The 57,262-nt window shown below is 70.8% G+C and carries 47 protein-coding genes, 3 pseudogenes and 3 riboswitches (2 of these 53 running past the window's edge); of the genes and pseudogenes, 22 read left to right on the top strand and 28 right to left on the bottom strand.

The annotated features are described in order from the left end of the window. Positions 1-567: the 5' portion of an aminotransferase class V-fold PLP-dependent enzyme gene (locus tag OG504_RS48890; RefSeq protein ID WP_405995617.1), read on the bottom strand. Its footprint begins 825 nt before the window's first position; 567 of the gene's 1,392 nt are visible here — the first part of the coding sequence; its start codon is at positions 565-567; the stop codon falls past the left edge of the window. A gap of 167 nt (positions 568-734) precedes the next feature. On the opposite strand from OG504_RS48890, the gene OG504_RS48885 reads away from it, so the two are divergent. After that, complete coding sequence (locus OG504_RS48885; protein ID WP_405995616.1) at positions 735-2,639, top strand: AMP-dependent synthetase/ligase; 1,905 nt, start codon at positions 735-737, stop codon at positions 2,637-2,639. A 124-nt stretch (positions 2,640-2,763) separates the two neighbouring features. Here the strand turns inward: OG504_RS48885 and OG504_RS48880 are convergent, their stop codons facing one another. Beyond that, on the bottom strand, positions 2,764-3,588 hold the full coding sequence (locus tag OG504_RS48880; protein WP_405995615.1) for a methyltransferase domain-containing protein: 825 nt from the start codon (positions 3,586-3,588) through the stop codon (positions 2,764-2,766). Positions 3,589-3,837: 249 nt separating this feature from the next. Here OG504_RS48880 and OG504_RS48875 point away from each other — a divergent pair, with 249 nt between their 5' ends. The 4 genes from OG504_RS48875 (at position 3,838) to OG504_RS48860 (ending at position 8,424) form a co-directional block, all read left to right on the top strand. Next, positions 3,838-5,214, top strand: coding sequence for an NAD(P)/FAD-dependent oxidoreductase (locus OG504_RS48875; protein ID WP_405995614.1), 1,377 nt, complete (start codon positions 3,838-3,840; stop codon positions 5,212-5,214). Positions 5,215-5,261: 47 nt separating this feature from the next. Then, entirely contained in the window at positions 5,262-7,517 is a 2,256-nt protein-coding gene (locus OG504_RS48870; RefSeq protein WP_405995613.1) for an FUSC family protein, read from the top strand. 28 nt (positions 7,518-7,545) lie between these two features. Beyond that, complete coding sequence (locus tag OG504_RS48865) at positions 7,546-7,725, top strand: hypothetical protein (protein ID WP_405995612.1); 180 nt, start codon at positions 7,546-7,548, stop codon at positions 7,723-7,725. A 249-nt stretch (positions 7,726-7,974) separates the two neighbouring features. Then, positions 7,975-8,424 carry a cyclic nucleotide-binding domain-containing protein gene (locus OG504_RS48860; RefSeq protein WP_405995611.1) on the top strand — a complete coding sequence of 150 codons (450 nt, stop codon included), beginning with the start codon at positions 7,975-7,977 and terminating at the stop codon, positions 8,422-8,424. 2 nt (positions 8,425-8,426) lie between these two features. Here OG504_RS48860 and OG504_RS48855 read toward each other — a convergent pair whose 3' ends face one another. Next, positions 8,427-9,737, bottom strand: a complete 1,311-nt coding sequence (locus OG504_RS48855) for an MFS transporter (RefSeq protein ID WP_405995610.1) — start codon at positions 9,735-9,737, stop codon at positions 8,427-8,429. An 80-nt stretch (positions 9,738-9,817) separates the two neighbouring features. Beyond that, positions 9,818-10,429: a LysE/ArgO family amino acid transporter gene (locus tag OG504_RS48850; protein ID WP_405995609.1), complete on the bottom strand. Its 612-nt coding sequence runs from the start codon at positions 10,427-10,429 to the stop codon at positions 9,818-9,820. 69 nt (positions 10,430-10,498) lie between these two features. On the opposite strand from OG504_RS48850, the gene OG504_RS48845 reads away from it, so the two are divergent. Continuing rightward, positions 10,499-11,401, top strand: a complete 903-nt coding sequence (locus OG504_RS48845; protein WP_405996614.1) for a LysR family transcriptional regulator ArgP — start codon at positions 10,499-10,501, stop codon at positions 11,399-11,401. A 201-nt stretch (positions 11,402-11,602) separates the two neighbouring features. Here OG504_RS48845 and OG504_RS48840 read toward each other — a convergent pair whose 3' ends face one another. After that, positions 11,603-12,310, bottom strand: coding sequence for a TetR/AcrR family transcriptional regulator (locus OG504_RS48840; RefSeq protein ID WP_405995608.1), 708 nt, complete (start codon positions 12,308-12,310; stop codon positions 11,603-11,605). 139 nt (positions 12,311-12,449) lie between these two features. Here OG504_RS48840 and OG504_RS48835 point away from each other — a divergent pair, with 139 nt between their 5' ends. Beyond that, positions 12,450-13,670: a saccharopine dehydrogenase family protein gene (locus OG504_RS48835; protein ID WP_405995607.1), complete on the top strand. Its 1,221-nt coding sequence runs from the start codon at positions 12,450-12,452 to the stop codon at positions 13,668-13,670. 323 nt (positions 13,671-13,993) lie between these two features. Here the strand turns inward: OG504_RS48835 and OG504_RS48830 are convergent, their stop codons facing one another. The 5 genes from OG504_RS48830 to OG504_RS48810 all read right to left on the bottom strand — a co-directional run bounded on the left by OG504_RS48830 (position 13,994) and on the right by OG504_RS48810 (position 19,347). Next, positions 13,994-15,820: a sensor histidine kinase gene (locus OG504_RS48830; RefSeq protein ID WP_405995606.1), complete on the bottom strand. Its 1,827-nt coding sequence runs from the start codon at positions 15,818-15,820 to the stop codon at positions 13,994-13,996. Next, positions 15,817-16,515, bottom strand: coding sequence for a response regulator (locus tag OG504_RS48825; RefSeq protein WP_405836239.1), 699 nt, complete (start codon positions 16,513-16,515; stop codon positions 15,817-15,819). The genes OG504_RS48830 and OG504_RS48825 overlap by 4 nt, the downstream gene beginning before the upstream one ends. Before the next feature lie 18 nt (positions 16,516-16,533). Continuing rightward, positions 16,534-17,280 (bottom strand): L,D-transpeptidase family protein, encoded by a 747-nt coding sequence (locus tag OG504_RS48820; protein ID WP_405995605.1) that lies wholly within the window; start codon positions 17,278-17,280, stop codon positions 16,534-16,536. Between the two features lie 41 nt (positions 17,281-17,321). Beyond that, positions 17,322-18,746: a M1 family metallopeptidase gene (locus tag OG504_RS48815; protein WP_405995604.1), complete on the bottom strand. Its 1,425-nt coding sequence runs from the start codon at positions 18,744-18,746 to the stop codon at positions 17,322-17,324. Positions 18,747-18,867: 121 nt separating this feature from the next. Then, positions 18,868-19,347 carry an RrF2 family transcriptional regulator gene (locus tag OG504_RS48810; RefSeq protein ID WP_405995603.1) on the bottom strand — a complete coding sequence of 160 codons (480 nt, stop codon included), beginning with the start codon at positions 19,345-19,347 and terminating at the stop codon, positions 18,868-18,870. 170 nt (positions 19,348-19,517) lie between these two features. Between OG504_RS48810 and OG504_RS48805 the strand changes: the two genes are divergently transcribed. Further along, positions 19,518-19,994 carry a nuclear transport factor 2 family protein gene (locus OG504_RS48805; RefSeq protein WP_405995602.1) on the top strand — a complete coding sequence of 159 codons (477 nt, stop codon included), beginning with the start codon at positions 19,518-19,520 and terminating at the stop codon, positions 19,992-19,994. Positions 19,995-20,084: 90 nt separating this feature from the next. Next, positions 20,085-20,768 (top strand): NADPH-dependent F420 reductase, encoded by a 684-nt coding sequence (locus OG504_RS48800; protein ID WP_405995601.1) that lies wholly within the window; start codon positions 20,085-20,087, stop codon positions 20,766-20,768. A 42-nt stretch (positions 20,769-20,810) separates the two neighbouring features. On the opposite strand, the gene OG504_RS48795 is transcribed toward OG504_RS48800, so the two are convergent. From OG504_RS48795 to OG504_RS48765, 7 genes and pseudogenes are all read right to left on the bottom strand, one after another. After that, positions 20,811-21,875, bottom strand: coding sequence for an enoyl-CoA hydratase/isomerase family protein (locus tag OG504_RS48795; protein ID WP_405995600.1), 1,065 nt, complete (start codon positions 21,873-21,875; stop codon positions 20,811-20,813). After that, positions 21,872-21,991, bottom strand: a pseudogene (locus tag OG504_RS48790) (acyl-CoA dehydrogenase family protein); the annotation flags it as partial. The gene OG504_RS48795 and the pseudogene OG504_RS48790, both read right to left, overlap by 4 nt. Beyond that, positions 21,988-22,812 (bottom strand): ECF transporter S component, encoded by an 825-nt coding sequence (locus OG504_RS48785; RefSeq protein WP_405995599.1) that lies wholly within the window; start codon positions 22,810-22,812, stop codon positions 21,988-21,990. The pseudogene OG504_RS48790 and the gene OG504_RS48785, both read right to left, overlap by 4 nt. Continuing rightward, complete coding sequence (locus OG504_RS48780; protein WP_405995598.1) at positions 22,809-24,443, bottom strand: ABC transporter ATP-binding protein; 1,635 nt, start codon at positions 24,441-24,443, stop codon at positions 22,809-22,811. The genes OG504_RS48785 and OG504_RS48780 overlap by 4 nt, the downstream gene beginning before the upstream one ends. Further along, positions 24,440-25,606, bottom strand: a complete 1,167-nt coding sequence (locus OG504_RS48775) for an energy-coupling factor transporter transmembrane component T (RefSeq protein WP_405995597.1) — start codon at positions 25,604-25,606, stop codon at positions 24,440-24,442. Before OG504_RS48775 ends, OG504_RS48780 begins: the two co-directional genes overlap by 4 nt. Then, a complete protein-coding gene (locus OG504_RS48770) occupies positions 25,603-26,505 on the bottom strand; it encodes a hypothetical protein (protein WP_405995596.1) in 903 nt (300 codons plus the stop codon). The genes OG504_RS48775 and OG504_RS48770 overlap by 4 nt, the downstream gene beginning before the upstream one ends. Then, positions 26,502-29,261: a prenyltransferase/squalene oxidase repeat-containing protein gene (locus OG504_RS48765; RefSeq protein WP_405995595.1), complete on the bottom strand. Its 2,760-nt coding sequence runs from the start codon at positions 29,259-29,261 to the stop codon at positions 26,502-26,504. The genes OG504_RS48770 and OG504_RS48765 overlap by 4 nt, the downstream gene beginning before the upstream one ends. A 141-nt stretch (positions 29,262-29,402) precedes the next feature. Continuing rightward, positions 29,403-29,475: riboswitch (cobalamin riboswitch) on the bottom strand. A gap of 138 nt (positions 29,476-29,613) precedes the next feature. After that, a riboswitch (cobalamin riboswitch) is annotated at positions 29,614-29,689 on the top strand. 121 nt (positions 29,690-29,810) lie between these two features. Here OG504_RS48765 and OG504_RS48760 point away from each other — a divergent pair. Beyond that, positions 29,811-31,223 carry a hypothetical protein gene (locus OG504_RS48760; protein WP_405995594.1) on the top strand — a complete coding sequence of 471 codons (1,413 nt, stop codon included), beginning with the start codon at positions 29,811-29,813 and terminating at the stop codon, positions 31,221-31,223. 29 nt (positions 31,224-31,252) lie between these two features. Further along, complete coding sequence (locus OG504_RS48755) at positions 31,253-32,164, top strand: cobalamin-binding protein (protein WP_405995593.1); 912 nt, start codon at positions 31,253-31,255, stop codon at positions 32,162-32,164. Positions 32,165-32,174: 10 nt separating this feature from the next. On the opposite strand, the gene OG504_RS48750 is transcribed toward OG504_RS48755, so the two are convergent. The 3 genes from OG504_RS48750 to OG504_RS48740 form a co-directional block, all read right to left on the bottom strand. After that, the gene (locus OG504_RS48750; RefSeq protein ID WP_405995592.1) at positions 32,175-32,663 is read right to left on the bottom strand and encodes a DUF4430 domain-containing protein; all 489 of its coding nucleotides are present in this window, start codon (positions 32,661-32,663) and stop codon (positions 32,175-32,177) included. A gap of 139 nt (positions 32,664-32,802) precedes the next feature. Further along, a riboswitch (cobalamin riboswitch) is annotated at positions 32,803-32,875 on the bottom strand. A 137-nt stretch (positions 32,876-33,012) separates the two neighbouring features. Next, positions 33,013-34,590: an oleate hydratase gene (locus OG504_RS48745; RefSeq protein ID WP_405995591.1), complete on the bottom strand. Its 1,578-nt coding sequence runs from the start codon at positions 34,588-34,590 to the stop codon at positions 33,013-33,015. Positions 34,591-34,798: 208 nt separating this feature from the next. Continuing rightward, the gene (locus OG504_RS48740) at positions 34,799-35,536 is read right to left on the bottom strand and encodes an SDR family oxidoreductase (protein WP_405995590.1); all 738 of its coding nucleotides are present in this window, start codon (positions 35,534-35,536) and stop codon (positions 34,799-34,801) included. Between the two features lie 96 nt (positions 35,537-35,632). Between OG504_RS48740 and OG504_RS48735 the strand changes: the two genes are divergently transcribed. After that, positions 35,633-36,496 carry a LysR family transcriptional regulator gene (locus tag OG504_RS48735; RefSeq protein WP_405995589.1) on the top strand — a complete coding sequence of 288 codons (864 nt, stop codon included), beginning with the start codon at positions 35,633-35,635 and terminating at the stop codon, positions 36,494-36,496. Positions 36,497-36,883: 387 nt separating this feature from the next. On the opposite strand, the gene OG504_RS48730 is transcribed toward OG504_RS48735, so the two are convergent. From OG504_RS48730 to OG504_RS48715, 4 genes are all read right to left on the bottom strand, one after another. Then, positions 36,884-37,531 (bottom strand): TetR/AcrR family transcriptional regulator, encoded by a 648-nt coding sequence (locus OG504_RS48730; RefSeq protein WP_405995588.1) that lies wholly within the window; start codon positions 37,529-37,531, stop codon positions 36,884-36,886. Between the two features lie 42 nt (positions 37,532-37,573). Further along, complete coding sequence (locus OG504_RS48725) at positions 37,574-38,287, bottom strand: MBL fold metallo-hydrolase (protein ID WP_405995587.1); 714 nt, start codon at positions 38,285-38,287, stop codon at positions 37,574-37,576. A 704-nt stretch (positions 38,288-38,991) separates the two neighbouring features. Further along, complete coding sequence (locus OG504_RS48720; protein WP_405995586.1) at positions 38,992-39,492, bottom strand: hypothetical protein; 501 nt, start codon at positions 39,490-39,492, stop codon at positions 38,992-38,994. A 225-nt stretch (positions 39,493-39,717) separates the two neighbouring features. Continuing rightward, complete coding sequence (locus OG504_RS48715; RefSeq protein ID WP_405995585.1) at positions 39,718-40,182, bottom strand: PaaI family thioesterase; 465 nt, start codon at positions 40,180-40,182, stop codon at positions 39,718-39,720. Between the two features lie 192 nt (positions 40,183-40,374). Here OG504_RS48715 and OG504_RS48710 point away from each other — a divergent pair, with 192 nt between their 5' ends. The 7 genes and pseudogenes from OG504_RS48710 to OG504_RS48680 all read left to right on the top strand — a co-directional run bounded on the left by OG504_RS48710 (position 40,375) and on the right by OG504_RS48680 (position 48,229). Then, on the top strand, positions 40,375-40,779 hold the full coding sequence (locus tag OG504_RS48710) for a DUF3592 domain-containing protein (protein WP_405995584.1): 405 nt from the start codon (positions 40,375-40,377) through the stop codon (positions 40,777-40,779). Between the two features lie 233 nt (positions 40,780-41,012). Then, positions 41,013-42,584, top strand: a complete 1,572-nt coding sequence (locus OG504_RS48705; RefSeq protein WP_405995583.1) for a hypothetical protein — start codon at positions 41,013-41,015, stop codon at positions 42,582-42,584. Positions 42,585-42,666: 82 nt separating this feature from the next. Next, positions 42,667-45,171: a tetratricopeptide repeat protein gene (locus tag OG504_RS48700; protein ID WP_405995582.1), complete on the top strand. Its 2,505-nt coding sequence runs from the start codon at positions 42,667-42,669 to the stop codon at positions 45,169-45,171. A gap of 3 nt (positions 45,172-45,174) precedes the next feature. After that, positions 45,175-45,231: pseudogene (locus OG504_RS48695) on the top strand (hypothetical protein); the annotation flags it as partial. A gap of 95 nt (positions 45,232-45,326) precedes the next feature. Further along, positions 45,327-46,163: pseudogene (locus OG504_RS48690) on the top strand (PP2C family protein-serine/threonine phosphatase); the annotation flags it as partial. Between the two features lie 22 nt (positions 46,164-46,185). Next, positions 46,186-47,529 (top strand): hypothetical protein, encoded by a 1,344-nt coding sequence (locus OG504_RS48685; RefSeq protein WP_405995581.1) that lies wholly within the window; start codon positions 46,186-46,188, stop codon positions 47,527-47,529. 76 nt (positions 47,530-47,605) lie between these two features. Continuing rightward, on the top strand, positions 47,606-48,229 hold the full coding sequence (locus OG504_RS48680; protein ID WP_405995580.1) for an FHA domain-containing protein: 624 nt from the start codon (positions 47,606-47,608) through the stop codon (positions 48,227-48,229). A gap of 50 nt (positions 48,230-48,279) precedes the next feature. Here OG504_RS48680 and OG504_RS48675 read toward each other — a convergent pair whose 3' ends face one another. Together OG504_RS48675 and OG504_RS48670 are read right to left on the bottom strand one after the other, a co-directional pair. Continuing rightward, positions 48,280-50,250, bottom strand: a complete 1,971-nt coding sequence (locus OG504_RS48675; protein WP_405995579.1) for a potassium transporter Kup — start codon at positions 50,248-50,250, stop codon at positions 48,280-48,282. Positions 50,251-50,415: 165 nt separating this feature from the next. Next, a complete protein-coding gene (locus OG504_RS48670; protein WP_405995578.1) occupies positions 50,416-51,534 on the bottom strand; it encodes an FAD-dependent oxidoreductase in 1,119 nt (372 codons plus the stop codon). Positions 51,535-51,587: 53 nt separating this feature from the next. Between OG504_RS48670 and OG504_RS48665 the strand changes: the two genes are divergently transcribed. After that, positions 51,588-52,280: a TetR/AcrR family transcriptional regulator gene (locus OG504_RS48665; protein WP_405995577.1), complete on the top strand. Its 693-nt coding sequence runs from the start codon at positions 51,588-51,590 to the stop codon at positions 52,278-52,280. A gap of 9 nt (positions 52,281-52,289) precedes the next feature. Here the strand turns inward: OG504_RS48665 and OG504_RS48660 are convergent, their stop codons facing one another. Continuing rightward, positions 52,290-52,586 carry a hypothetical protein gene (locus tag OG504_RS48660; RefSeq protein WP_405996613.1) on the bottom strand — a complete coding sequence of 99 codons (297 nt, stop codon included), beginning with the start codon at positions 52,584-52,586 and terminating at the stop codon, positions 52,290-52,292. Between OG504_RS48660 and OG504_RS48655 the strand changes: the two genes are divergently transcribed. Further along, a complete protein-coding gene (locus OG504_RS48655) occupies positions 52,566-52,760 on the top strand; it encodes a hypothetical protein (protein ID WP_405996652.1) in 195 nt (64 codons plus the stop codon). The two genes, OG504_RS48660 and OG504_RS48655, sit on opposite strands and share 21 nt — an antisense overlap. 27 nt (positions 52,761-52,787) lie before the next feature. Here OG504_RS48655 and OG504_RS48650 read toward each other — a convergent pair whose 3' ends face one another. Further along, complete coding sequence (locus OG504_RS48650) at positions 52,788-57,044, bottom strand: CHAT domain-containing protein (protein WP_405995576.1); 4,257 nt, start codon at positions 57,042-57,044, stop codon at positions 52,788-52,790. Between the two features lie 43 nt (positions 57,045-57,087). Here OG504_RS48650 and OG504_RS48645 point away from each other — a divergent pair, with 43 nt between their 5' ends. Further along, positions 57,088-57,262, top strand: the 5' portion of a protein-coding gene (locus OG504_RS48645; protein ID WP_405995575.1) for a hypothetical protein. The gene runs 170 nt beyond the window's last position; only the first 175 of its 345 coding nucleotides appear in the window; it begins with the start codon at positions 57,088-57,090; the stop codon falls past the right edge of the window.

Below are 57,262 nucleotides of genomic sequence, written 5' to 3'. Positions count from 1 at the left end.
CGTGGCGATCCAGTCCAGGGAGTGCCGTACGCCGGTGAAGTTGCTCTGGGCCGGGTAGGCGAGGAGTCCGCGTCCGCGGCGGCGCCTGCGGGCACTGAGCGCGGTGCGCAGTCGCTCCTCGTCGATCGCCAACTCCCGGCCGTGGACCGGGACATACTCCGTTTTCGCGCCGCCTGCTCGCGCGTACTCGCGTAATCCGTTCACGGAGTTGTGGTTGTCGAGGAGCATCACGAGTCGGCCGCCGGGGGCGAACGGGTAGGACTCGCCGATCAGGCGCAGCGCGGCCGTCGCGTTCGCGGTGAACACGACCGTGTACTCGGCGGGGTCCGCGTGGAAGTGCCGTAGCACCGCGGCGCGGGCCCGGGCGAGCAGGTCGCCCGAGGCGCGGGAGGCGGGGCTCTCCGAGTGGGGGTTGCCGAAGACGCGTCCGGTGATGCGCTCGGCGCTGGCCCGGACCAGGGAGGCCGGGGCGAGTCCGGCGCCCGTGTAGTCGAGATAGGTGTGCCCCTCGGCGTCCAGATAACCGAAGTCCCGTGCCCTCAACTCGCCGAGATCCACCGCGTTCATGTCCTCGTACCCCCCGCTTTGTCAGGTCGCTCCCACTCAACCATCAAACTCCGCAAGGGCACTTCCCGGTTCCCCACACCAAACGCTCACACCTGGGCTACATTCGAGCACCGTCGATAACAGTAATGATCGGCAGAGTCACGCCCCGTACAACCCAGGAGCAGCGCATGCGCGACTTCGCCGTCGCTCCACCCCCCACCTCCACCTTCAACGGCGGCCTCGCCGACAGCATCTTCGAGACCGCGGTCCTCCAGCCCACCCTCCCCCTGATCGCGCGCAAGCCGGACCCGACCTCCACGGCGTGGGAGGAGGTGACGGCCGTAGAGCTGCGGGACGAAGTCGTCGATCTGGCAAAGGGGTTGATCGCCTCCGGGATATCGCCGGGCAGCCGGGTCGCGATCATGGCCCGTACCCGTTACGAGTGGACCGTGCTCAGCCACGCCCTGTGGGCGGTCGGCGCAGAGGTCGTGCCGGTGCATCCGACGTCCTCGCGCGAGCAGGTCGAGTGGATCCTGCGGGACGCCAACTGTGTGGCCGTGGTCGTGGAGGACGAGCAGGGCATCATGACCGTCGGCACGGTGTGTGCCGCGCTGCCGCTGCTACGGCACGTCTGGCAGCTGGACTCCGGGGCGCTGGCCCAGATCGTCGAGCGCGGCACGTACATCCCGCAGACCACGGTGGACTCGCTGCGCCGGATCGTGATGCCGGACTCGACCGCGGTGATCGCCTACACGTCGGGCACCTCGGGCCGCCCCATGGGCTGCGCGCTGAGCCACCGCAGTCTCGCCAGCCCGTGCGACACGCTGCTCGCGGGCTGGTCGCACACGGCGGCCCCGCCGGGGGAACAGCCGGCCGTGCTGGCCTTCCTGCCCTTCTCGCACGTGTACGGGCTGATGATCCAGGGGCTGTGCATGCGCGGCGGCTGGCTGATGGCGCACGAGCCGGAGATGACCGAGGCGGCGCTGGTGTCGGCGCTGCGCACGTTCCGGCCCACATACCTGTACGCGGTGCCGTCGATCTTCGAGAAGATCTACAAGAACTTTCTCCGTACGGCCCAACAGACGGGCCGCGGCGCCCTGTTCGAGCGGGCCGCGTCGACCGCGCGGGAGTTCGCCGCGGCCGAGGAGAGACAGAGACTCGGCCGGGGCTCGGGTCCCGCCTTCGATCTGCGGCTCCAGCACGCCGTGTTCGAGCGGACGGTGTACCGCAAGCTGCGGTCTGCGCTGGGCGGCCGGGTGGTCCGCGCGACGTCGGGCGGCTCACCCCTCAACCGTGAACTGTCCTTGTTCTACTCGGGCATGGGGATCCTCGTGCACGACGGCTACGGGCTGACGGAGACCGCCGGCGGGATCACGATGCAGCCGCTGGGCCGGGAGAAGATCGGCACGGTGGGGCAGGCGCTGCCGGGCACGGAGATCCGGGTGGCGGAGGACGGGGAGATCCTGGTGCACGGGCCCTCGGTGTTCCAGGGCTACATCAACGACGAGCGGGCGACCCGGGCCGCGATGCACGCGGGCTGGCTGGCGACCGGGGACATCGGGCGGCTGGACACCGAGGGGTATCTGACGATCACCGGCCGCAAGAAGGACATCATCATCACCAGCAGCGGCAAGAGCGTCGCGCCGGCCGCGCTGGAGAACCGGCTGCGGATGCATCCGCTGATCCATCAGGCGGTGGTCGTCGGCGACGACCGTCCCTGTGTGGGGGCGCTGCTCACCCTGGACCCGGAGTTCGTGGCGCACTGGCGGGCCGGTCTCGCGCTGCAGAGCGACGCGCGGGGCCGGGAGGCGCGGGAGGAGAACGCGCTGCGGGAGGAGATCACGCGGGCCGTGGCGGCCGCCAACAGCCCCGTGGGGCGCGCGGAGTCGATCCGGGTGTTCCGGGTGCTCCCGCATCCGTTCGACGTCGCGGGCGGGCTGCTGACACCGTCGATGAAGCTGCGCAGGGACGCGATCGTGCGGCACTACGCGTTCGAGATCGACGCGATGTACCAGGCACGCGCGCGTGTCCCGCAGCAGTCGGCGGAGGAACAGCTCGCGGGCTGGGACGACGCGGACAACGTGTTCCGCTAGGTCACCGGCCGGGGGTCACCCGAGGCGGGGCCAGTCCGCGCGGAGCGCCCGCCTGGCCGGGGTCACTCCGCGCAGGCATCGCTCCCGGCGAGGGCACGCCCAGTGGGCGCACTCCCGGCAGGCGTCACTCCGGTCGGTGGGCGACGACCGCGAACATGGTCACGGACATGTGCAGCGCGCCCCGCTCGGCGGCCTCGGAGAGGTCGGTGTAGGCGCGGTCGCGCTGGGCCTCGGTCAAGGCGCCGCGGCGCACCGCGGACTCGCCGAGCATGCGGATCAGCGGCCACGCCACCGACCGGTGATCCTGGAGCAGCGCCTGCGAACCCCGGTCGTCGACGACGAGTCCGGCGGCGCTGAGCTGGCCGACGAGCCGGCGTCCCGAGTACGGGTTGGCCGCGCCGGTGAGGGCACCGGAGGTGAACGCGGCCGTGACCTCGGGGTCGCCCGGGTGCAGGATCGTGGTCGCCCAGTCGGTGTCGAGCAGGGCCACGCGTCCGCCGGGACGCAGCACGCGGGCGATCTCGGCGACGGCCTTGTCCGGTTCCGCGAGGTGCTGGAGCACCCGTTCGCACCAGACGACGTCGACGGAAGCGTCGGGCACCGGCAGGGACAGCGCGTCGCCGTCCGTGAAGCGGGCCGGGTTCCCGGCCGACGCGGCGCGTTCCTCGGCGACCGCGCGCAGCCCGGGGTTGGGTTCGACGCCGAGCGCCGACCCGTTCGAGCCGACGGCCGCGGCCAGTTCACGGGTGGTCGAGCCGGTCCCGGCCCCGACGTCGAGGGCGCGTTCCCCGCTGCCCGCGGCGAGCGCCTCGTGGGCCCACGCACGCAGTCGTCGTACGCCTGGATTGGCTTCCTGGATGTCGAGCGCGGCCACCAGCCGCGTCACGTTGCCGGCGTCGATGTTCTGGGTGCGGAAGCCTGACCCCGGCTCGGGCTGAGTGTGCGACATGGCGTGCACTCTACGGTCCGGAGCGATCGTCACGGGATCGGTCAAAGGTCATTCAGGTACGCCATTTGTTCACGCGTCCGCGGCGTACGGAGGGCGTCCGCGGGGCATGCTGGTGCTCCACGCGTTCGTCTGCCTGCCGCGCTCAGCTGGCGGAACGGCTCCCGGCACGGTGGGATCGATTGTGGTGCGAGGCAGCGATCCAGGGCAGGCGTACGGCGTCGAGGCAGACCGCCTGGAGCCGCAGAAGGGATGAACACCGTGACACGACCGAGGATCCTGGTGGTTGGCGCAGGCTTCGCAGGAGTGGAGTGCGTTCGCCGCCTGGAGAGGAAACTGACCCCGGAGGAGGCCGACGTCACCCTGGTGACGCCCTTCTCCTACCAGCTCTATCTGCCCCTGCTGCCCCAGGTCGCCTCCGGCGTCCTGACCCCGCAGTCGATCGCCGTCTCGCTGCGCCGCAGCAGCAAGTACCGCACGCGGATCATTCCGGGCGGTGCGATCGGTGTGGACATCAAGGCCAAGGTCTGTGTGATCCGCACGATCAACGACGAGATCGTGAACGAGCCCTACGACTACATCGTCCTCTCCCCCGGCAGCATCACCCGCACCTTCGACATCCCGGGGCTGACGGATCACGCCTTCGGGATGAAGACCCTGGCGGAGGCCGCGTACATCCGCGACCACGTCATCACGCAGCTGGACCTCGCGGACGCGAGCGACGACCCGGCGGAGAAGGCGTCGCGGCTGCAGTTCGTGGTGGTGGGCGGTGGTTACGCCGGTACGGAGACGGCCGCCTGTCTGCAGAAGCTGACGCACGCCGCCGTCAAGCGCTACCCGCGGATCGACCCGGGTCTGATCAAGTGGCACCTCATCGACATCGCGCCGAAGCTGATGCCCGAGCTGGGCGACAAGCTCGGCAAGAGCGCGCAGGAGATCCTGACCCGGCGCGGTATCGACATCTCCCTGGGCGTCTCCATCGCGAAGGCCGGGCCGGAGGAGGTCACCTTCACCGACGGCCGGGTGGTGCCGACCCGCACGCTGATCTGGACGGCCGGTGTGGTCGCCAGCCCGCTGATCGCCACGCTGGGCGCTGAGACGGTGCGGGGGCGGCTCGCGGTCACCGCCGACATGAAACTGCCCGGACACGACGGGGTGTTCGCACTCGGTGACGCCGGCGCGGTGCCGGACGAGGCCAAGGGCGGCGACGGCGCGATCTGCCCGCCGACCGCGCAGCACGCCATGCGGCAGGGCAAGGTGGTCGCCGAGAACGTGATCGCGACCCTGCGCAACCAGCCCCTGAAGCCGTACGTGCACAAGGACCTCGGGCTCGTCGTGGACCTCGGCGGCAAGGACGCGGTGTCCAAGCCGCTGGGCATCGAACTGCGCGGTCTCCCCGCCCAGGTCGTGGCCCGCGGCTATCACTGGTCGGCGCTGCGCACGAACGTCGCCAAGGTCCGTGTCGCGACGAACTGGACGCTGAACGCGCTGGCCGGCGACGACTTCGTGCGCACCGGCTTCCAGGCCCGCAAACCGGCCACGCTGAAGGACTTCGAGTACACCGACTCGTATCTGTCGGCGGAGCAGGTACGGGACCGCGTCGAAGGGGCCGGGACCCAGGAGCCGTAGCATCGGTGTCACGGATCTTGATGTGAACCTGGGGAGAGTACGGCGGCGTGAGGGCAGTGGGACGGGCGGCGTGGGCACGGGTTCGGTATCGCGTCGCGGCGTCCGATCCCGGACTGCTGCGGCTGACTGCCGGGCTGCGGACGGTGGCCTCGATCGCCCTCGTGCTGACCGTGCTCTCCCTGGCGCGTGCCTCGGTGCCGCATCTGGTCGCCGGGGCGATGGCGGCGATGGTCTCCACGTTCGCGATCCGCGAGAAGCAGCGGGGCCGGCAGGCGGTGACGCTCGCGCTGGGGCTGCCGGTGGCGCTGGCCTCGGTGTCGCTGAGCGCGCTGCTGAACTCGCGGGTGGTCGCCGGTGACGTCTTCTTCGTCCTGCTGATCTTCGGCGCGGTCTACAGCCGCCGGTTCGGCGACCGCGGCACGGCGCTCGGTCTGATCGGCTTCCAGATCTACTTCCTGTCCCTGTTCGTCGGCGCGACCGTCTCCGCGCTGCCGCAGTTGTACGGCGTGATCGGCATCGCCTTCGCGTCGAGCGCGCTGGTGCGGTTCGCGCTGGTGCCGGAGACGCCCACGGGGACGCTGGACCGGCTGCGGCGGGCGTTCAGGGCGCGGTTCGCCCAACTCGTCACCGCACAGCTCGCGTTGCTCGACGCCGGTCCCGACGACATGGAGAAGGCCCTCGACGACGTACGGGAGGGCACCGCGCGCCTGCACGAGACGGCACTGCTGATCCAGGGCCGGCTGGAGGACGGCACCTCCGACGAGACGGTGGCACGGCTCGTGCAGCGCCGTATCGCCGACGCCGAGGTCGCCGCCGAACGGCTCGGTCTCCTGCTGCTGACCGCCCGCAGCGCCGAGCGGGGGCACACGCTGACCCTGCATCTGCCGGGCGCGCCCGTGCCCGCCGGCGATCTGCTGCCCCAGCGGGACGAGACGACCGAGACACTGCGCCGCGATCTGGAGGCGCTGCGGCTGCTGGTCCTGCGGCCCGTGGGCGCGGACTCGGGCACCGGGCTGGCGCATGTGCGCAACCGGCTGCTGGGCTACCGCGAGGAGGAGAACCTGCCGCCCGCCTCCGACGCCGTGCAGGACGTGTTCCGGGGCATCGGCGAAGCCGGGCGCGCGGTGCTGGGGCTGCGGATCGCCGTGGACGGGCCGCAGGACGAGTCGGAGGACACGCCCGCGACGACCCGCTCGCGCGAGGAGCTGGACGCGGAGGACGTCGCCATCGCGGGCAGCGAGGAGGCCGAGCAGGAGGACGCGGAGCGCACCGGGCTACGGCGGCCGACCACGCGGGCGGCCGTGCAGGTGGCGGTGGGGTCGTCGCTGGCGATCATCGGCGGCGAGTTCCTGTCCAGCCAGCGCTGGTACTGGGCGGTGCTGACCTGCTGGATCGTCTTCATCAACACCTCGTCCACGGGCGAGATCCTCGTCAAGGGCTACCGGCGGCTGCTGGGCACGGTCCTGGGTGTCATCGCCGGTATCGGTCTCGCGGGCCTGGTCGGGCATCACACGTGGACGGCGTTCGCGCTGGTGCTGCTGTTCATCTTCGCGATGTTCTACACGGCACCGCTCTCCTACACCCTGATGTCCTTCTTCGTCACCGCGATGCTGGGCCTGCTCTACACGCTGCTGCACACCTACAGCGCGTCGGTGCTGCTGCTGCGGATCGAGGAGACGGCGCTCGGCGCGGCCTGCGGGGTGGTCGCGGCGGCTCTGGTGCTGCCGGTGCACACGGACCGCCGTACGAACGAACTGCTCGGCACCGTGCTGGCGCGGCTCACGGACGTCACCGAGGCCGCCGTCGACCAGCTCAGCGGCGGGGCCGCGGCCGAACTGCTCGACAAGGCGCGGGACTTGGACCAGGCGCTGGCCGATCTGAGCGCGTCCACCCAGCCGTTGACGCACCCGATCACGCCATTGCGGGCGCGCCGGGACACGGCTCGGTATGTCGTCGCGCTGCTTGAGACCTGCGCGTATCACGCGCGGTATCTGGCGGCGACCGCCGAGCTGCTGCCCACGCATCCGTCGATAGCCGCCGATCCCCGGCTGCGGGAGGCGGGTCGCCGGATCGTGCACAACATCGGGGTGATCAGCGCGCACGTCTCCGACGGGGACGACGACGGTGTCGGCGAGATCGAGACCGGGCCGAGCATCGCCTCCCTGCTGCGGCCCGGGACGCCGGGGACCCCGCGCTACGGCCGGGTCACCGACCGCGTGCTGCGGCACCTGCAGCGCCTCGACGAGGCCGTGACCGGCCTGGCCCGGCCGCTCGGCGTGCCGATCGCGGCGCCGGTGAAGTGAACTCCGCGCGCCTGGGTAGGCGACGGTCATGACTGATGTCGTGGACTCGGACGAATTGCTTCGACGCATCCAGCGGGCCCGGGCCTTCGCCGCCCAGGAGGTGCAGACGTGGTCACAACAGGGCGACGCCGTAAGGGAAGTGGCCTACGAGGCCGTTCTGCGGGTGCTGGACGAGATCGTGGCCCCCGGGCAGCATGCCGCGAAGTGAAACCGGTCACGCGACCGGTTGAAGTGGGTACGAAATGCCCGCTGATGGTTTACGGTTCATTCATACGTGGATACGGGGTCGACCGTACCGTCCCCCGCGCCACCGCTTACGGCCCTGGCTGGTCTCCCCCGTCCAGCCAGGGCTTTTTCATGCCCCGATTCCGTCCCCCGAGGTGCCCGGGACGTCGGCAGAGGCTGAAATGGGCGTAGGGAGAATTCCGGATCCGCTGCCGGCGAGGAGCCCTGTGCCATGACCAAAGCGATAAAACTGCTGACCGCCCTGCCCCAGGCCCAGCGCGAACGGCTGATGGAGGTCGCGCAGGAGGTCTCGTTCGCCGAGGACTCCAGGATCTTCGAGGCGGGCGGCACGGCCGACCGTTTCTGGGTCGTCCGCTCCGGCGCCGTCTCGCTCGACCAGCAGGTCACCCCGCAGCAGCGGGTCACCGTGGCCACGCTCGGCGCGGGCGACCTGCTCGGCTGGTCGTGGCTGTTCCCGCCGTACGAGTGGGACTTCGGCGCGGAGGCGTTCAGTGCCGTGCGGGCCTACGAGTTCGACGCGGCCGCCGTCCTCGCCCTGAGCGTGGAGGATCCCCTGCTCGGGCTGTCCCTGGTCCGGATCGTCGCGGAGATCCTCGCGCACCGGCTGGCGATGACCCGCAGCAAGCTGATGGAGCACTACGCGATCCACCGCCCGGTCTGAGGTCAGATGCGGTAGCGGCGCAGCGCCGGGACCGCGGCGGCCAGGGCCAGCATGACGACGACGACCAGGATGCCGCCGCCCGCGACCGCCGTACGCGTGCCGAGGGCCGAACCGGCCGTGCCGTGCAGGACGTCGGCGAGACGCGGGCCGCCGGCCACCACGACGGTGAAGACGCCCTGCATACGGCCGCGCATCTCGTCGGTGGCGGCGGACAGCAGGATCGCCCCGCGGAACACCATGGAGACCATGTCGGCGACCCCGGCGGCCGCCAGGAAGGCCACGCCGATCCACAGGTTGCTGCTCAGCCCGAAGCCGGTGATGGCCGCGCCCCAGGCGACGACCGCGCCGATCACCATCCAGCCGTGCCGACGCGCCCGCGAGAACGTGCCGGAGAACAGTCCGCCGACCACCGCCCCGATGGGGATCGCCGCGAACAGCATGCCGAGCGCGAGGCCTTCGTTGTAGGACGCGTAGGTCTGGGCGGCGAGTTGCGGGAACAGGGCGCGGGGCATGCCGAAGACCATCGCGATGATGTCGGCGAGGAAGGACAGCAGCAGCACCTTGTGCAGCGAGATGTAGCGGAAGCCGGCGACGATCTCCCGCCGGCCCGCGCGCCGCGGTGTCGCGGACTCCAGGGGCGGCAGCGAGGGCAGCCGGACGACCGCCCAGAGCGTGACGCAGAGGGCCAGCGCGTCGATGAGATACAGCTCGGGCAGGCCGATGACCGGAATGAGCGCGCCCGCGAGGAGCGGTCCGAGGACCTGCCCGGTCTGCATGACGGTCGAGCCGAGGGCGTTGGCCGCGGGCAGCTGCGCGGCGGGGACCAGGCGGGCGATGGAGGCGTTGCGGGCGGGCGCGTTGAGGCCCCAGAAGGCCTGCTGCAGGGCGAGCAGCACCATCAGCGCGGTCACCGAGTTGAGCCCGGTGGCCGCCTGGACCCAGAACAGCACCGAGGTCACGGCTATGCCGCTGTTGGTGATCAGCAGCAGTTTGCGGCGGTCCATGCTGTCGGCGAGCGAGCCGCCCCACAGCGCGAACACGATGAGCGGCACCAGGCCGGCCATGCTGGCGGCGCCGACCCAGGCGGAGGAGCCGGTGATGTCGTAGATCTGCTTGGGTACGGCGACGGCGGTGAGCTGGCTGCCGACGGCCGTGACGATGGTCGAGGACCACAGGCGGCGGTAGGCGGGGATGCGCAGTGGGCGGGTGTCCATCGCCCAGCGGCGCCAGCCGCGCCGGGGGCCTGTCGCCGGTTCCCGGTCCTTCTGCGACTCGGGTTCCGTGCCGCTGTCGGTGCTCTCGCTCGTGTCCACTGGCTTCCTGGTTGCTCGCTACATCTAATCGACCGGGGTTCACTATCGCAGCACCGGCTGTGGCTGCCGAATCCGCCATCTCACGCTCCGGCCACCAGCGTTGCGCCGAGACCGATCATCGTGGCGGCGACCAGGCCGTCCAGCACCCGCCAGGCGGAGGGCTTGGCGAGGAAGCGGCTGAGCAGGCGGGCGCCGAAGCCGAGCGCGGTGAACCAGCACAGACTGGCGCAGACGGCGCCGAGTCCGAAGGTCCAGCGCAGCGGGCCGCGGGCGGCGGCGATGGAGCCGAGCAGGAACACGGTGTCCAGGTAGACGTGCGGGTTGAGCCAGGTCATCGCCAGGCAGGTGAGGACGGCCCGGCGGCGCGAGCCGGTCGACTCGCCCTCGGCCTGGAGGGCGGCGGGGCGGAAGACCCGGCGGGCGGCGAGGACGCCGTAGCAGAGCAGGAAGGCGCCGCCGATGAGCCCGACCGCCGTCAGCGCGCCCGGCCAGGCGACGACGACCGCGCCGACACCGCCGACGCCCAGCGCGATGAGGAGCGCGTCGGAGAGGGCGCAGATGACGACCACGGCGAGGACGGCGTCGCGGCGGATGCCCTGGCGGAGGACGAAGGCGTTCTGGGCGCCGATGGCGACGATGAGCGAGAGGCCGGTGCCGAAGCCCGCGGCGGCGGCGGAGAGTGCGTTGGTCACGACCTTGACGCTAAGGACACCGGCACCAGGAGTACAGCTAAAGATTCTTACGTAACATTAGCGCTCGTGATGGTTTCGGAGCTTCCCCTCGATCAGGTACGGACGCTGCTCGCGGTGGTGGACGAGGGCACGTTCGACGCGGCGGCCTCGGCGTTGCATGTGACGCCGTCGGCGGTCAGCCAGCGTGTGAAGGCGCTGGAGCAGCGCACGGGCCGGGTCCTGCTGCTCCGCACCAAGCCGGTGCGGACGACCGAGTCCGGCGAGGTCGTCGTGCGGTTCGCCCGCCAACTGGCTCGCCTGGAACGGGACGCGCGCGCCGAGCTGGGCATGAGCGGGGCAGGGGAGGCGACCCGGGTGTCGATCGCCGTGAACGCCGACTCGCTCGCCACCTGGTTCCTGAGCGCTCTCACCCGTGTCCCGCGCGAACTCCGGGTCTGCTTCGAACTCCGTCGCGAGGACGAGGACCATACGGCGGCTCTGCTCCGCGAGGGCCTGGTCATGGCGGCGGTGACTTCGTCGCCGGACGCCGTGCCGGGGTGCACGGTGCGGGCGTTGGGGCGGATGCGCTATCTGCCGGTCGCGAGCCCGGAGTTCAGGGACACGTATCTGGGCGGCGGTCCGCTGCGGGACGCGCTGGCCGAAGCGCCGGTGGTGACCTTCGACCGGCTCGACGACTTCCAGGACGCCTTCGTACGGCGGCTGCGGCGGGGGCAGGACGGTGCGAGTGCGGTACGGCATCTCGTGCCGACCTCGGAGGGGTTCGTCGAGGCGGTGGCCGCGGGGCTGGGGTGGGGCATGGTGCCGGAGATGCAGGCAGCTCCGCTGTTGAGTGCCGGGCGGCTGGTGAACTTCGCGCCGTCGCGGTCGGTCGACGTTCCCCTGTACTGGCAGCAGTGGAAGCTGGACTCGCCGGCGTTGGCCGCCGTGGCGGGGGCGGTTGTGGAGACGGCGGCGGGGGCGTTGCGGGGGTGAGCGCTTCGCCGTGCGGGTCCTTTGTGGGGCTGGGATGTGCCGTCGTTTTGCTGCGGCGCCGTCGTGGCTGGTCGCGCAGTTCCCCGCGCCCCTTTGGGGCGCTGCCGCACGTGGCCCGCTGCTGCGCCGTCGCGGCTGGTCGCGCCCACGCGGCGGAGGCGCATATCGACACAGCCCCGCACCCCTTTGGGGCGCTGGACTTCAGGGGCGCGCGGACTTCAGCTGGGCCTCCGCGCTGTCCAGCAGCATCTCCAGGGCCGTCGGATACGCGCTGTCGACCATGCGGGCCGCCAGGAGTGAGGCCGCCTCGGCGATGCGGGGGTGGGTGGTGCGGGGTAGACGGGCGTAGGTCGAGCGCCACATGGCCTCGTCGGCGTGGAGGGCCGCGCTCGGCAGGGCCAAAGACGCGGCGTCGAGGGTGGCGAAGGCCAGGGTCTGGTCGATGAAGGCGTGGTAGATCCGTACGGTGTCGGGGAGTGGGAAGCCGGCCGTGCGCAGGACGTCCAACACCGCCTCGTCTGCGGCCAGTTCGTTGGCCCGGCCGGTGACCCGGCTCGCCGTGAGCTGAGCCGCCTGCGGGTGGGCGACGTACGCGGCGTGGATGCGCAGGCCGATCGCGCGCAGGTCGGCCCGCCACTCCCCCGTCGGCTCCCAGCCCCGCAGCGCCTGGCCGACGAGGGCGTCGCCGATGGCCAGGGTCAATTCGTCCATGCCGCGGAAGTAGCGGTAGAGCGTGCTGGGGTCGGCGTCCAGGGCCAGGCCCAGGCGGCGGGCGGTCAGGCCCGCGCTGCCGTGTTCGCGGAGCATGCGCAGGGCCGTGTCGACGATCAACTGCTCGGAGAGGACCGTGCCGCTCTTGGTGGGACGGCGCCGTCGCCGCTTCTCCTCCGACACCACCGGCTTCGGCATCACAGCCTCCTTGCGCGTCGATGTGCGTCCCTGCCCGTCCTTATGCCAACGCCATTGACCTTATCCACGAGACCGGCGTTGTATCTCCGCCAGGGCCCGGTCGGCTTTCGTGACTCTCTGCGGTGAAGGAGTTCTTGTCATGCGTGTACTGCTCGTGGGAGCCGGTGGTGTGGGTACCGCGGTCACCCGGATCGCGGCCCGGCGTCCGTTCTTCGACGCGATGGTGGTCGCCGACTACGACCTGTCCCGAGCGGAGGCCGCGGTCGCCGCGCTCGGGGCCGACGGTGCCCGGTTCCGCGCCGAGCGGCTGGACGCGAGCGACGAGGAGGCGGTCGTCGCGGCGCTGCGTGCGCACGAGTGCGATGTGCTGCTGAACGCGACCGACCCGCGCTTCGTCCTTCCCCTGTTCCGTGCGGCGCGTGCCGCGGGGGCCGGCTACCTCGACATGGCCATGTCTTTGTCCCGGCCCCATCCGGAGCGGCCGTACGAGGAGTGCGGGGTCAAGCTCGGGGACGCGCAGTTCGCGGAGGCGGAGGAGTGGGAGAAGGCGGGTGCGCTGGCGCTCGTCGGGATGGGTGTGGAGCCCGGGCTCTCGGACGTGTTCGCGCGGTACGCGGCCGATGAACTCTTCGACGAGATCGAGGAGATCGGTATCCGCGACGGGGCGAACCTCACCGTCGACGGCTACGACTTCGCGCCCTCCTTCAGCATCTGGACGACGATCGAGGAGTGCCTGAATCCTCCGGTGGTCTACGAGGCCGACCGGGGCTGGTTCACCACCGAACCGTTCAGCGAGCCCGAGGTGTTCGACTTCCCCGAGGGCATCGGCCCGGTCGAGTGCGTGAACGTGGAGCACGAGGAGGTGCTGCTCGTGCCGCGCCGGCTCGACGCGCGCCGGGTCACCTTCAAGTACGGGCTGGGCAATGAGTTCATCGAGACCCTGAAGACCCTGCACCTGCTGGGACTTGACCGCACCGAGCCGGTCACCGTCCCGAGTGCGGCTGGGCCGACTGCCGTGTCGCCGCGTGATGTCGTGGCCGCCTGTCTGCCCGACCCCGCGACGCTGGGCGACCGTATGCACGGCAAGACCTGCGCGGGAACGTGGGTGCGCGGCACGAAGGACGGGGCGCCGCGCGAGGTGTACCTCTACCACGTGGTCGACAACCAGTGGTCGATGGCGGAGTACGGCTCCCAGGCCGTGGTCTGGCAGACCGCCATCAACCCGGTGATCGCCCTGGAGTTGCTCGCCACGGGCGCGTGGACCGGCTCGGGTGTGCTGGGCCCGGAGGCGTTCCCCGCCGGCCCGTTCCTGGATCTGCTGACGGAGTACGGGTCGCCGTGGGGGCTGCGGGAGCAGTGATCCCGCTGGATCACCGGGCGGGTGGCGGGGGTTCAAGGGGCGTCAATCACGGTCGGGCGACCGGGAGTTGGACGTCGCCGGTCCCTGCCCACTGGACGGGAGTTGGACGGGCGCCGATCTCCGTCCGGTGGACTCGGGTCGGCCGGACGCCAATCCTCCCCAGCGGCCTGGAGTTGGGCGGTCGCGAATCCCCCTCCAGCGGCAGGGACAACCGCCAATTCCCGGTCCGGCGGACGTGGGTTGAGCGATCGTCAATCTCCGCCCAGGAGGCGCGAGTCGAGCCGTCGCCAACCCCCGCCCGGCGAACGCGAGCCGAACCCTCGCTAATCTCCTTCCGGTGCCGAGGAGTTGGGCAGGCGCAGCGTGAACACGGACCCGGCGCCGGGCTCGCTCGTCGCCTCGACCGTGCCGTCGTGGGCGGCGACCAGGTCGCGGACGATGGACAGGCCCAGGCCGCTGCCTCCGGTGCGGCGGCTGCGGGACTGGTCGGCGCGCCAGAAGCGTTCGAAGACGTGCGGGAGGTTCTCGGGCGCGATGCCGGTGCCGGTGTCGGCGACGGTCAGGACGACGACGTCGCCGTCGCGCCACGCGGTCACGGTGACGGTGCCGTCGGCCGGGGTGTGGCGCAGCGCGTTGGACACGAGGTTGCCGAGGACCTGGCGCATGCGGACCGGATCCGCCTCCAGCCAGAGGGAGTTGTCCGTCTTGCCGGTGAGGGCGACCCCGGCCGTGTCGGCGGAGACGCGGTACGCGGCGACGACCTGGTCGACGAGGTCCTCGACGCGCACGGGTTCGCGGTGCAGGCGCAGGGTTCCGGCGTCGGCGGCGGCGAGGTCCTGGAGGTCGTCGATGACGCGCTGGAGGACCATCGCCTCGTCGTGCAGGGAGCCGAGCAGGGCCGGGTCGGGTTCGACGAAGCCGTCGCGGGTGACCTCCAGCCAGCCGCGGATGTTGGTGAGGGGGCTGCGGAGTTCATGGGCGATGTCGCTGACCATGGCCTTGCGCTGGGCCTCCATGCGTTCGCGGCGTTCGGTGAGGTCGTTGAAGGCCTCGGCGAGGATGCCGGTCTCGTCCCGGGTCTTGACCGGTACCCGGACGTGCAACTCCGGTGGCTGCTGGGCCGCTTCGGTCAGTGCGCGCAGGGGGCGAACGAGTCGCGTGGCGACCACGGCCGTGACGAGGACGGTGAGGGCGAGGACCGCGGCGGCCGCGCCGACGACCTTGGCCTTGTTCGCCGGGGAGACGGCGAAGCGGGGTGCGGTGGTGTTCCCGCCGCCCAGGAAGAGTTCGGCCACCGGTGCCACGTACGGGTCGAGTTGGGCGCGGCGGGCGCTGTCGGTGCAGGCCTGCGCCTTGCGTATGTCGCCCGCGTCGCCCATTTTGTTGTACGCGCCGATGGTGTAGCGGGAGCCGAGGCTCTTGTCGAAGACGTCGACGCCGAAGTACGGGATCTTGAAGCTCACGCCTTCCTTCGACAGGCAGGGCTGGGCGCTCAGGATCAGGCTCTTCAGCGCCTTGCCCTCGGTGGCGGTCGGGGTGTTGAGCCTCCCGTCGGCGCACGGCTCGGGCACGGAGTCATTGGCGTCGTTTCCGTCCGCGTCGGTGAGGACGGGACGGCCGCTCGGCGTCACCGTGATGGTCGTGTCGATCCCGCTCTGTTTGAAGCAGGCCTGGCGGTCCTTGGCCAGCTTCGCCAGCCGGACCCGCTCCTTCGCGGTCAGCCGGTACGGTCCGACGACCCGGGGGTCGAGGCCGCTGAGCTGTGCGCCGGGTTCCGTGTACGTGTCGGTGTGCAGGGGGTCGACGCTCGCGGCGGCACGGGGCGGCAGGGAGGTGCCGTGCGGTGCGGAGTCGGCGATGAGGACGCGGTCGGTGGTCGTGAGGGCGATGCGGCGGCCCATCTTCTTCGACAGGGCGCGGACGGTGGGCGCGACGCCCTTCCACTCGGGGTGGGTCGCCGCGTAACCGCTGAGCTGCGCGAGGATGCGCATGTCGTCCGCGAGGTCCTGGCCCTGTTCCTCCCGGATGGCCCGGGTGGTGGTCGTCACCGCGAGCCAGGCCGTCGCCCCGACCGAGCACACGGCGATCAGCACGGTGGCGACGAGCAGCCGGACCAACAGCCGCTTGCGCAGCGGTATCCGGGGCCTCACGCGCGACCGCCGCGCAGCTTGTAGCCGACGCCGAACACGGTCAGCAGCCGGACCGGGCGGCGCGGGTCGGCCTCGATCTTCTTGCGCAGGTTCATGATGTGGACGTCGACGGCCCGTTCCGTGGACGCCCGGTCGAGGCCGCGGGTGTACTGGAGCAACTGCCGCCGGGAGAAGACCCGTTCGGGCTCGGCGGTCATCGCGTGGAGGATCTCGAACTCGGCCGGTGTGCAGTCCACGGGCACCCCGTCGCAGCGCACCTCGTGCCGTACGGCGTCGACGGACAACCCCGCCGCCCGCACGACGGTGTCCTCCTCCCGGTCCTCGGTGGTCCGGCCGCTGCGCCGCAGGACCGTGCGGATGCGGGCCATCAGCTCGCGCGGGCTGTACGGCTTGGTCATGTAGTCGTCGGCGCCGAGTTCGAGGCCGAGCAGTACGTCGTCCTCGGTGGAGCGGGCGGTGAGCATCAGGACGGGGATGTCGTCCTCGCCGCGCAGCACCCGGCACACCCCGAAGCCGTCGATCACCGGCAGCATGAGGTCGAGCACCACGAGGTCGGGTCTCAGTTTCCGGGCCGCCTCGATGGCGGCGGCCCCGTCATGGACCACGGTCGCGGAGTGGCCTTCCGTCAGCAGGGAGCGTCGTATCAGCTCGGCCTGCATCTCGTCGTCCTCGGCGACCAGCACATGTGCGCACACCTGGCGGATCCTAAGCGGTCAGTGGCCGAGGGCGGCGGCGTCACCCATGACGATGACCGGGTGCCGGGCCGGGTCCAGGGTGCGCAGGAGTTCCTTCATGTGGTCCTCGGCGATGCTGACGCAGCCGTGGGTGGGGCCGCCGTGGTCGACGTGGATCCAGATGCCGCCGCCGCGCGAGGCGCCGAGGGGGCGAGTCCAGTCGAGGGGCGAAGTGCCGGGCTGCCGGTTGTAGTTGATGGCGATCACGTAGTCGAAGGACCCTGCGAGCGGCTCGCCCTCGAAGCCGGTGCCGGGCGAGACGAAGCCCGACCCGTGGTCGTACGACAGCTTGGTGCCGGGGTCCTTGAGCAGCCCGCCCGCGTCGGTGAGCGAATAGACACCGATCGGTGAGCGCAGGTCACCGCCCATGTGGTGGTCGGACCAGCCCTTGAGCGCGTTGTGCGCGGCCCAGCTGGCCGTCTGCTCCCAGCCGTCGTCGGCTCGCTCGTACAGGGCAAGGGTGGAGAGGGGTGAGTTCGCGCCTCGCCCGGTGACCAGGACGACCTGTTCGGTGGTCGCCGGTATTCGGGCCAGCATCTTGGGCCCCACGCCCGGGAGTTGGCGGGGAGCCGCCTCTGCGGATATCTCCGACGAGGGCGACGGCGCGGACGAGGAGGCGGGAGTGGGGGCGGACGCATGGTCCGTCGCCGCCAGCGCACCGCCGCCGCATCCCGTGAGGAGAACGGATGCGGCGACGAGTGCGACCGAGGGAATGCGAGTGATCATGAGTCGACGATGACCGACACATGTGAGGAACTCGTCAGTTCCTACGGCTGGGTCGGCTTGCCTTTCGTGTAGAGCCAGGTGTGGAAGAGGACATCGAGTCGTGTGCCCGATTTCTGCTCCGCCAGGCTGACGAACTGTGCGGTGGTTCCGTGGCCGTAGCGGTGTGCGCCCGCCCAGGCCCGCAGGATCGCGAAGAAGGTCTTGTCGCCGACGGCCAGGCGCAGTTCGTGCAGGGCCATCGCTCCGCGGTCGTAGACCGGCGTGCCGAAGATGTTCGCGCCGCTGCCCGGGTCGCCGGGCGGGAACGCCCACAGGTCGTCGGTCGCCTTGCGGGCGTACAGCGCGTCGAAGGTCTGCTGGGCGGTCTTGCCGCCGTGCTGCTCGCTGTAGAGCCACTCCGCGTAGGTCGCGAAGCCCTCGTTGAGCCAGATGTCCTTCCAGGCGGTCAGCGACACGGAGTCCCCGAACCACTGGTGGGCGTTCTCGTGCACCAGGGTGCTGAGGTCCGGCGCCGAGTCGTAGATCGGCCGCCCCTGCGTCTCCAGCGCGTACCCGACATCCGGCGCGTGGTCGACGATCGACCCGGCCGAGCGGAACGGATACGGCCCGAACAGCTTGCTCTCCCACTCCAGGACGGAGGGCAGCTTCTTCAACACGGGGTCGGCGGCGGCGACTTCACGCGGGTCGACGGCGTTGTACACCTTCACACCGTCGCGGGTGGTGTACTGCTCGACCTTGAACTTCCCGACCGTCGCGGTGGCGAGGTAGGCCGCCATCGGCTCCGGCGCGTGCCAGCGGAACGTGGTCTTCCCGTGGGCGGTCCGCTGCCCGAGGAGCACGCCGTTGGCGACCGCGGTGCGCCCCTGCGGGACCGTGATCGTGAAGTCGTACGACGACTTGTCCTTGGGGTGGCTGTTCGCCGGGAACCACGTCATCGCGCCCTGCGGCTCACCTGCCACGAAGGCGCCGTCGTCGGTGGCGATCCAGCCGTCGGCCGAACCGTCCGGGTCGGTGACCTGCTTCGGGATGCCGTTGTACGTGACGGTGACCTGGAACCGCTGCCCCTTTCGCACGGTCCGACGCGGGGTGACGACGAGTTCCTGTCCGTCGCGGCGGAAGTCCGCCTTGGACCGGTCCACGGTGAGACCGGTGACCTTGAGGCCCTTGAAGTCGAGGTCGAAGCGGGTGAGCTTCTCGGTGGCGCGGGCGGTGAGGACCGCCTTGCCGTCGAGATGGCGGCTCGTCGGGTCGTACCGGAGCGTCAGGCCGTAATGGGCGACGTGGTAGCCGCCGTTGCCGGAGAGCGGAAAGTACGGGTCTCCCGCGCCGGCCGAACCGATCGTCGTGGCGCCCGCGGGTGCGGCGGCCGCGAGCAGAGCGGTGAGGGCGACGGGGACGGTGGCCACGACTGCGCTGCGGCGGAGGACAGCGGTGCGTCTTGTGGACTGCTGCCGGAGTTGCGTCACATGCGCTCCTACGGGTGAGGGGGGGTTGATCATCCGCCTCAGAGACTAGGCCGCCGACTCCGTCCGGATCCCTCTAGTTAGAGCAAACTTGTTCGGCACTTGTCCGGTACCTGTTGAGCGGCTAGTGACTGGGCGCGAGGAGCGGCGGTTCCGGAGCGGGGGTGGCGGCGGCCCGGTCGATGGCGCGCAGCTCGTCGAGGCTGTCGGCGAGGGTGCGGCCCGCCAGGGCGTGCAGGACTGCCGCCTCGGTCTCGTCGGTGAGCCTGAGGAAGTACTCGGCGGAGTGGTTGGTGACCAGGCACTCCCGGGGTCCCTCCGGCCGGGGGGCCCACAGCGGCTTGTCGCCGATGGCCGAGCGGTAGATCTCCTCCAGCGTGATCCGGTCCGCGGGCCGGCCCAGGCGGACGCCGCCGCTGCGGCCCTTGATGGACGCGACGAGACCGTCCTGCACCAGCGGGACCATCAGCTTGCGCACCAGGCTCGGGTTCGTGTCCAGACTCCTGGCGAGCTGGGTCGAGCTGAGGACGGGACTGCCCGATTCCTCGGCATGGCCCAGCAGGAGCATGGCCTTCAGCGCGCTGGAGAACCGCACGTCCAGCATGGTCGTACCCCTTTTCTTCCGCTTCGTTCGCCGCTCGGTCCGGGTGAGTCCCGAGGCCCCCATATTAGCAACTCTTACAGTTGCACTTCCGTCGAAGGATATGTACTTTTCACACATGCAGATTGCGGCCGCCTTCCCAGGGCGCCCGCCCGAGAGAACCGGAGAACGCCATGAGCACCGAGACCGAGATCAGGCAGATCGTCTCCCGCTACACCCGGGCCGCGGACCAGCGCGACGGCGAGGCGCTGGCGCGGCTCTACGAGGCCGACGCGGTCGTCGAGGTCCACTACCACCGCGGACCCGACGGCACGGAGCTGCTGGGCAAGCTCTCCGGAGGAGCGCAGATCGCGGAGGCCATGTCCACGGCCATGGCACCGCACCCGCCCCTGGGCTGGAGCCACCACACCACCTACGACCACCTCGTCTCCGTCGACGGCGACGAGGCGAGCATCGACACCCAGTTCATCACCTTCGACGTCGTCGGAGCAGCGAAGCCCGAGGGCGGCTGGCCCGCCGGCACGTTCGGCGCGCAGGGCACCATCAAGCCGATCGAGTCCGGGTACTACCGCTTCACCTTCCGGCGGACCGACGGGGTGTGGCGGATCCGCCACCAGGACGTCATCCACGACATCCCGTACGTCTACTGATCACCCGGCCGTCTTCTGATCACTCGGCGGCCCGTCATCGATGTCAGCGGTCATCGCTGACCGGCACTCAATCGGGAGGTTGTCCCCGGTATGGCGACACTTGGACTCATCGGCAGTGGAAACATCGGGGGCACCCTCGCCCGGTTGGCCGTCGACGCCGGCCTGGACGTCGTGCTGAGCAACTCGCGGGGGCCGGGGACCCTTTCCGACCTCGTGGACGAACTGGGGCCGCGGGCCCGTGCGGCAACTCCAGCGCAGGCGGCGGCCGTTGGGGACTGGGTCGTCGTGACGATCCCGGTCGGCGCCGTGGGGGCGGTCCCCCGGGAGCCGCTCGTCGGCAAGACGGTCATCGACACCGGCAACTACTTCGCCCCGCGTGACGGTACCGTCCCGGAACTCGAAGCGAAGGAGCTCACCGACAGCGAGTTGCTCCAACGGCACCTGCCCGAGGCGCACGTCGTGAAGGCGTTCAACAACATCAACCACCAACACCTCAGGGCGTTGCCGCGCCCGGTGGACGCGGCCGACCGCACGTCCCTGCCGATCGCCGGCGACGACCCTGGCGCGAAGAAGCACGCCACCGAGTTGCTCTCGCTCCTCGGGTACGACGCCGTGGACATCGGACCGCTCGCCGAAGGCTGGCGCTCACAGGTGGGCACTCCGGTCTTCTGCGCGCCGTACTCGGTGACCAAGGACGACCGGTACAGGAACCAGCCGGCCGCGCCCGCGTCCGCCACCGAGATCCACGCGGCGCTGGCGGCGGCACGACGCTGAGTCGCCGCCCAGGTCAGGGCAGCGCGGTCAGCACCACGACAGCTACTGAGTGATGTCCGGTACGGCGAGGCCGAGTTCGCGTTCGCCGAGAGGTGCGAAGAAGCGCTCGACGTCCGCGTCGGTGACCTCGGCGAGCGTGGGCGGTGACCAGTGCGGGGTGCGGTCCTTGTCGATGACCTGGGCGCGGATGCCCTCCACCAGATCGGGAGTGGCCAGGGCCGCGCAGGAGACGCGGTACTCCTGGTTCAACACGTTCTCCAGCGAGCCGAGTCGGCGGGCCCGGCGGAGTGCGACGAGGGTGACCTTCAGCGCGGTGGGCGACTTGGCGAGCAGGGTTTCGGCGGCCTGTTTCGCCGCGCTGTCGCCGTGGTCGAGGAGGCGGTCGATGATCTCCTCGACGGTGTCGGCCGCGTAGCAGGCGTCGATCCACGCCCGTGCCTCCGCCAGTTCACCGGGGGGCGCTTCGCGCGCGTACCGGCCCAGGACCTCGCGTACCGGCATGTGGCCTAGCCCGTCGAGGAGTTGGGGCAAGGATTCGGACGGGATGTAGTGGTCGGCGAGGCCGCAGTGCAGAGCGTCGGACGCGCCCACCGGGGCTCCGGTCAGCGCCAGGTGGGTACCGAGTTCGCCGGGGGCGAGGGCGAGGAGGTAGGTGCCGCCCACGTCCGGTACGAAGCCGATGCCGGTCTCGGGCATGGCGACACGCGAGCGGTCGGTGACGATGCGGAAGCTGCCGTGTGCGGAGACGCCGACGCCGCCGCCCATGACGATGCCGTCCATGACGGCGGCATACGGCTTCCGGTAGCGGGCGATACGGGCGTTGAGCCGGTACTCGTCGCGCCAGAAGGCCACCGACGCCGAACCGTCCCCGTCCCGCGCGTCGTTGTGGATGGCGCGGATGTCGCCGCCCGCGCACAGGCCCCGCTCACCGGCGCCCGTGAGGACGACGGTTTCCACGGACGGGTCGTGTTCCCAGGCCGTCAGGGCCGCGTCGATACGGCGAACCATCTGGTGGGTGAGGGCGTTGAGGGCCTTGGGGCGGTTGAGGGTGAGATACGCGGCGCGCCCCTCGACACGTACGAGTACGGAGTCGTCGGCGTCGTTCATCCGAACGCCTCCGTCAGCCCGCGGGCCATGATGACGCGCATGGTCTCGTCGGTTCCTTCCGGGATCTGGTGGACCCGCCGGTCGCGGGTGATCTTCTCGATACCGTATGCGCTCAAGGCCCGTCCGCATCGACCGCCGGAGCGGGTGCGGGTGCCGCGAAGCGCACGGGGGCCCGGAAACGGGCCTTGCGGGCGGCCCGCCGGAATGTGGTCAGGACCGCGGGTCCGGCCAGGAGAACGCACACGAAGTTGGTGACCGCGCGGCCGGTGTCCCAGCCCAGGGACGTGGCGAGGTCGAACGCGAGGTAGCGGTGCCACTGCTCGGTGAACGGCAGGCCGGGCAGGTAGGCGATGGAGCTGTTCGGATCGAGGGAGAACGGCCAGAAGGAGAGGTTGAGCAGAAAGCCGAACAGATAGCCGGACACCGATCCGTAGACGGCCAGCATCAGCACCTCGTACCGGCCCCTCACCCGGGGCAGGAACCCGGCGAGCATGCCGACGAAGGCGCAGCCGAACATCTGGTACGGCATCCAGGGCCCGACCCCGCCCGTGATGAGCGCGGAGGCGAAGAGCGAGGTGCAGCCGAGGACGAAGCCGAAGCCGGGGCCGTAGACGCGTCCGGCGAGGACGAGCACGAAGAAGACGGTCTCGATGCCCGCGGTGCCGGCGCCCAGCGGACGCAGCGCCGCGTTCACGGCGGACAGGACGCCGAGCATCGCGAGGGCCTTGGAGTCGATGCCGCCCTCGGCGATCTCGGAGAGGACGACACACAGCACAAGCGCCAGAAGCACGCCGAAGATCAGCGGGGGCGCGTAGTTGGAGCCGAACGTGCCCGGTGCGACGACGAACGGCCAGAAGAACGCGACCAGTCCGAGGAACGCGGCGAGCCCCATCACGATGCCGACGCGCGGGGTGAGCCGGATGGCCGGGGCGGTCATGAGCGGGCTTCCTCGTCCAGCAGCGGCCGCAGCTGATCGACCGTCAGGAAGGGCAGCGGAGCGAGGATCTTGGCCGTCTGCGGGGCGAACACCGGTGAGGCGACGATGACTTCGGTGGTGGGTCCGTCGGCGACGATGTCCCCCTCTGCCATGACGACGACCCGGTCGGCGGCGCGGGCGACGAACTCGACGTCGTGCGTGGCGATGACAACGGCCCGCCCCTCGCCGGCGAGCGCGTCGACGATCCGGACGAGTTCCGTCTTGGCCCGGTAGTCGAGCCCGCGGGTCGGTTCGTCGAGGAGCAACACCCTGGGCGCGACCGAGAGTTGGATGGCCAGGACGAGCGCCAGTCTCTGCCCCTCGGACAGGTCACGCGGGTGCGTGTCGTCGGGGACACCGGGCGCGAGCCGGTCGAGGATCGCACGGGCCGACTCCCCCGCCGCCGCCGACTCCGACTCGGCGTCGGCCTGGCCGAGTTCCTGTTTGACGCTTTCGAGGTAGAGCAGGTCGGCGGGCGTCTGCGGAACCAGGCCTACGGCTCCGCGCGCGTCGGTGGCGGAGAGTTCGTGCGGATCACCCGGGGCGTCGATGACCTTGACGGTGCCGGACCGGCGCGGACCCGAGCCCTGGAGGGCCCACAGCAGGGAGGACTTACCGGAGCCGTTGCGGCCCATGAGTGCGGTGACCTCGCCGCTGTGCAGATCGAGGTCGACCTCGCGGACGGCCGGGACACCGTGGTAGGTCACTGTCACCCCGCGCGCGGTCAACAGCCGTGGCCCGACTGCGACTTGGGCGGGGCGAACGGGTCCGGGTGTGCGTCCGGTCAGGCGGGTGCGCAGGGGCACGGCAGCGCGGCGGGCGTCGCGGATGGACAGCGGCAGCGGGGACCAGCCCGCGACCCGGCCCAGTTCCACGATCGGCGGCGCGATGCTGGACGTACGCAGGATGTCGGCGGGTGTGCCGATCACCGCGCGGCCGTCGCCCGGCAGGTGGATGACGCGGTCGGCGTACTGCACGACCCGTTCGAGGCGGTGCTCGGCCATCAGGACGGTGACGCCGAGGTCGTGGACGAGGCGGGTGACGGCGGCCAGCACCTCTTCAGCGGCCGTGGGGTCGAGGGCGGAGGTGGGTTCGTCGAGGACGAGGACCCGGGGGTGGGCGGTGAGGACGGAGCCGATGGCGACGCGTTGTTGCTGGCCGCCGGAGAGTTCGTGCAGGGTGCGGTGGCGCAGGTCGGCGAGGCCGAGGAGGTCCAGGGTCTCCTCGACGCGCTTGCGCATGGTGGCGGGCGGGATCGCCAACTGCTCCATCGCGTACGCGAGTTCCTCCTCGACGGTGTCGGTGACGAAGCCGTCCAGGGGGTCCTGGCCCACCACGCCCACGACGTCGGCGAGTTCACGTGGCGGATGGTGTGCGGTGTCGCGGCCGTCCACGGTGACGCGACCGTGGAGGGTGCCGCCGGTGAAGTGCGGGACGAGTCCGTTGACGGCGCCGAGGAGCGTGGACTTGCCGACGCCCGTGTGGCCGACGACCAGGCAGAGTTCGCCTTCCTCGACGGTCAGGTCGACCTCGCGCAGGGCTGGTTCGGCCGTGTCCTCGTACCGGACGGTGACCTGGTCGAAGGTGATCACGAGGCATGGCCTCTCTGCGCGGGGCTGGGCGGGGGTGCGAGGAATCCGGCCGTTCCGGCGAGCAGGATCGCGGCAGTCGGGACCAGGGGCAGGGTGGGCCAACTCAGCGGATGGACGGTGGGGTTGAGCTCCGCCGCGTTGTAGCCGAGATTGCTGAACAGCAGCACGGCGGACAGCACACCGCTCCCGGCGACGGCCCACTCGGGCAGCCGCCACGGGTCGGGCCGGTAGGTGGTCCGGCTGACCCGGCGCCCGCCGAGCCGCAGTCCCGCCACGCACAGCAGGGCGCCGGACGCCATGGCGGGCAGGCCCAGGAATCGCGGGGCGGTCGCGTCGAGCAGGCCGTAGGCGCCGGCGCAGAGGCCGCACATACCGAGCAGCATCAACGCCCCGGTGAGACGGCGGGAGTTGCGGGTGGCGGTGCCCGCACGGCCGTAGCCGCGGGAGTCCATGGCGGCGGCCAGGCGCAGCGAGCGTTCTAGGGCGTCCTCCAGGACGGGGACCACGATCCCGCGCAGCGCCTTCAGGCCCTTGGCGCGTCCGGCTCTCAACTTGCGGGCGCTGGCGACGCGTTGGACGCTCTGCACGAGCTGGGGCGCCACGCTGATGGCGACGGTGACGGCGACGCCGAGTTCGTGGAGGGCGCCGGGGAGGACACGCAGGGCGCGCTTCGGGTTGGCGAGGGTGTTCGCGGCGCCGATACAGCACAGCATGCAGGCCAGCCGTAGTCCGTCGGTGGCGGCGGAGAGTACCGCCTCCAGGGAGACCGGGCCGCCGATCTGGATGCCCGCGTACCAGTCGGGGGTGGGGATGTGCGGCAGGGAGAAAAGGAAGTGGTCGCGGGGTGTGATGCCGGTGGCGAACACCGCCCGGAAGACGACCCGGATCGCGACGACCGTGAGGGCCAGGTACAGGTAGTACTTGAATCCCCGCGCCCAAGGCGCCTCGGTACGGCGGGCCGTGACGACGTAGCCGAGAACCGCCAGGACGAGGAGCAGCAGAAGCGGGTTGGCGGTACGGCTGACAGCGGTGGCGAGGGCGAGCGCCCAGATCCACCAGGCCACGGGGTGCAGCGTGCGTGACAGGCGACGGCCGCCCCGGTCCGGCACGGCGCCGGACACGAGTGGGGCCGCCTCAACTCCCGTACGGGACACGGCAGTCATTCGGTACGACGGCGTCGGCGCGCGACGAACACCGCCGTACCGCCGACCAGGACGATCAGCGAGACGCCGGTGACCGTGGGAAGGATCGAGCCGGAGTCGTGGCGTACGTCGGCGGCGGGTGCGGCGTCGACAACCTTGGCGCTCGGGGTGGCCGCGGCTTCGAGTGTGGGGGACGAACTCGGGCTCGGGGACGGGCTGTTGATCCGTGAAGGGGTGGGCTTGGGTTTCGGCTTCACCGCTGCGGACTTCTTCGGCTTGGGCTGGTCGGGAGCAGGGCCCGTGTCGACGCCCGGGGTGAGCGTGGGTGCCTTGGCGGTGGAGGCGGCCTTGCCCGCGGCGCCGTGCGGTCGGGTGTTGCGGGCGCGGAGTTGGTCGGGGGTGACCGTGGGCCGGCCTTCGGTACCCTCGACATTCGTGCCGCCGAAGATCCACAGGTCGACGCTGCCGGGCTTCGGTTTGTGGAGCATGGCGCCGAGTTGGCTGTACTGCCAGGTCGTCGCGCCCGGGTCGGCGTGCCAGTACGACCAGTACGCGGACGCGGGCGGGGTCAGGACGCAGTCGTCCTGGGCGGCCGTCGGATACTGCTTGCCGTTCTTGAAGCCGCTGTAGCCGATCCGGCAGATGAACGCGGGCCCGTCGTGGCCGGTACCGGTGGTGCCCCAACCCCCTTGGTTGAGCAGCTCGTAGCCGGTCGTCGGTGTCGTACCGCACGAGCGCAGGATCGGCCCGCCCCAGTGACTGAAGTCGACGGCGAGGACCACTCCGGAGGTGGTGGTGCAACGGCCCATGGACTGCGGGTCGGCCACGGCCGGGACGGTGCTCGCGCCGAAGGCGGCGGCCGTCAGTCCGAGCGCGGCCACGGCACGAACCACCGTGCGCACAAGGCGTGTTGGGATCATCGCGAACCCCTCGCGCCAGTCCGACGACGAGCGCCTACGACCGTGCGCCGGCCGACGAGGACCAGCAGCGCGGCGATCCCGGCGAGGGCGCCCACCTGCACACCGGTGGAGGCGAGAACTCCCCCGCCGGTACCTGTCGTTGATCCTCCCGTGTCTCCACCGGGGGTCACGATGTCGGGCGTACTCGCGCTCACGCTCGGAGTGGGCTGCGGCGAGGTGCCGCTCAAGTCGCGAGTCAGCGTGCCGAAGGAGACGCCGGTCGTACCGCCTACTGCCTGGGTGGAGGCCCGTAGATCGGAGCCCCGCTGGCCCTCCTTGGCCACGTTGAAGCCGCCGTCGGAGTTCTGCTGTCCGGCGAGGAACTTCCGTGCGCGCTCGATCTGTTGGGCGTATTTCCCGGCGTCGAGCGACAGTCCCTGTACGGCGAGTGCGGCCGAGTTGACGGAGTCCCCCGCGGCGCCCGGGAAGCCGCCGTCGGACAGCTGCTTGGAAGCGAGCCAGCCGAGCGCCTTGTCTACGGCCTGCTCCGCCTTGTCGCCGCCGGCCAGGTCAAGTGCCATGACGGCAATGGCGGTCGAGTCGACGTCGGAGTCCTTCGTGGACGGGATCAGGCTCGGCCAGGCGCCGTTGTCCTGCTGGAGGCTCTCCAGATAGGCGATCGGCCGTTCGGCGGCCGTCCTGTCGTCGGCCCTCAACTGGGCCATGACTGCGAGGGATTGGGCGAAGACGGACGGCGCGTAGGCATAGGCGCCCTTGGCCGCGCACGAGCGGTCGGGTGCGGTGCTCGGCTTGGCGCAGACCGCCTTGTCGAGTGCGGCGATGAGGTCCTTGCCGCCGAAGTCGCGCGGGTCACGGCCGACCACCTCGGCGAGCAGGGCGGTCTTGCCGATGGAGCCGCCCGCCGCGTACGCGGTGCCGGTGCCTGTCCAGTCGTTCACGGTACGGCCCTCACCGTCCTTGCCGCCGTGGTCCAGGAAGTCGACGATGCCGCGCAGTTTGGCGTTGTTGAGGCCGGTGGCGGCGAGCGCGTAGGCGCCGTCGATCGTCAGGCCGAAGTCGGCGCGGGACGAACCGGGTCCGGCCGGGTAGTACTGGCCCTGCTTGAGGTTGGCGGAGCTGGTGAGGTAGGCGACGCCCTTCTTGAGGTCGGGGCCGTCGCCCGGGTCCGTCGTGGGTGGCTTCGTCGTGGGTGGCTTCGTCGTGGGTGGCTCGCTGGTCGGCGGGTCGGTGGGGGCGGCCGGTTTCGTGGTCAGGGTGACCAGGCTGGTGCCCGCTCCGGCGAGGACGGCCGGGGGTGTCGGATACAGCGCCGGATCGGCGGCACCCTCCTCGAACCCGAAGCCCCCGCCGCCGAGTTGCTGCCTCGACAGCCAGCCGACCGCCGAGTCGGCGCGACCGGTGTCGCCCAACTCCCGCAAGGCCTCGGCGGCGTAGGCAGTCGCGGCTACGCTGCCTGTCGTCGAACCGGTGTAGCCGGGGAAGGCACCGTCCGTGCGCTGCGCCTTGCCGAGGTACGCGCGGGCCTTCGCGACCGCGTCGTCGTGGCCGCCGGCCCTCCGCAGCACCAGGGCCACGAGTCCGGTGGTGGCCGGGTCGCCGTCGCAGAACTCGCCGGTGCTGATGAGGATGCTGGTGATGCCGCCGTCCGCGCACTGGACCTGCGTGAGCCGCGCGATCGTGTCCGCCGGAGGTGTGGTGCCGGCCCTCAACAGGGCCAGCACGGACAGGGCTTGGCCGTCGGTGTAGGTCGCGTTGCGGAAGTCGCCCTTGGCGGTGCAGCCGGGGGTGGGTTCACCGGACTCCGGGCCTGCCGCGCAGACGTTGGCCGCGAGGTCGGCGATCAGGTCGTGGCCGCCGAACTTCGCCGGGTCGTTCTCGGTGATCTCGGCGAGAAGTGCCAGGCGTGCGGCGGCAGTTGCGTCGGGAGCCTCGGTCTTGCCCGCCGGGTAGGCGTAGTCGTCGGTGTGCGCGGCCAGGTATGCGCTGATCTTGTCGAGGGTCGCGCTCCTGCCGGTCGCGGCGGCCAGCGCGTAGGCGGTCTCGGTCGTCAGCAGGTAGTCGGGGATGTCGGCGTCGTCGTCAACTACCCGCTCCCCGTCAGTTAGTTGGGCCGTGAGCCAGCTCGCTGCGGCGGTGACGTCGACGTCACCCGGGGCGCCAGTGGGTGATCCGCTCGGGTCGGGGGTGCCGGTGCCGCCGGCGCGAACGTCGTCCGGGGTGAAGGTGGGCTGACCCGTGCTGCCGCCGACGTCGGTGCCGCCGTAGACCCAGGCGTCGACGTCGCCGTCCTTGAGCTTGCGGTCCATCGCGCCGTACTGGCTGTAGGACCAGGTGTCCTGGCCGGGCGAGGCGGTCCAGTAGGACCAGTAGGCCGTCGCGGGCGGCGTCAGGGCGCAGGCTTCCTTGTCCGGGGTGGGGTACTGGGTGCCCGAAGTGCCGTAGCCGATGCGGCAGATGAAGCCGGGGCCGTCGTGCTGGGTGCCGGTGGTCGTGAAGCCGCCGTCGTGGAGCAGGTCGTAGCCGGTGGTCGGCGTGGTGTCGCAGCCGCGCTCGACCTTTCCGGCGAACGGCCCGAAGTCGACGGCGACGATCGCGCCCCTGGTGGCGGTGCAGTCGCCGATCGGGTCGGCGGCCGCGGGTGTCGTCGTGAGGAATGTCATGCAGGCGGCCGGCAGGAGGAGCAGTGCCGACGCGAGTGCCACGAGTGGCCCGGGTCGGGTGCCGATCCGGCCGTCTCTGCGCTCTGCGGTTCCCACCGCGTCCCCCTCGTCCGCCTGACCGGCGCGGGGTGGGAACGTGGCTGAGAGCCCCCGGCGCACGGAGAGATCCCCACGCACGGAAGGCGGTCGCACCACGCCGTAGTCCGCGACGGCGTCTGTTGCTGATGAACACGCTCCAGGCATTCCGGCTCGCCCGGCGGTGCCGGGCCTACGGTTGCGGGTCAGCGCCGGGATTCGACCGGCTTCCCCTGGAACTCTTTGCGTATCAGCCGGATTTGAACATGGTTCACAGAAAGCGTCAAGCCGGGTCACAGGTCCCCTCGTGGGGTGTCCGGAGGACCGCTGGCGACGGCGGGTCCGGTCGAGTACCGTCCCGCTCTGCCGAGTGGGGGAACCCGGTGGGAGTCCGGGGCTGACGCGCAGCGGTGTGGGACGGCAGGGGGTCGTCCCGAGCCCGAATGCCCAGGCGGCGAAGCATTTTTGGTAGCCGGTCCACGCGTTTCGGACACCGGTCACGCCCGCTGCTCCGCAGGCCGTCATGGCCCGGCACGGGCCGGTCGGCGTCCCTCATCCCAGGAGCAGGCCATGTCCCGTACCGTTGCCCTCCGACGCTGCGTTCTCACCACGGCGGCAGCCCTAGGCGCGTTCGCGCTCACCACCTTGCCGGCGGCGGCGACCGCCACTCCGGCGCAGCTCGCGACCGCGAAGACGAACGGTGTCGCGTATCTCAAGTCCCTTCAGGCGGCGGACGGTTCGTACGCCGGGTCGGGGCTGTCCAACGAGTGGGCGTTCAGCGCGCTCGCCGCGGCGGGCACCGCCGCCGTGGACGTGACGCCGGGCGGCGACGCGAGCAAGAACGCCAGATCGGTCTACCGGACTCTTCTGTCGACGGCGAGTTGGCCCTCGGCCTCCCCCGTGGTCACCGACTACGAGCGGGCGACGCTGAACGCGTACGCCGCCGGGATCGATCCGGCCCGGGTGTCCGCCGGGCGCAATCTCGTCGCGGACGTCTACGGCTACTGGCAGACGGCGGAGGCCGGTTACTTCGGTCCGTCCGCGAACTTCAACGGCACCGTCTTCGCCGCGCTGGCCCTGAGCGGCGCGAAAACGCAGTCCGGAGTGCAGCGCGTCCCGCAGGCGCTGCGGGACGCGATCGTCACGCGTCTCCGTGCCAACCAGCACAACGACGGCGGATGGAACTACAGCAAGGCCGAGGGCAACGCGACCCAGCTCGCGGCGACGAGCGACATCGACATGACCGGCGCGGCGATGGCCGCCCTGTGCGTGTCCGGCGTACCCAGCACGGACACCGACATCCTGCAGGCGAAGGCGTTCCTGAAGAGCAAACTGGTGGCGGCCAGCGGCGCGTTCAACGCCCTGTTCGGCGTCAACACCGACTCCAACGGCTGGGCCGTCTCGGGCCTCGACGCCTGTGGCATCAACCCGCAGACCGGTGACTTCCTCACCACCCAGGGCAAGACTCCGGTGGACTTCCTGATCGCCCAGCAGTTCAACCCGGGCGGCGGCTTCAAGTACCTTCCCAGCGACACGAGTCCGTCGGCCTACGCGTCGATCGACGGGCTGCGCGCGGTAGTCGGCGGTGGCTTCACCGCCGCCCCGCCGGTCCCGATCACGAGCGGTGCCCCGCAGTGGGTGGGCCAGACCGCGTTCACCTCGGGTACGGCGGCGAAGCTGGCGCTGACCGTGGACGACGGCGCGGGCGCCCTCGGAGTCTGCTCGGTGGCGCTCACCCCGACCGGCAGCGCGACGACGCTGGGCGCCGTCCTCGACGCGGCGACGAGCGCCGCCACCCCCTCGGGCTGTGTCACCGGCGTGACCCCCTCGTCCGGCACGGGCACGATCACCACGCTCAACGGCAAGGCCAACAGCGGTTCCGGGACGTGGAAGGTGAGCGTCGACGGCGCCGCCTTCACCGGCGCGGCCCGCGCGCAGGTGATCAACGTGGGCGACACGATCGCCGTGCGCTGGGGCGCCTGACGCCGGAGCCGGGGTCGTAGGGTCTCGATATGCGCATCGTCTCCCTGCTGCCCGCCGCGACCGACATCGTCGCCGAACTGGGGCTGTCCGCGCGGCTGGTCGGACGGACGCACGAGTGCGACTGGCCGCCGCGCGAGGTGGCCTCCGTGCCGGTGGTGACCGGTGCGGACCTGGATCAGGACCGGCTCACCAGCCGGGAGATCTCCGACGCGGTGGGCGGTTCGGCGCACTCCGGTTCCTCGCTCTACACGCTGGACACCGAGGCATTGGCGTGCCTGCGCCCCGACGTGGTGCTCACGCAGGACCTGTGCGATGTCTGCGCGGTGTCGTACGAGAGCGTGAGCCGGACGGTGCGACTGCTGGACGCGGACACCCGCGTATTGAGTCTGGAGCCACGCACGCTGGGCGACGTGCTGGACTGCCTGGTCACGGTCGGCGAGCTGCTCGGCGTGCGGGAGCACGCGGAGCGGCGCCGGGCCGGGTTGCGGGCACGGCTCGACCACGTCCGCGCCTCGGTCGCCGGACGCGAACGGCCGCGCGTGGTGGCCGTCGAGTGGCTCGACCCGTTGTGGCCCGCCGGGCACTGGGTGCCCGAGCAGATCACGGCGGCCGGTGGTGTTCCGCTGCTCGCCTCGCCCGGCGACCACACCGAGCCCATGACCTGGGAGGCCGTGCGGGCCGCACGACCGGACGTGATGCTGGTCCTGCCGTGCGGCTTCCCACCCGAACGGACCCTGCGCGAGGCCGAGTTGCTGACCGGGCTGCCGGGCTGGGCGGAGCTGCCCGCCGTACGCGACGGCCGGGTCTGGGTGGTGGACGGACCGTCCTACTTCAACCGTCCGGGGCCACGCGTGGTGCGCGGTGCGGAGGTGCTGGCCCATGTCCTGCACGGGGTGCGGGCCGGGCAGCCGGTAACGGCCTCCGAGGCCCGCACGCTGTGAGCCCCTCTGCTCAGAACGCGGTCCAGGTGAAGGCCACCTTGTCGCCGGGGTTCAGCTTGAACTGGCAACCGCCGACCGGTGTCGGGGTGCCGTTGACGGAGATGTTCCAGTAGGCGGTCCCGCCGCCGGAGACGTTCTTGATGGTGTCGACCGAGTAGTCGTCGAACGAGGCGTACCAGGTGCCGTCCCAGGTGAAGTGCCGCTTGCGGGCCGCGTCGTCGAGGGCGGCGGTCGGGGTCGGGACGGCGCCGGGGTTGGCGCCGCCGTTCGTGCCGTCGCAGGTGTGGGTGCCGCCGGTCGCGGTCGTCACCTCGTGCCCCTTGGTTCTGATCTTCTCCTGGTAGAGGACCCCGTCCGGTCCCCGCACGGTCAGGGTCACTCTGATCGGGGCGTTCGTGCCGGTCGCCGGCTGGGTCGCGGCGACGGCCGGTGCGGAGGTGAGGGCGAGGCCGAGGGCGGTGGTGGCGAGCAGGGCACGGTGTGCGGTCGTCCGGCGCAAGGGGTTGCCTTCCTGGCGTGGGCGGGCCCGCGGGACGGCACCGAGCGGCCCGCGCGACGAACACGTCGGCGAACCAGGGCTCTCGGCTTCGCGCTGCGGACCATGACAGTGGGAAGCGGTACGGAACACGACGCACGCCGGGTGCCCCGACTCGCGGCCCTGCCGGGCCGCACACGGTTGCAGGTCAGCGCCGGATTCCCACCGGCTTCCCCCGGTCGCACGCGTATGCGGTGCGGTTGTCGCCTTGCTGGAGCTGGAACCAGTACTGATGCAGGTGCTCAAACCCCGGCATCCTAGGGCCAGTTGGCATGCCGATGCCAGGGGCGTTCCCGTCCGCTCGTTCGGCGGGTCAGCGGCGGTGCATCGTCTGCAGGGCCTCGACCAGCACCTTCGGGTCGCGCCCACCCTTGTAGACCGGCGGCGGTTGCCGCTTCAGGCCCAGGAGTTGGGCCACGGCGGTCCAGGCGGTGCGTACCGAGTACTCGACGGTGAAGACGACGTCGTCGGGGACCTCGGCGTACTGGCCGATGAAGGCCAGGTTGGTGGAGCCCTCCGGGACGACCTGCGGCCGGTCTCCCGAACTGCGCACCAGGAACTGGCTGGTGATGTACGGCATCAGCGCCGGGACGACGATCGAATGGTCGAGGATCTGCGGGCCCTCCTCGAACCGGAGGTGGTGCAGGACCTCGTCCAGGATCTCCCGGCCGGTGCACGCGCGCATCGGCTTGCGGACGAAGTCGCCCTCCCTGTCCGGGAAGAGGCCGTAGCCCCACCACACGAAGGTGTCCTCGGGCTGCTCACGGAAGTGCGGCTGGTGGTTGAGGACGATGGTCAGCAGCCAGTTGGAGTCCTTGAACGTGATCAGCCCGCCCTTGCCGGCCTCGCTGCCGCTGAACTTCTCCATCAGCTCGAAGAAGGTCGGATCCTTCGTCGTGACCGTGAAGGACACCCAAGTGGAGTCCGTGACCGAGGAGTTGAAGACCGACGGGTCACCCAGCAGGCCCGGCCGACCCGGCCGCTTCGCCGCGAGTGTCTCCCACAGCCGCCAGGATCCCGCGTCGCCGGAGGTGTCCAGCACGGGCGCGGTGTCGGTGGAACCGAGCGTGGAGTCGGCGGTCATCGAGCCGTTGGTGACCAACACCAGGTCGTCCGGACCGAGTTCCGTCTCCTCGCTACGGCCCTCCCGCGTCCAGGTGAGAGCCTCGACGGTCAGCGCGTCCCCCTCGGCCAGCCGCAAGTCGGTTACCCGGGTGCCGAGTTGGACGGTCACCCCCTGCCCGGTCAGCCACTTCGACAGGGGGCGCACGATGGAGTCGTACTGGTTGAAGCGGGTCCGGTAGATCCCCGACATGGAGTCGAAGGTCTTGAAGAGGTGCACGAAGCGGTTGAGGTAGCGGCGGAACTCGATCGCGCTGTGCCACGGTTCGAAGGCGAACGTGGTGCACCACATCCACCAGAAGTCCGTGCGGAAGAACCCCTCGCTGAAGCAGTCCGTGATGCGCTTGCCGTCCAGCAGCCGCTCCGGGGTGCCCACGCACTTCACCAGCTCCAGCCGGTCGCGCTCGGAGAAGCCCATGGAGTGCGTGTCGACCACCTTGCCCGCCGCGTCGACGAGCCGGGCGTGGTCGTCCCAGGCGAAGTCCTCGTGGAAGGCGAAGGTGTCCTCGGTCACCGACTTCGACGGGTCGTCCAGCGACGGGATCGACCCCAGCAGGTCGTACGTGCAGTCGAAGTGGATCTCGAACATCCGGCCACCACGCATCGTGTACCCGGTCTCGGGCGAACCCGCCGCGTCGAGGCTGCCGCCTTCCCGGTCCTGCTCCTCGAGCAGCAGGATGTCCGACCCCACGAACCCGCCCTCACGGATCAGGAACGCCGCCGCCGACAAGGCCGCGACACCACTTCCCACCAGGTAAGCCTTCGCCATGAACGCCGTCCCTCCTTCGTCCCACGACCACGGGCGGCCCGGGCGGAGGCACGGGCGCTTCACCGGCGTGCGGTCGGCTTTCCCAGCGTCGGCCGCGGGCTTCTCGCTCGCAGCAGGGCGGGGCCGAACGAGTGAGTCGGCGGTCCGGCCGTGGCATGGGGTACGCCGCCTCGGAACTTACAGGGTGGTCGGGACGGGTGGGGGCGGACTACCAGGGAACGACTCCGTCGTCCTCGAAGAACGAACCGGTCGGGCCGTCGTCGGGCAGTGTGGCGAGCCGGATCGCTGTGGCCGCGCCCTGCTCGGGGGTGCGGGGTCCGTGGAAGCCGGTGAAGTCGGTCGCGACCAGGCCCGGGCAGGCTGCGTTGATCAGGATGTTCGTGTCGGCCAACTGCCGGGCGTACTGCACGGTGACGGCGTTGAGGAACGACTTCGACGGGGCGTAGGCCGCCATGACGGGGCCGATGTCGACGGCCGGGTCCGCCTGGCGGGTCAGGGAGGCCACGGCGCTGGAAATGTTGACGATGCGGGGTGATGGCGAGCGCCGTAGGAGCGGCAGCATCGCGTTGGTCACCCGGATGACACCGATGACGTTGGTCTCCACGACCGTGCGGACCAGGTCGAGGTCGAGTGTGGTCGGGTCCTGGATCCAGCCCGGCCCCATGTCTCCTGAGATGCCGGCGTTGTTGACCAGGACGTCCAGGCGCCCGGCCCGCCGGTCGATCAGTTCCGCGGCAGCGGTGACGCTCCGGTCGCCGGTCACGTCCAGCGGCACCCCGAACGCGTCCGCTCCGGCGGCGCGCAGCTTCTCCACGGCACTCTCGCGCCGGGCCTCGTCTCGGGCTCCCACGCCCACCCGGTACCCGAGGGCACCCAGCCCTGCGGCGATCTCGTACCCGATTCCCTTGTTCGCGCCGGTCACCAGCGCGATCTTCGTTTCGCTCATGCCGTTGATGGTCACGCGCGGACGAGGGGTGCGGCCAACACCGATACGGTGCTCTGTCATACCCGGTGGGTATCACCCGGAAGCTACGCTGGGGCCATGGACGCCCTGGAGACCCGTGAGGTGAGGTACTTCCTCGCCGTTGCCGAGGAACTGCACTTCGGCCGCGCCGCCGAGCGTCTCGGCATGGCCCAGCCGCCGCTGTCCCGGGCGATCCAGCAGCTCGAACGGCGGCTCGGTGTCCGCCTGTTGGAGCGCAACCGGCGCGGCGTCGCCCTGACCGGCGCCGGAGAGGTTCTGCTGCACGAGGGCCGCGCCGCCCTCGACGCGAGCACCGCCGCCGCTCGCCGCACCCGTCGCGCCGGTGGCGCCGACCGTCCGGACGGTGCCCGTGACCGCCTGGTGCTGGCGGTGAAGGCCGCCGCGTCCCACGAACTGCTGCGGAAGCTGCTCGACGCCTACATGTCCGTGCCCGGCGCCGCCGAGATCGAGGTGCTGCCGTGCGGCATGTGCGAGCAGCCGGAGCTGCTGCGCGACGGCCGCGCCGATGTGGCGCTCATGCACGCGCCGTACAACTCCCTTGCCGGGTTCGACACCGAGGCGCTGATGACGGAAGGGCAGATCGCCGTGCTGCCCGCCGGGCACCCCTTCGCGGCGCGCAGGACGTTGTCCCTGGCCGACGTCAGTGACATCCCCGGTCTTCCGCCCGCCCGCTGGCCGAACGACGGCACGTACCCGCCCGGCCCGGGCCCCGAGATCCACGACCAGACACAGCTGGCCCAACTGATCGCCCTCGGACGCACCATGGCCGTCTTCCCCGAATCCGCCCGCTCCTGGCTGTGGGCCGGACACACCGCCGTCCCCCTGACCGACGCCCCGCCCGTCGTCACCCACATCGCCTGGCCGGCCCACAGCCGCTCACTCGCCCTCGCCGGGCTGATCCGCACGGCCGTAGAGCTATGACGCCTTTCGGCGGTTGAAGGCTGGGGGACGGGGGATGCTCGGCGCTGTGCCGGCCGACAGCATCGGGGCGTGGAGCCGCCGCCCTCCGCGTCACTCATCCTGCCTGGACGTGATCGGCGTTCAGGACCGCAGCCCCCGGCCCAACGCCCCGCCGTTCAGGGCGGATCGACCGGCTCCGATTCCCGGACCAGTTGATGCCAGGCATGGGTGCGACCGGCGGCGCAGAACCGCTCGCGGGGCCGTCCTCCAACGTCGCGCGGACCTGTGTGCAGAACCCGCCGAGGTCCCGAAGGACCTCGAACCACCCGACCCTCTGTACGAGCGGACGCAGTCCCTGCGCGAACTCGTCGAACCTGACCGTGCGTTCGCCCGGCACTCACGGCACAGTCAATTGGGCTCGCGGAGTCTCGCGATGGAGCTGATGAGCTCCACCTCGGCTTGGGCGAGGTCCGGCCACGGGAACTCGTAACCGTTGCGCAGCAGAACCAAGCCGTGCATGGCTGCCCACAATTGCGTCGCGGTGGACAGAACGTTCTTCACGCCGGAGGATCCGTCGGCGATGCAGAGCCGGACGCCGTCCATGAGGTAGGCGAACGGACCGGCGTCGGGGTCGCGGTTGTCCGGCTCGTCGGCGGGGGTGGTGCGGGGTTCCGCTCCGTGAAGGAGCCGGTTGCGCCGGAAGAGCAGTCCGTACAGGTTCGGGTTGCCGACCCCGAACGCCATGTAGGCGCGGCAGCCCGCGATGAGCCGGTCCCGAGGCGCCTCAAGTCCTTGTTTCGCATCGACGATGAAGCGACCCAGCTGGGCGAAGGTCTCGACGGTGACGGCCTGCACGATCTCGTCCGGACCCGCGAAGTGCAGGTAGATCGACTGCGGTGCGATGCCGATCCGCCGCGCCAGCCCACGCAGGGTCACCGAGCTCGCGCAGCCCTCCTCGACGAGGATCTCCCGGGCGGCCGACACGATGTCGTCGCGTAGTGCCTGCCCCTCACCTCGGGCGTTGCGCCGTCTTCTCCCGGTCACCTCTCTGCTCACGGCCGTAGGCCTACGCCGGAGCCGGATCGGTGCGCACGCGCGTCAGCCGAGAGGGTCGGGGACCTCGTCGGCGGTGGCCGCGACGCGCAGCAGGGCAGTGTCGTCACCGCGCAGCGGTTGACCGTGGCCGAAGCACACGGTGTCGACATCGATGTCGGCGAAGCGGCGGAAGGAGTCACGGGCTTGCGGCCGGTCATGGTTGAACGGCCCGAGTATGACCTGACCCTGGTACTCGGCGGCGATGTCGCCGGTGAACAGGACGTTCTCGTTCGGAAAGTGCAAGGCGATGCTGCCGTCGGTGTGGCCGGGGGTCGACAGGACTCGGGCGTCGATCGCGTCGAGGATCTCGTCGTCGTCGAGCTCACGGTCGACACGGGAAGGTGCGGCTTCGGGGATGCTGCCGGAGATGTGGGCGTAGAGCCCCTCCTCGGCGTGGGTGAGGGCGGGGGACGAGCCGTAGCCGTCACCTCGGATGATCGCGGCATCGCTGCGGTGCGCCCAGACGCGAACGTTCGGCCAGGTGGCCAGTTCGGCGGCCGAGCCGACGTGGTCGGGATGCCAGTGCGTGAGTACGACGTGGGTCAGTGACTCCCGGTCCAGTCCCCAGCCACGCAACGCCTCGGTGATCGCCGTGGCCTGCCCGGCGATGCCGGTGTCGATCAGCAGCGCGTCCGACCCGCGGCGCAGCAGATAGGCCTGTCCCGGCCCGTCGTCGAGCACCATGCGCAGGTCAGGACGCAGATCAACGATGTTCACGTCAGTCTCCCTTGATCAAACCGGATGGATCCACCGGCGACAGTCCTGAGCGCCAGTAATCTCACGGCCTTGAACTCACAGCTGTGACCTTACGGATGCGATCCTGGCTTGGCAATGCCTCCCTGACGCCATTCCGCCGGGGGAGTTCGGCGCGTAGCCGCGGGCCGGATCGCGCTGTTGCATCAGCCAGGTCCGGCCGGCGACCGAGTCCCCCACACCATCCAGGTGCCGACGACGAAACCCTGCTCGGCTGCTCGTCCCCGCCTTCCTACCTGCGGACGTGCACGAGGGCGAACTTCCTTTGGCACACGGCACGTTGATCCGACTGGAGGTCGAGCACCTGTCGAAGAAACGCGACGCTCCGCCGGCGTGGCCGTGGTCCGCGAAAACCGGCGCCACCCGGACCGATGTGGACCGATACTGACGGACATCTCTCCGCCGCTTCGACCTGGAACACACCTTCCGCGCCCGCGAGGCAGACCCTGGGCCGCAGAGATTCCTCAACCGCTATGACGTCGACGGCATCCCGAAGGCGGAGGTCGACGGCAGGACCAGCTGGACGGTGATGTTCGCGCTGACGCAGGTGTGCCGACGGCAATGAGCCTCAACACGGGGCCCGGCGCACCGCGCGTGGCCCATCCGCGGACCGTAGAAGTGTGAGGACCGTACGAACAGGCCCTGCCTACACAGGCGTTGGGCGCCAATCACGACGGTGAGCACCGGCGGACGTCTTGCTGGTCAGACATGCTGTCCGCTCCGAGATCGTGTCGCATGGCTGCCCGCAGCCGGGTGAGCGCGTCTTCGTACTGGGCTCGGCCGCCCGAATACCGCTCGTCGCCGGCGAGCGTACCGGCCCCGGCAAGATCCCGTACCTCGCGAAGGCGGCGGAAGACATCCTCCGACACCGCCGCGACGCCCGGCGACGCGGTGATCGACATCTGGTAGCGCAGGCCGTAACACGGAGCGAAGCTGGCCCGCGCCGAATGGTCCCGTTCGGTCGTGTTCAGGTCCAGATTGCGGGCCAGGATGCGGAAGTCGTTGCGCGCCTGGGAGAGGCAGGCGAGGTAGTCGCTGTAGAGGACCCGGCGAACGTCGAGGAGATGGGCATGGCGGTCCCGCCGCCACCGCGATCGATCGAGGAGAGCGGCGGACACGGTCGCGATCACCGCGCCGACGACGGCGCTGGCCAGGGTGCTCCAGGGCATGCGTCACACGGTAGAGGGGCGCCCAGCGTCAGCGGAATGCGGCCACAGCGAGCCGGTGCCCATCATGCCGTTCCCGCAGCACCGTTCCCCTGGGCTGCTGATCGACCCGTCACCACTGAATCCGTCCACTCACACCTTCTACCCCGTCAGACATATCGCTCACTCCCTCAGGAAACGTCGCCGCCAACGCTCCCCGCCCACCGCGAGCTTCCCTGCCTCCTCCCGTCACCCCCCATGCCGCCGCCTGACACTCCAGTCGAAGCTCCCCCGGCACACCGTCGCCCCCGTCGCGTCGGTGATCTCGGCCCAGGTGGAGAATCGAGCCCGGCCGCTCTCCCCCGACAGCAACGGCAGCAGCGCAGCGCGCGCCTCATCGTCGAGCCGGCATACGGTCAGCAACCGTCCGCGTGCCGGAGCGAGGAACTCCAGGGAGGCGGCCGCTCCGAGGGGTACGACTCCGTCGAAGTCCCCGGGGCCACGGCTCGCGGCGATGATCGCGCCCAGGCCTGCCGCGTCGAGCAGGGCGACGAGTCCGCTGGAGTGCAGTGAACCGATCACGTTCGTCAGTTCCTGGGGAACCTCCGAGGCGATCTCGGCCACGCCGTCCGCGGCTCGCAGGACCTCGACTCCCGCGGTGCGATGGGCCGGAACCGGCTCCAGCAGCGTGCGGGCCAGCGCCGTCATGTCCATCGCCGCAGCCTCGCACACCCCCTCGCCGGCGAAGGTAATTCCCCGTGAACTGTTCGGCAGGGCCTCCTGCCGGGATACCCGGGGGGGACCGACCGACCACGGGGCGCGGGCGAAACAGGCACCGGCGCCCCGTAGTTACGATCGTGCCGACATCCTGCCCGGCGAAATCACGATCGCGGAGGGAGACCACGCATGCCGCAAGGAACCGTCATCGCGATGGCCGGATTCACCGGCGTGAGCGGCGCGGTCGCGCTGCTGACGGGCCTCGTCGGGCTGTGGAGGATCCGGCGGCTGCGCCGTGCGGGCGCGGATGTGTGGGCAATGGTGAAGCGCACCGGCCCAGTTGGGGACGCGGACAGCCCGCGGCCGGTACTGCAGTTCACCACCGAGGACGGCCGGGTGATGGAAGTCGCCTCACCCGTACCCGCGTCCAAGCGTCGCCCTCTGGCCGACGGCAGCCACGTGCTCGTCCGCTACGACCCTGAAGATCCGCGCGAGTTGGTGTTGTACGGGCACGAACGGACGTCCTGGGAGTACGCGTTGACGGGCCTGGGTGCCGTCTTCCTCCTCGTGAGCACAGGCCTGCTCCTCGGATAGCCGGTGGACTGCCGGTGAACAGCCGCTCAACAGGCCCCTGATCGCCGGTACTTCTCACATCCACCCCCGGCATGCCCCCGCGAACGCGCCCCCCCTCACCACCCCGTCAAGATCCCGCCCACACGGCGTTAAAGCAACGACAAGACAGGGTTGCCCCGCGTTCGAGCCGCAAGAGTGGCCCTCGCGGACAGCGCGGCGCGGGCCGCTCCGCAGCGCGAAGGGGACTCAACGCAATGCCGGACACCAGCGCCACGGAACAGCGCCCTGCGGCACCGCCCCAGGTGTCGGCTCCGAAAGGGGCCAACTCCCCCCGGCCATCCAGGGGAAGACACCGCGAACCACGTTTCTCACCCACCAACCGAATACGTCCGCCGCGCCTCGGACCGGCGAAGCCGTGGCGCGGCCGCCTCCCCACGACCGTCCCGAAGTGGCTGCGCCTGCTGCGCGGTACCGCGCTGGGCACCTCCGCCCTGGTCGTCGTCGCACTCGTGGTGACCGGTCTGCTCGCGCGTTCCTCCTGGTCGGACATCCGGAACCACTCCGCGCCCCAGATCACCAGCGCCACCGGCCTGTACTTCACGCTCAACGACATGGACGCCCAGCTCGCCAACCAGCTGATGTTCGGCACCGACCGGGATCTGGCCGACGACCGCAGCACCGCCGCCCACATCTACAACCAGCGGCGCAGCCAGGCCGGCGTCTACCTTCGTGACCTCTCGGTCGCCGCCCAGGGCGACCCCGTCGCCGAGGCGTCCGTCGCCCAGGCCATCGCGGACTTCGGCAGTTACGAGGAGGGCGCCTCGCACGCGCTGCTCCTCAGCAAGCAGACGGGTTACGCCGCGGGGCGGACCGACGCCCGCACGCTGGCCTCGTACCGGTCCACCACCGAGCTGATGCGCACCCAACTCCTGCCGGAGGCCGACCAGTTGGTCACGGCGAACAACATCGCCTTCAACACGACATACGCCACGACCACGGACCGCCTGTCCTCCGCCCGGATCGCGGTCCTCGCGGCCGGCCTGCTGCTGATCGTCGTCCTCGTCGCCCTCCAGCTCTTCCTCGCCCTCCGGTTCCGGCGCATCGTGAATCCGGCGCTGGCCGTCGCGGTCCTGATCGCCTTCGGCGTCTCGATCACCGCGACCGTGCAGATCTCCGCCCAGCAGGACCACCTGCACGTCGCCCGCCGCGACGCCTACGACTCGGTCGTCGCCCTCACCCGCGCCCGCGCCGTCGCCTACGACGCGAACGCAGACGAGTCCCGTTACCTGCTGGACCAGCCGAACGCCGCCGAGCACGAGCAGCACTTCTTCGAGAAGACCCAGCAGCTCATGCGGCTTCCCGGAGCCACCATCCACACCTACGACGCCCGGGCCGCCGCCGCCATGGACGCCTACCGCGCCCATCAGGAGGACCTGCGCTTCACCGGCTTCTTCGGTGACGAGTTCCGCAACATCACCTTCCGCGGTGAGCGCAAGGCGGCGGAGGACGTCGTCGCCCGCTACCAGGTGTACGAGAAGGACGACCGCAAGATCCGCGCCATCGCCACCTCCGGCGACGTGACCGCGGCCATCGCCTACTGCGTCAGCTACAAGCCGGGCGACTCCAACTGGGCCTTCGGGCAGCTGGATACGGCGCTGCAGAAAATCATCGGCATCAACACCGACGCCTATGAACAGGCCTCCTCCGAAGGCGCCGACAGCGCGCTCACCGGACCGCTGGGCCTCTCCGGCGCCACGGTCGTCGTCGCGGCCCTCGCGGTCGTGGGCCTGCGCCGCCCGCTGGCCGAGTTCCCGACGACGGGCTGAACCCGTGTCCGAGAAAGGCTCGCGGGGCGCGACCCCGCCACCAGCACGGCCGGAACACTCGACGGCGAACGAGGTGGACACCATGAGCAAGTGCCAACGCCCGGGCTGCACCGGCACCATCGAGGACGTAGGCGGCGGCGAACTGTACTGCGACATCTGCGGACGCGCCCCAGTGCCGCAGCGGATCGCCGCCGCGAGCACGAGCGGCGAGAACGCCGCCAACTCCCCTGCCCTGTCCGGCATTTCCCCCCGCTCCACGCTCGGCCGACTGTCCAGCCCACTCTCCGGCACCGGCGGCGCCACCTCGGTGACCGTACGCAGCTCCGGTACCGGCGGCAGCGGGCCGACCCGCGCCAGACTCGGCGCGGGCCTGGTCGCCGTACCGCCCATTCCCCGTCCCGATCCGGCCACTTCGGTCCTGGAGAACCCCCAGGTACCCGAGCGGAACCGGTACTGCGGCAGGAGCGACTGCGGGCTGCCGGTCAGTCGCAGCCGCGGTGACCGGCCGGCGCGCCTGGAGGGTTTCTGCGCCAAGTGCGGCCACCCGTACTCCTTCACGCCCAAGCTGCGGGCGGGCGATCTCGTCCACGGCCAGTACGAGGTGGTGGGGTGTCTGGCGTACGGCGGGCTCGGCTGGATCTATCTCGCCGTCGACCGCGCGGTCAGCGACCGCTGGGTGGTTCTGAAGGGCCTGCTGGACACCGGCGACGAGGACGCGCTGGCCGCCGCCGTCTCGGAGCGGCGGTTCCTCGCCGAGATCGAGCACCCCAACATCGTCCGCATCTACAACTTCGTCGAGCATCTCGACCGGCGCACGGGCTCGCTCGACGGCTACATCGTCATGGAGTACGTCGGCGGCAAGTCCCTGAAGGAGATCGCCGACGAGCGGCGCGGCCCGGACGGCCGACGCGAGCCACTGCCGGTCGAGCAGGCGATCGCGTACGCCATCGAGGCCCTGGAGGCGCTCGGCCATCTCCACAAACGCGGCCTGCTGTACTGCGACTTCAAGATAGACAACGCGATCCAGCAGGAGGACCGGCTCGAACTCATCGACATGGGCGCGGTCCGGCACATGGACGACGAGGACTCCGCGCTCTACGGCACGATCGGCTATCAGGCCCCGGAAGTAGCCGAGTCGGGCCCGTCCGTCGCCTCCGACCTCTACACGGTGGCCCGCGCCCTCGCGATCCTCACCTTCGACTTCCAGGGCTGCACGACCGTCTTCGTCGACAGCCTCCCCGATCCCGACAAGATCCCCGTCTTCGCCCGGTACGAGTCCTTCCACCGGCTGCTCGTCCGGGCCACCGACCCCGATCCCGGCAAGCGCTTCGGTTCCGCGGAGGAGATGGCGGACCAGCTCCTCGGCGTCCTCCGCGAGATCGTCGCCTCCCAGACCGGCAAGCCCCGCCCCGCCCTGTCCCCCGTCTTCGGGCAGGAACTACGGGTCGTGGAGGACAAGTTGGTCGAGCCTCTGGCCGGCGACGCGTCCGTCCTCGGTGCGCACACGCTCGCGGTACGGCGCGGTGCACCGCGCCGGCCGGCGAACAGCGCCCTGCCGGGGCGCCCTTCGGCCGAGGAACCCGCGTCCGTCTCCGGCCCGGCGCCGGACGCCTTCGTAGCGAACACCCCGTCGCCGGCTGCCGGGCCGGTGGTCAGCGTCGCGCGCCTCAACGCGCGGGCCGCCTCCCTCGCGCTGCCGGTGCCGCTGGTGGACCCGTCCGACCCCAACGCCAAGTTCCTGGCGGGTCTGGCGGCAGCGGCACCGGCGGAGCTGGTAACTGCCTTGCGGTCGGCGCCCGTTGACTCCGTCGAGATACGGCTGCGGGACCTGAGGGCGCGCCTGGAGATGGACGACACCGACGCGGCTTCACGCATGCTGACCGCACTGGCCGACGACGACCTCGACGACTGGCGTGTGGTGTGGCACCGGGGTCTGACCGCGCTGGCGACCGGCGACCACGAGACGGCCGCGCTGGCCTTCGACGCCGTGTACGACGCGTTCCCGGGCGAGTCCGCGCCCAAGCTGGCGCTGGGCATCTGCGCCGAGATGCTGGGCCGCCCGGACAAGGCCGCCGAGTACTACCGGCTCGTATGGACCACCGACGAGCGCTATGTCAGCGCGGCGTTCGGTCTCGCCCGCGTCCTGCTGGCCTCGGGCGAACGGGCCGGTGCCGTAACGGCGTTGGAGTCGGTCCCGGAGGTCTCGATCCACTTCACGGCGGCCCGGGTCGCCGCGATCCGCGCCCGACTGCGCCAACGGCCGCCGCAGGAACCACTGTTGGACGACCTACGGGCGTCGGCCACCCAGGTGGAGGAGCTACGGGAGCTCGGTATCGACGCCGACCGGCGCGAACAGCTCTCCGCCGAGGTGCTGGGCAGCGCACTCGACTGGGTGCTCTCCGGCAGCCCCGGCGCCGGTCCGGAGGCGACCGGGACCAGACTGCTCGACTGCGCCCTGACCGAGCGGGAGTTGCGCTTCGGCATGGAGCGCTCCTACCGCGTGCTCGCCCGCCTCGCCCATCAGGCCGGCGCGGCGACCGAACTGGTGGAACGCGCCAACCGCTTCCGCCCCTGGACGTGGGTGTGACACATGCCCCGACCGACCACCACCTGCCCCTCCTGCGCCGAACCCCTGGATCCCGACGACAGGTTCTGCGGAGCGTGCGGCAGGGAGCTGACCTCCAACAGCCAGCCGCGAAAAGCGAGTTGGGCGACGAACGCGTCCCCCGAACCTACCCCGCACGCCAACGCGACCACCAGGAGCAGGAGTTGGAGGGCGTGGCAGCGGTCAGCGACCGGGGACTGCGACACCGCCGCAACGAGGACGCGTTCGCGCTCTCTTCTACGGCGCTCCCCGACGGCACGCCCGCCGCGGTGGCCGTCGTATGCGACGGGGTGTCGTCCGCCCACCGTCCTGCCGACGCGTCGGCGGCAGCCGCGGAGAGCGCCCACGTATCGCTGCTCGAAGCGCTGCGGCGCGGCGCCCCGTTCGAGGACGCGATGCGTGACGCGCTGCTCACCGCGGGCCGGGCTGTCACCGGCCTCGCCGCCGCCGAGGAGCCGGGACGGAACCCGGACCGCAACTCCCCGGCCTGCACCTGTGTGGGCGCCGTCGTCTCCGGCAAGGGCGTCACCGTCGGCTGGGTCGGCGACAGCCGCGCGTACTGGATCCCGGCCGACCGCACTGCGCCGGCCTCGTGCCTCACCGAGGACGACTCGTGGGCGGCCGGGATGATCTCGGCGGGCCTTGCGTCCAGGGAAGAGGCGTACGCGGACACCCGTGCCCACGCCATCACCGCCTGGCTCGGCGCGGACTGCCCCGAACTCGCCCCGCACACCGCCTCGTTCGAGCCGGACGGGCCAGGCGTCGTGGTGGTGTGCACCGACGGATTGTGGAACTACGCCGAATCCGCGCAGGAGTTGGCGTCCGTGTTACCGGCGGACGCCGGCACGCACCCACTGCGCTGCGCCCGGGCTCTGGTACAGGTCGCGCTCGACGGAGGCGGCCACGACAACGTGACGGTCGCCGTCCTGCCGGTCCCGACGCCTGCCGGGCGCACAGAACACGAACCTTCCTGAACGGGCTCAAGGAGCACAAGCGATGGCTGTCTTCTCCAAGTCGGACGTGCCGCAGTTCGCCGTCGACATCTACCAGAACGAGTACCTGCCCGAAGGCGGCCGCGAGGTCAACGCGATCGTCACCGTGACCGCGGCCGGCGGCGGCACCCTTGGTGGCCGACCGTCGGCGACCGGGGGACCAACCCCAATACCCGCGCCGGACGCGGCCGTTGTCATCATGGTCGACTGCTCCGGGTCGATGGACAATCCGCCGACCAAGATGCACAACGCCCGCCACGCCACCGCCGCCGCGCTCGACACCGTCCGCGACGGCGTGGCCTTCGCCGTGATCGCCGGCACCCACGCGGCCTACGAGGTCTACCCCGCCGACGGCCGGCTGGCCGTGGCCGATCCCGTCACCCGGCATCAGGCCAAGCAGGCCGTGGGCAAGCTGAGCGCCGACGGCGGTACCGCGATGGGCAGTTGGCTGTGGCTCGCCGACGAGCTGTTCGCCACGGTCGACGTCCCGATCCGCCACGGCATCCTGCTCACGGACGGCCGTAACGAGCACGAGGCGCCCGGGGCGCTGCGGGCCGTACTCGACGCCTGCGCCGGTCGCTTCACCTGTGACGCCCGGGGCGTCGGCATCGACTGGGAGGTCAAGGAGCTGACCGAGGTCGCCTCGGCGCTGCTCGGTTCCGTGGACATCGTCGCCGATCCCTCCGAACTGGTTGACGACTTCCGGCAGATGATGGAGAACGCGATGGGCAAGGGCGTGGCCGATGTGGCGCTGCGGGTCTGGACGCCACAGGGCTCCACGGTCAAGTGGGTCAGGCAGGTCGCGCCCACGGTCGAGGACTTGACCCTCCGCCGCACCGACGTCGGCCCGCGCGCCGGCGACTACCCCACCGGTTCCTGGGGTGACGAGTCCCGCGACTACCACGTCTGTGTCCAGGTCCCCCGCACGGAGGTCGGCGAGGAGATGCTGGCCGCCCGGATCTCCCTCGTAGTACCGCAGTTGGACGGTACGCCCCAGGCGGTCGGCCAGGGTCTCGTACGCGCTTGCTGGACCGACGACATGGCCGCCTCCACCCGCATCAACCCCCAAGTCGCCCACTACACAGGGCAGGCCGAGCTCGCGCAGGTCATCCAGGAGGGCCTGGAGGCGCGCAAACAGGGCGACTTCGACTCGGCGACCGCCAAGCTGGGCCGCGCCGTCCAGCTCGCCAGCGCCTCCGGCAACGACGAGACGTCGAAGTTGCTGGCCAAGGTGGTGGACGTCGTCGACGCGGCGAGCGGCACCGTGCTCCTGAAGGCGCGGGTGGCGAACGCGGACGAGATGACCCTGGAAACACGCTCGACGAAGACCGTGCGGGTCAAGAAATAGAGAGAGCGACATGTCGACCTGCCCGAACGGACACCGGTCCGAAACCGACGACTGGTGCGAGGTGTGCGGCCATCGCATGCCCACCGCACCGGCCCCTTCCACGCCCGCCTCCGCTTCCGCTTCCGCCGCCGAACTCTGCCCCGACTGCGGTGCACCCCGCGAGGATCTCGCCCGGTTCTGCGAAGGGTGCCGCTACGACTTCGTCAACCGGACCGGCACCGTCCCGCTGTCACCGCTGTCGCACCTTTCCCCGCCCGAGCAGTCGTCTCCCCGCACGGAGGTTCCGACGGCCTCGCCGACCTGGACCGCCACCGTCCGCGTCGACCACGACCACTTCGCCAGGGTGATGGCCCGCAGCGAACCCGAGGACCAGGGGCTCTACTTCCCCACCAACTCCCCCGACCTCCACATCCCGCTCACCCGCACCGTGATCACGATCGGCCGTCGCCACCGGTCCTCGGGCGAGCCCCCGTTCATCGACCTCGACAGCGACCCCGAGGACCCGGGCGTCTCCCACGAACACGCCCTCCTCGTCCAGCAACCCGACTTCACCTGGTCCCTCATCGACAAGGGCTCCACCAACGGCACCACGGTGAACGGCGCCGAGGACCCCATCTCCCCTTACGTACCGGTGCCGTTGAAGGACGGTGACCGCGTACACGTGGGCCTCTGGACGACGATCACCGTCCACCGGGACTGAACCGCACCCGCTTCCGCTTCGACAGGCCGTGGACGACAGACGTGTCCCCCCTACACCTCGATGTGCCAGCCCATGATGATCGTCCGGTCGCGGGGCAGGCCGAAGTGCTCGGCGGCGTCTGCCGTGATGTGGGAGGTGGCGATGAACAGCCGTTTGCGCCAGGGGGCCATCGTCGGTGCCGGGCCACGCCGTAGCTCGATCGTCGACAGGAAGTAGGACGCCTGGTCGAGGAGCAACGGCCCCTCGGTGTCGGCCGGGTCGAGCATCGCCAGCGTGGCGGGCACGTCCGGTGTCTCCATGTAGCCGAACCGGGCGGTGACGTGGATGATCCCGTCGTCGGCGTAGCCGAGGCCGTCGACGACGATCCGCCGGTCGGCCGGGACGCGGGGCACGGGTTCGGTCTCGATGGACAGGATCACGACCTGCTCGTGCCGTACGTGGTTGAGTTCCGCATTGGCCCGCATCGCCAGGGGCGCCGTCTGCTTGCTCCGGTTGAGGAAGACCGCCGTACCGGGAACCTTGAGCACCGGCCGCTCCCCGCTGCGGAGTTGGTCGACGAACTCGCGCAGGGAACCCTCGTGGTCCGCGCGTTCCGCGGTGACGACCTCGCGGCCGCGCTGCCAGGTCGTCATGACGGTGAACGCGGTGATGCCGATGAGCAGCGGCAGCCACGCGCCGTGCACGAGTTTGGTCAGGTTGGCCGCCACGAACAGCAGGTCGACGGAGAGCAGCAGGGTCGCACCGATGGCGATCAGCCACATGGGCGTGGCCCATTTCGCGCGGGCTACGTAGAAGAACAGCAGGGTGGTGATGGTGATGGTGCCGGTGACCGCCATGCCGAACGCGAAGGCCAGCGCGGCGGAGCTGCGGAACGCGAAGACCAGGGTGAGGACCGAGACCATGAGCAGCCAGTTGATCCAGGGGACGTAGATCTGGCCGATGGTGGACTCGGAGGTGTGCGCGATCCGCAGCCGCGGGAGGTAGCCGAGTTGGGCCGCCTGGGAGGCGACCGAGTACGCGCCGGTGATCACGGCCTGGGAGGCGATCACCGTGGCCGCCGTGGCCAGCAGGACCATCGGCCAGCGTCCCCAGTGCGGCACGAGCAGGAAGAACGGGCTGCTGATGTTGTCCGGGTCGTCGAGGATCAGCGCGCCCTGGCCGAAGTAGCTCAGGATGCAGGCGGGGAAGACGAGGAACATCCAGGCGCGGGTGATGGCCCGGCGGCCGAAGTGCCCCATGTCCGCGTAGAGGGCCTCCGCGCCGGTGACCGCGAGCACGACCGCGGCGAGCGCGAAGAAGGCCGTACCGAAATGACCGAAGAGAAAGCCCAGGGCGTAACTGGGCCACAGCGCCCGGAGAATGGCCGGGTGATCCGCGATGCCCACGACACCGCACGCGCCGATGGCCACGAACCAGAGGATCATGATCGGCCCGAACACCCGCCCCACGGCCGCAGTTCCCCGCCGCTGCACCAGGAACAGCAGGACAATGATCACCGCGGTGATGGGCACGACCGCGTCGTCCAGCGACGGCTCTACGACCTTGAGCCCCTCGACCGCGGACAGCACCGAGATGGCAGGGGTGATCATGCTGTCGCCGAAGAACAGCGAGGCGCCGAAGATACCCAGCCCGGTCAGTACGACGGCGGCGCGCCGCCCCCGCTGTGAACTCCACTGCCGCACCAGCGTGATGAGCGCCATGATGCCGCCCTCACCCTCGTTGTCGGCACGCATCGCCAGCAGTACGTAGGTGACCGTGACGATGACCATCACCGACCAGAAGACCAGTGACACCACCCCGTACACGTTCTGCGTGCTGACCGGGACCGGGTGCGGGTCGCTCGGGCTGAACACGGTCTGGAGGGTGTAGATCGGGCTGGTCCCGATGTCCCCGAAGACCACCCCGAGAGCGCCGATCACCACCGCGAGCCGCACCGTCTCCCGCACGCTCCCCCGATGAGCCTCCGGCGGCCCCGCCGTGGACCCTTCGTCCGCTACGGCCCCGTGCCCACGCTCGGCCATGATGATCCTCCCTCTGACGGACCGCGGTACGCAGGCCCCGTGCATCGGGGCGGACACTACCGATGCCCCGGGACAATCGCCCGCAGGCACCCGCCACTTCGCGTGGAACCGTGTCGCGTCACGGACAAGGAGGTGATGGGCGCCGGGTGCTTGCGCGCTCGGCGGTCAGGACGGCTGGACCTGGTCGAAGACGGCGAGGGCTTCGGCGGGGTCCGGACTCACGAGGCGTTCCAGACCGGCCGTCGTGATCTCCGCCCACTTGCCGGCCCGCGCCCACATCCGCACCTCGAAGGCCCGGACGGCCTCGTCCAGATCTTCGGGACCTGCGGCGATGGACTCGGCGAGTTCGGCGCCTTCCAGCATCGCGAGGTTCGCGCCCGCCCCCAACGGAGGCATCAGATGGGCGGCGTCGCCCAGCAGCGTCACCCCCGGGACGTGGGTCCAGGTGTGGGACACGGGCAGGGCATAGAGGGGACGGTGGACGAACGCGGTGCCATGGCAGAGGAGGTTGAGGACGGGAGCGGCCCAGCCGTCGAACAGGGCCAGCAGGCTCGATCGCACGGCCTCGACGTCGGCCAGGTCCAGGTCCGTGTGCCAGTCCAGCGGCGCGCGGAATCTGGTGTACACCTTCACGTGGCCACCGCTGTTGCGCTGGGCGACGAGGCTTCGGTTCATGCCGTACACAGCCACGGAACCGTCGCCGATCAACCGGGCGAGGTCGGGGTGGCGGGTGTCGACGTCGTCGAGGGAAGTCTCGACCGAGGTGACGCCGGTGTAGTGCGGCGTCGCCGACGAGACTGCCGGGCGGACCCGGGACCAGGCGCCGTCCGCGCCGACCACGAGGTCGTACGTCTCCTGCCGCCCGTCCGCGAAATGGACCCGTACGCCGTCCCGGCCCCCAGGCACGACCTCCGTCACGCCGTGCCCCCACTGGATGTCGAGAGGGCCGAGCAGCAGGTCACGGAGTTGCCCGCGGTCGATCTCGGGATTGGCCCGGTCATCCGGACGGGGCTGCCAGTCGCGCAGCACGGTCCCGTCCGTGTCCAGGATGCGCATGGCCTGCCCCTCGGGACGGGACAGTTCCTGGAACTCCGCCAGCAGCCCGGCCTTTTGCAGCGCGAGCTGGCCCAGCCCTTCATGCAGGTCCAATGTGCCGCCCAGAGGCCGGGCGTCGGGGCCGGGATCCCGTTCGAGGACGGCTGCAGGGTGACCATGGCGATGCAGAACGCGGGCGAAGGCAAGACCGGCGGGGCCACTTCCGATCACAGCGATGCGATGTCTCATGTCGATACACTGTATTGACTCGATACAGCGAATCGCAACAGTACGATGTCGGCATGACTGTGTGGGACCGGCCCGAGCCGCCGACTCGCCCCGTGCCGCTGGACCGGGAGCGGATCGTCGCCGCCGCCATCGCGCTGGCCGACGAGGGCGGGCTGGAAGCGGTGTCGTTGCGCAAGGTCGCCGCCCGGCTGGAAGCCGGCCCGATGCGGCTCTACGGCTACATCGCCACCAAGGAGGAGCTGTTCGACCTCATGGTGGACGAGGTCCAGGCCGAGATCCTCCCCGAGGAGCAGCCCGGTGACTGGCGGGAGGCGCTGCGTACCCTCGCCCAGCGCACCAGGCGGGCCGCGCTCCGTCATGAATGGCTGGCCGACCTGCTAGGCGGCCGCCCGACCCTGGGCCCGAACGGCCTCGCCGTGACCGAGGCGACGCTCGCCGCCGTCGACGGCCTCGCCGACATCGACACCGTCATGCGCGCCGCGGGAACGGTCGGTGCCTACGTCACCGGCGCGATCAGGCGCGAGATCGCGAACCTGCGGGCCGAGCGCACCACGGGCCTGTCCAAGCACGACTGGCAGCGCGCCCACGGCCCGCACGTGACGAGGATGCTGGCCACGGGCCGCTTCCCGGCGCTGGCCAAAGCGGTGCACGAGGGCACGGACGTGGACGCCGAGACATCCTTCATGACCGGCCTGGACTGGGTCCTCGACGCCGTGGCCGCCAAACTCACCCGCCCGCCGGCGTGATGCCCCGCATCAGATGCGGAGGCCCTTGGCGACAGTGGAGGCAGGGGTACTCAGTACGGCGTCGAAGGCATCGATGACAGGAGTCCGCACGTACGTCCCCTGCAGCCGGATGCGGTCGGGGCCGCCGGAAGCCTCCGTACGGGCCCCGCGGAGGTCGGCGATACCGAGTCCGAGGCCGGTGTCGGCGAAGGCGGCTTCGATGCTCCCGGGTTCGGGCGAATCCAGCGGTGTGTCGGCGAGGGTGAAACCGAAGGGTGTCTTCTCGTCGCGGTGCATGTCCGCGGTGTGGCCGGCGACGCTGGTCAGGGCGAGAGCGAAGTAGTCGTCGCCGAGGGCACGTTGGAGTTGTTGCCCCAGGGCCCGGACCGGAGCTGGGTGGTCATGGCCGACCCCGAGGGCAACGAGTTCGACGTCATGCGCAAACTGGCGCCACGGGAGAACCAGGCCGCGATCACCGGCACGCTGGTGAACACCTCGTAGCCGCCGCCGAGTTCAGGCCGGTCCGAGCTACGGCCCGCTGTGGATCAGGGACGCCCACAGATGTGGCCGCCCGGAGTGTTCGGTGCGCAGCCGCCGGATGACGCGGTGGAGCACGATCGCCGCGTCGTCGGCGGACGGAGTGTCCGGCATCAGCCGGTAGAAGTGCTCGGCCGCGGCGGCTGCGACGTGGTCGTCCAGTGGCCAGAGGCTCGCGACGACATGCCGGAAGCCGGCCAGTTGGAAGGCGGAGGCGAGGTGGATCGACTCGTCCGCGTGCCGGCGGCCGACGTGTCCCGTGGAGCACGCCGACAGGTAGGCCAGTTCGGCCTCGTGGAGGTCGAGGCGGCCGATCTCCGCGATGGACAGCACGCCGTCGTGGAGGTGGAGCCCGCCCTCGGACGGTGCGTCTGGGTCGGTGCCCGCGTGGCACGCGAAGTGGGCCCAACTCGCCCCGGGGAGCGCCCCGGTCACCCGGGCGGCGGTGGCCTGCTCGTTGGTGAGCAGCGGCATGTCGGGATGGGCGGCGTGCAGGCTCGCCGCCTCGGCGGCGGTGGCCGGCAGGTCCGGCAGACCCGGGGTCCGGTCGAGGGCGACCGCGAGCCGGCGCCGGTCCGTCGCGGCCGGGCGTCCTTGTGCACGGGCCAGGGTGCGCATGGTGGGCGTGTACGACGAGATCACCCGGTCGAGCGCCCCGGGGCCACCGGGGGGTCCGGCCGCGTGCAGCGGCAGCAGCGCGAGCGGCCCGGTCGGCATCCACCACACACGGGGCAGTTCTCCGTCGGCCGGGCGGAGCCGGTCCTCGATCGCGTCGAGGACCGGCTCGACCGTCGTGTCCCACAGCCGGCCGAGCAGTTCCGTCAGCACCCGTTGGCAGCGCAGCTCGCCGGTGAACGAGCCGGCGTTGTGCGTCACTTCCGTCAGCTCGGCCGCCCACAACTCGACGTCGGACAAACGCAGTTCGGGCAGCGGCACCGGCAGCAGGGGTCCGTCGGCGGTGACGACGACGGCGTCGCACCGCTGCAGGCCGGCGTTGAGGAGAACGACCGCCTCACCGGTGGCGGTCGGCCGCAGCCAGGTCCATCTCAGCGGGAGCAGGAACCGGTCCAGGCCGGGCAGCCGGCGGATCTCCGCCAGTACGGCGTCGTGCTCGGCCCACAGCCGTTTGCGCCGGTCGATGTGGTCGACGTCCTGGCCGTCGGGCGTGGCCATGGCCGGGGGATCCGGCGCGTTGAGGGCATCGCGGACCCGGCTCAGCCGGCCGGCCAGCGCCGGGTGCTCGGCTTCGAGGTCGCCGAGGGGCGTCCGCAGCGCCAGCCGGGACGTCAGCAGAATCGACCGGCCCAGTTCGGCGGCCTGGACCGCGCCGCCCGGATCGTCGAGGGCACAGTGCACGGCGATCGTCTCGCCGACCAGTCCGCTGTTCGCGCCGAGACGGTACTCATGGTCCGCCGACGAGGTCTCCCGTGCCGCGACCAACGGCAGCAGCTCCACCGCCGTGTCGAACAGCAGCCGGGCGGTGTGCGGTTCGTCCAGTACGTAGGCGAGCCGGCCGACCACCCAGCAGGCGCGGAGCCGTTCGAACGGGGGCGACGTCGTGGCCGCGAGCGTCTCCTCCGCGAGCCGCACGATCCGCGGCCGGTCGACCGTGCTGCCGCTGTCCCACCTCCTCGTGTGACAGACCGCGAGGAGGTAGATGCGTGAGGCCCGCCGGGGATGGTCGACGGGGGTCGCCGCAACAGTCCGTTCCGCGGCGTCGACGGCACGGTCGAGGTCGGACGGGTCGCCGGTCCGCTGGAACCGCAGCCGGTGGGTGTTGCCGAGGTTGAACAGATGCTGCGCGCGGAGCGGATCGTCCGCGGGGACGGCGTCGGCCCCCTCCCGCGCCAGGTCGACCGCGCGGTCCAGGTCGGCCGGATCGCCCGAGCGCCCGTACCGTGCCTGATAGGACCGCCCGAGGTTGTACAGGCGCAGCAGCCGGTCGGGGTGGTCGGCGGGGGTGGCCGCGAGCGCCTGGAGCGTGCGGTCGATGGCGCTGTCGAGATCGGCGCCGCCGGCGGTCCGGCTGGACCGCGACTGGTAGACGGTTCCGAGGTTGGACAGGTGCATCGCCAGGTTCGGGTGGTCGTCAGGCATGGCGACCACGGCCTGTTCGTGAAGCACGATCGCCCGGTCCAGGTCGTGAATGCTGCCGCTGTGCTCGAACCGTTCATGGAGGGCGGTGGCAAGGTTGGACAGGCGCATCGCACGGTCCGGGTGATCGTCCGGAGTGGCGGCCACCGCGCGTCTGCTGGCGTCGATGCCCGCGTCCAGGTCGGACATGTCTCCGGTGCGGTTGAGCCGGGACCAGAGGGCGACGCTGAGGTTGGACAGGTGCATCGCCAGGTTCGGGTGGTCGTCGGGCGTAGCGGCCACGGCCTGTTCGTGAAGCACGATCGCCCGGTCCAGATCGGCCACGTCCCCCAGCCGGTCGAACCGCCCGCGCAGGGTCGTCGCCAGATTGGACCGGGCCATCGCGAGGAAGGGGTGATCGGCCGGTGTGGCGACGACGGCGCGTTCCAGGCTCGCTACGGCGCGGTGCACATCGGCGAGGTCCCCCTTCCGGTCCGACCGCGCGTCGTACGCGGTGCCCAGGTTGGACAGACGGTGGGCGAGATCCGGGTGACCCTCGGGCGTGGCGGCAACGGCCTGTTCGTAGTGGCCGATCGCCCGGTCCAGATCGGCCACGTCCCCCAGCCGGTCGAAACGCGCCCCGTACACGATGCCGAGGTTGGACAGGATCGTCGCGAACTCGCGGTGGCCCCGGGGCGCCGCGGCAGCGGCACGATCGAGGTGGCCGATCGCGCGGTCCAAGTCGGCCTGCTCCCCCAGCCGTTCGAACCGAGCGTGGTACGCCATTCCGAGGTTGGACACGTAGGTGGCACCGTCGGGAGCGTTGTCCGGAGCGGCGGCCACCGCCTGTTCGTAGTGGCCGATCGCCCGGTCCAGGTCGGCCAGATTCCCTGTCCGCGCGAAGCGGTCGCCGTAGGCGGCGGCGAGGTTGGTCAGGGCGGTCGCCCGGTGTGGGTTGCCGGTGTCGGCGATGGCCTGTTCCCCGAAGCCGATGGCGCGCTCCAGGTCCGCCGGACGGCCCGCCCGACCGAACCGTGCCCAGTAGGAGGTGGCGAGGTTGGTCAGGGTCGTCGTCCGGTGAGGGGAGTCAGCGGGAGTGGCGGCCATCGCCTGCTCACCGATGTCGATGGAACGGTCCAGATCCGAGACGTGCCCGGTTCCCTCGAACCGCCGCAGGCAGCCCATGGCGAGGTTGGTCAGGACCGTCGGCCGGTGAGGGGAGTCAGCGGGGGTGACGGCCATCGCCTGCTCACCGTTACCGATGGAACGGTCCAGATCCGAGACGTGCCGGGTCTGCTCGAACCGCAGCAAGTAGGCGTTGCCGAGGTTGGTCGAGGTCGTCGCGCGGTGGGGGGAATCGGCGGAGGCGACAGCCATCAGCTGCTCACCGCTGCCGATGGAACGGTCCAGGTCCGAGACGTTCCCGGTCCGCACGAACCGCAGCAAGTAACCCGTGGCGAGATTGGTCAAGGTCGTCGGCCGGTGGGGAAAGTCGGCGGACGCGACAACGATCACCTGCTCGCCTCTGTAGATGGAGCGGTCCAGATCCGAGAGCTGGCCCGTCCGCTCGAAGCGCAGCAAGTAGCCCGAGGCGAGATCGGACAAGGCTGTCGTCCGGTGAGGCGAATCGGCGGGGGCGACTGCCATCACCCGCTCACCGATGTCGATAGAACGGTCCAGATCCGCGAGCTGCCCTGTTCTCTGGAACCGCAGCAAGTAACCCGTGCCGAGGGTGGTCAGGTGGAACGCGATGTTCGGGTTGGCGCCGGGCACGCCAACGGCCCCTTCTCCGAACTCGACGACCCCGTCCAGGTCGTGCGGGTGCCCGACCCGCTGGAACCGCAGGAGGTGGGTGGCGCTGAGGTTGCCCAGGATCAGTGCGGAGTTCGGGTCGCCGTAGTGGAGGGCGGCCACGGCCTCTCGCCCGATGCCGATCGACCGGTCGGCGTCGAACTCCTGTCCCGCCAGGGCGTACAGCGCCCGATGGGACTCGGCGAGGTTGTACAGGCGGACGGCTCGACGTGGATGGTGATGCGGAGTCAGGGCGACGATGCGCTGGAACAACGAGACGCAGGAGCCCAGTTGTGCGGTGTCACCGGCCCTGCTGGCCCGGTTCAGGAGGTCGACCGCCTGCTGGTTCAGCAGCTCCGGATCGGGCTGGTGGTAGGAGGACATCACCCATGAGACTATCGGCCGACTGGCTGAAGGAGGAGCCCTGGTGGACGCCGAACGATCGGCACTGACCACGCTGTGCCAGGAGTTCGAGGCGCTGATCGGCGAGACCGGGCTCCACTCCGCGGAACGTCAGGAACTGCTGCAAAGGATCGTGGCCGAGGCGCGGGCCCGGCGTCCTGTGCTCGCCCTGCTGGGCCAGTTGCTGAACACCGACCGTG

This window comes from Streptomyces sp. NBC_00986 (assembly GCF_045162565.1).
Lineage (GTDB): Bacteria > Actinomycetota > Actinomycetes > Streptomycetales > Streptomycetaceae > Streptomyces.
This window is presented reverse-complemented; position numbering and strand designations above follow the sequence as displayed.

What these genes read in the sequence shown, in the direction of transcription:
- OG504_RS48885 (WP_405995616.1), top strand. Translation starts at nt 735, where the DNA reads ATGCGCGACTTCGCCGTCGCTCCACCCCCCACCTCCACCTTCAACGGC.
- OG504_RS48880 (WP_405995615.1), bottom strand. Translation starts at nt 3,588, where the DNA reads ATGTCGCACACTCAGCCCGAGCCGGGGTCAGGCTTCCGCACCCAGAAC.
- OG504_RS48875 (WP_405995614.1), top strand. Translation starts at nt 3,838, where the DNA reads ATGAACACCGTGACACGACCGAGGATCCTGGTGGTTGGCGCAGGCTTC.
- OG504_RS48865 (WP_405995612.1), top strand. Translation starts at nt 7,546, where the DNA reads ATGACTGATGTCGTGGACTCGGACGAATTGCTTCGACGCATCCAGCGG.
- OG504_RS48860 (WP_405995611.1), top strand. Translation starts at nt 7,975, where the DNA reads ATGACCAAAGCGATAAAACTGCTGACCGCCCTGCCCCAGGCCCAGCGC.
- OG504_RS48845 (WP_405996614.1), top strand. Translation starts at nt 10,499, where the DNA reads ATGGTTTCGGAGCTTCCCCTCGATCAGGTACGGACGCTGCTCGCGGTG.
- OG504_RS48840 (WP_405995608.1), bottom strand. Translation starts at nt 12,310, where the DNA reads ATGCCGAAGCCGGTGGTGTCGGAGGAGAAGCGGCGACGGCGCCGTCCC.
- OG504_RS48835 (WP_405995607.1), top strand. Translation starts at nt 12,450, where the DNA reads ATGCGTGTACTGCTCGTGGGAGCCGGTGGTGTGGGTACCGCGGTCACC.
- OG504_RS48820 (WP_405995605.1), bottom strand. Translation starts at nt 17,280, where the DNA reads ATGATCACTCGCATTCCCTCGGTCGCACTCGTCGCCGCATCCGTTCTC.
- OG504_RS48810 (WP_405995603.1), bottom strand. Translation starts at nt 19,347, where the DNA reads ATGCTGGACGTGCGGTTCTCCAGCGCGCTGAAGGCCATGCTCCTGCTG.
- OG504_RS48805 (WP_405995602.1), top strand. Translation starts at nt 19,518, where the DNA reads ATGAGCACCGAGACCGAGATCAGGCAGATCGTCTCCCGCTACACCCGG.
- OG504_RS48800 (WP_405995601.1), top strand. Translation starts at nt 20,085, where the DNA reads ATGGCGACACTTGGACTCATCGGCAGTGGAAACATCGGGGGCACCCTC.
- OG504_RS48795 (WP_405995600.1), bottom strand. Translation starts at nt 21,875, where the DNA reads ATGAACGACGCCGACGACTCCGTACTCGTACGTGTCGAGGGGCGCGCC.
- OG504_RS48785 (WP_405995599.1), bottom strand. Translation starts at nt 22,812, where the DNA reads ATGACCGCCCCGGCCATCCGGCTCACCCCGCGCGTCGGCATCGTGATG.
- OG504_RS48775 (WP_405995597.1), bottom strand. Translation starts at nt 25,606, where the DNA reads ATGACTGCCGTGTCCCGTACGGGAGTTGAGGCGGCCCCACTCGTGTCC.
- OG504_RS48770 (WP_405995596.1), bottom strand. Translation starts at nt 26,505, where the DNA reads ATGATCCCAACACGCCTTGTGCGCACGGTGGTTCGTGCCGTGGCCGCG.
- OG504_RS48760 (WP_405995594.1), top strand. Translation starts at nt 29,811, where the DNA reads ATGTCCCGTACCGTTGCCCTCCGACGCTGCGTTCTCACCACGGCGGCA.
- OG504_RS48755 (WP_405995593.1), top strand. Translation starts at nt 31,253, where the DNA reads ATGCGCATCGTCTCCCTGCTGCCCGCCGCGACCGACATCGTCGCCGAA.
- OG504_RS48745 (WP_405995591.1), bottom strand. Translation starts at nt 34,590, where the DNA reads ATGGCGAAGGCTTACCTGGTGGGAAGTGGTGTCGCGGCCTTGTCGGCG.
- OG504_RS48740 (WP_405995590.1), bottom strand. Translation starts at nt 35,536, where the DNA reads ATGAGCGAAACGAAGATCGCGCTGGTGACCGGCGCGAACAAGGGAATC.
- OG504_RS48735 (WP_405995589.1), top strand. Translation starts at nt 35,633, where the DNA reads ATGGACGCCCTGGAGACCCGTGAGGTGAGGTACTTCCTCGCCGTTGCC.
- OG504_RS48720 (WP_405995586.1), bottom strand. Translation starts at nt 39,492, where the DNA reads ATGCCCTGGAGCACCCTGGCCAGCGCCGTCGTCGGCGCGGTGATCGCG.
- OG504_RS48715 (WP_405995585.1), bottom strand. Translation starts at nt 40,182, where the DNA reads ATGGACATGACGGCGCTGGCCCGCACGCTGCTGGAGCCGGTTCCGGCC.
- OG504_RS48710 (WP_405995584.1), top strand. Translation starts at nt 40,375, where the DNA reads ATGCCGCAAGGAACCGTCATCGCGATGGCCGGATTCACCGGCGTGAGC.
- OG504_RS48705 (WP_405995583.1), top strand. Translation starts at nt 41,013, where the DNA reads ATGCCGGACACCAGCGCCACGGAACAGCGCCCTGCGGCACCGCCCCAG.
- OG504_RS48700 (WP_405995582.1), top strand. Translation starts at nt 42,667, where the DNA reads ATGAGCAAGTGCCAACGCCCGGGCTGCACCGGCACCATCGAGGACGTA.
- OG504_RS48685 (WP_405995581.1), top strand. Translation starts at nt 46,186, where the DNA reads ATGGCTGTCTTCTCCAAGTCGGACGTGCCGCAGTTCGCCGTCGACATC.
- OG504_RS48680 (WP_405995580.1), top strand. Translation starts at nt 47,606, where the DNA reads ATGCCCACCGCACCGGCCCCTTCCACGCCCGCCTCCGCTTCCGCTTCC.
- OG504_RS48675 (WP_405995579.1), bottom strand. Translation starts at nt 50,250, where the DNA reads ATGGCCGAGCGTGGGCACGGGGCCGTAGCGGACGAAGGGTCCACGGCG.
- OG504_RS48670 (WP_405995578.1), bottom strand. Translation starts at nt 51,534, where the DNA reads ATGAGACATCGCATCGCTGTGATCGGAAGTGGCCCCGCCGGTCTTGCC.
- OG504_RS48665 (WP_405995577.1), top strand. Translation starts at nt 51,588, where the DNA reads ATGACTGTGTGGGACCGGCCCGAGCCGCCGACTCGCCCCGTGCCGCTG.
- OG504_RS48650 (WP_405995576.1), bottom strand. Translation starts at nt 57,044, where the DNA reads ATGTCCTCCTACCACCAGCCCGATCCGGAGCTGCTGAACCAGCAGGCG.